The following is a 51,429-nucleotide window of genomic DNA, read 5'->3' as shown; positions in this document are numbered from 1 at the left end:
GCCTGGGATTCGGTACCGATAGCAATTGCCTTGGTATTGGCTTGTTGCATCTGGTCACCGGCGGCCTGGTTGACGTTGAAATTGCCGCGGTATTGCATGCCTGAATCCTGAATGTTTGCGTTGTTGACTGAACTTGGGTCAGCCATGGCGTTGGTGCAGCCGAGCAAGGCGAGGAGAAGGAGGGTGCGATTCATCTCATTGGCCTCCGGCCATGCGGGTCAGGGGGGCCATGCCGGTGCTCATGGCACGGTTGACGGTATTCGAGATCGAGCCGCCCGCACCGCCGCCACTGCCAGTTCTCATGCCAGGTAAGCCATTGGTGTTGGTCAGCGTGTTCATGCCCGGCAGGTTGGAATTGGGCGTATTGATGTTGCCGCGAATCGAAGAGCCACTGGCAACACCGGCAAAGTCACCGTCATTGAGTTCGGTGCTGCTCATGCTTTGATTGATTCGAGCCGAAGGGTTGGCGTTGACGGTGGTCGGGTAGGGGTCTTTGCCGCCATTGCGACCGATAGGGATAGGCTGAACATCTCGATCAAGGACGATCACGCCATTGCCTTCGGCCTGAACGTTGAAACTGACAAATGCGCCGGCTGCTGATCCGATCAGCAGAAGGCAGGTCAAGCTCTTTTTAATATTCCCCACGGCTGCAATTCCTTCTTCAGTGGGCTGCCCTTGTCAGCGTTATGAAGGAGATAGCGAAAGCTGTGCCGCTTTTGAATTTTTGTTGTTTTCCAGCGGGTTACCCGAAACGCACGCAGAGTCGATGCACAGGGTGTTTCATCGTTGAAACACACGCAGTCTCGCCAGCCTGTCTATTGGCTGAACAAAGCTCTGGAACAAGGGTTAGCGGGGATGTGTATCAGTGGCGTAACAAGTGCCATGACAAAGCGATGAATGCCGCTGAAACGGCCACTTTGCACTCAGAGGAGTGTTTCAGGAATGGACACTTCGCCCGTAAAGCAGCGTGAACAGTGGGGCAGATGCCTCATCAGGCGGGTCACTCGGCCAACAGCTTCGCGACTCCCGCAAAGGCCTGCACCTGACGCTCGGCCCAGTTGCCCTGAATGATCTGGCACGGTTGCCGATGCTGTTCCAGCCAGTCGCGCGTGGCCTGGAAGAAAGCCAGGCGCTGATCCAGATCCGGCTGGCAGCGCTGACCGTCATCGGTCCAGTCAATCCGTTCCGGCGAAAGCAGCAGGTGCAAGTCGTAATCCCGAGCCAGCAACTCGCCTTCCAGCCAGTCCGGGCATGCGCCGAACAGGGTCTGGCTCCAGAGCATATTGCTCAACAAGTGGGTGTCGAGAATCAGCAGCGACGGTTGTTGCGCCCGCGCCTGATCTTCCCATTGCAGTTGCCCGCGGGCGATCTCCGGGATGTCGGCCAGGCAGGTGTCACGCGGGTTCTGCTCGATAAACCAGCGCACGTACTCGTCCACCCGCAGACCGCCAAACTGTTGCTGAAGGCCCGCCGCCAGCCAGCTCTTGCCGGTGGATTCCGGGCCGGTCAGCACCACGACCTTCATGTGCGCAGTGCCGGGTCGGCGCGCCATTCACGAAAGCCCTGAATGGCAATCACGGTGAACAGTGCGTACAGGCCCGCGGTGAGGTAAAGCCCCTTATAGAGGAACAGCCCGACAAAAATCACATCGAGCACGAACCACAGCGCCCAGCATTGCAGGCGTTTTTGCGCCATCCACAACTGCGCGACCAGGCTGAAACCAGTGAGCGCCGCGTCCAGCCACGGTTGCGCAGCGTCAGTCCAGTGCGCCATGGCCGCACCCAGCAAAACACTGCCGACAGCGCCGATACCCAGGCCAATGCTTATCGAGCGAGCATCCAGGCGAGTGACTTCACGCCCGTCATGCATCGTCCCAGCGCGCGTCCATTGCCACCAGCCATAGACTTGCAGCGCGGCGTAGATCACTTGCAATAACATGTCCGAATACAGCTTCACTTCAAAGAAGATCCAGCTATAGAGCAGCACCATGACCAAGCCGATCGGCCAGCACCACGGATTCTGTTTGACCGTCAGCCACACGGCGATGACACCGAGAGCGGCGGCAAACAGTTCAAGCCCGGACATGTGGGTTCCTTGGGGGGAGTAGAAAGAGGGGGCGGATTGTACCCAAAACGCCGTGACCCCGGCAGATACCTGTGGGAGCGAGCTTGCTCGCGAAAGCGTCGGCACACTCAACAATGATGCTGAATGTTGTGCCCTCATCGCTGGCAAGCCAGCTCCCACATGGACTTATGCGGTGCTCAGCCTTTGTGGCGCGCCGCCAAAGCCTGCCAGCTCCCACATGGATTTATGTTGTGCTCACAAATGATGGCGCTGCACAAAACCCTGTGGGAGCTGGCTTGCCAGCGATAGCGGTGGATCAGGCGACATCTCTGTCAACTGATAAACCGCCTTCGCGAGCAGGCTCACTCCTACAGGGCAATGATGCTAAACGCGGAACTGGCGCAGGAGGCCGTTGAGCTGTTCGCTCAACTGCCCAAGTCTTACGCTCGCCGCACTCGACTGTTCTGCCGCCATGGCCGTGCTGTGAGAAAGCCCCGCCGCCTGAGTAACGTTCTGGTTGATGTCCTCGACCACGTGCGCCTGTTGCAGCGTGGCGCTGGCAATCGACGCGTTCAGGCCATTAAGGTTGCGCAAGGCCTGGCCGATGGCATTCAGGCTCGCGCCGGCCAGACCGGCCTGTTCAATGGTCAGTTGCGACGCTTTGCTGCTGTCACCAATGACCTTGACCGCTGCCTCGGAGTGATTTTGCAGGCGCTCGATCATCGACTGGATTTCCGCCGTCGACTTCTGCGTCCGCTGCGCCAGCAAGCGCACTTCATCTGCCACCACGGCAAAGCCACGACCTTGTTCACCGGCCCGTGCCGCTTCGATCGCCGCGTTGAGGGCGAGCAGATTGGTTTGCTCGGCAATCGAACGAATCACCTCCAGCACGCTGCCGATCTGAGTGCTTTCGGCCGCCAGCGTGCGAATCACCTCGACCGCTTGATCGATGGTGCCAGAGAGCTTGTCGATCTGTTGCAGGCTGCCGTCGATATTGATCTGGCCCTGCTGCGCCTGCGCCTCGGCATCACGCATTTCGGCGGCCGCATGCTCGGCGTTTTTCGCCACGTCCTGCACGCCGTAAGTCACCTCGTTGATCGCGGTGGCCACCAACTCCATTTGTTGCGACTGCTGCTGGCTACGTTGCTGGGCCTGCGAGGCATCGTTGCCCAGTTCGCTGGACGATTGACCGAGCGCGCTGGCCGACACCTGCAACTCACCGATCACCCGGCGCAATTTGGCGGTGAACGCGTTGAAGTGATGAGCCAGTTCGGTGACTTCATCCTTGCCGTGGGTATCGAGGCTGCGGGTCAGGTCACTTTCGCCGCTGGCGATGTTGGCCATGGCGTTCACGGTTTCCTGCAAGGGGCGCACGATGCTGCGCGCGATCAGGATCACCAGCAGAGCCATGATCACGGCAATCGCCAGACCGATAACGCTGGCCTTGATCATCTGGCTCTTGAATTCGGCCTGCACGTCGTCGACATAAACCCCGGAGCCGATTACCCAGCCCCACGGTTCGAACAGTTTGACGTAAGAGGTTTTCGCCACTGGCTCACTTGCGCCGGGTTTTGGCCAGCGGTAGTCGACCATGCCGGCGCCCTTGGACCTAGCAATCGCAACCATCTCGTTGAACACCGCAAAGCCGTCCGGATCGCGGATCGCCGAGAGATTCTGGCCTTCGAGCTTGGGGTTGGTCGGGTGCATGACCATCACAGGCGTGAGGTCGTTGATCCAGAAGTAATCACTCTGGTCGTAACGCAAGCCACGGATGGCGGTGAGGGCCTGTTTCTGCGCGGCTTCCTTGGTCAGCGTGCCGGCGGTTTCCAGGTCGTGATAATAGGTCAGCAGCCCGCTGGCAGTCTGCACCACGTGCTGGGTTTTCTGGGCTTTGGCGTGATACAGGTCATCATGGATCTGCTTGAGCATCAACACGCCCAAGGTCAGCAACATGACCACCGCCACGATCAAGATGAGCCACAAGCGTCGGCTGATCGACACACTGCGCAAGCTGTTCATAACGCTGTCACTCCGGATTCTTTTTCTTGTAATTAACGACCGCCAGCATCCAACCACGATTTCGTGAGCGGGCATACGCGACCCAAGTCGTATAACGCGGCAGCGCTATTAAGCCTTGTCTGTTAGGATTTCGGCCCCGCGCGTGAAAACCTGAATCCAAGTTGTTATTTCACGGAATTTTGATCCTTTCGTAGGGATCCTGTGCGTGCGGAATCGGTCCAGCATTAACCAGCTACGCTGATCGCAGTGAACGTAAAAATACTATCGGGGCATGCCGGCGTGCATCGCTCTTTGGGGGATTGATGGATCTTTGGACCGCCTTGCAGGCATTGATACTTGGAGTTGTAGAGGGGCTGACGGAGTTTTTGCCCATTTCCAGTACCGGACACCAGATCATTGTTGCCGACTTGCTCAACTTCGGCGGCGAACGGGCCATGGCGTTCAACATCATTATTCAGCTCGGCGCGATCCTCGCGGTGGTCTGGGAGTTTCGCCGCAAGATTATCGACGTGGTCATCGGCTTGCCGACCCAGCCAAGTGCACGGCGCTTTACCGCTAATCTGCTGATCGCCTTTTTGCCGGCGGTGGTGTTGGGGGTGATTTTTGCCGATCTTATCCACGAATACCTGTTCAATCCGATCACCGTTGCGGCGGCGTTGGTGGTGGGCGGCGTAATCATGTTGTGGGCCGAAAAGCGCCAGCATGAAGTGCATGCCGAAACGGTCGATGAGATTCGTTGGAGCGACGCCCTGAAAATCGGCTTCGCCCAATGCCTGGCGATGATCCCCGGCACTTCGCGTTCCGGCTCGACGATCATTGGCGGTCTGCTGTTCGGTTTGTCGCGCAAGACGGCCACCGAGTTCTCGTTCTTCCTCGCCATGCCGACCATGGTCGGTGCGGCTGTGTACTCGGGCTACAAGTATCGCGATTTGTTTGTGCCGGCGGACTTCCCGGTGTTTGCCATTGGTTTCGTCACCGCGTTTGTCTTCGCGATGATCGCGGTGCGCGGCTTGCTCAAGTTCATCGGCAGCCATAGCTATGCGGCATTCGCCTGGTATCGGATCGTGTTCGGTCTGGTGATTCTGGCGACGTGGCAGTTTGGCTGGGTGGACTGGTCGGCGGCCAAGGCATGAATGATTCCAACGCACGCCGCCCGGAAGGTCGGCCGTCCGGCGGCAGTATTCAGAACCTGAAACTGAAGCTGGTCGTCCTGTTGATCGTCTGCGCGTTGCCGTTGGCAGGATCGCTGTCGATGTGGCTGAGCGGAATTTCGCTTGTGCCGCTGGCGGCCTATGGGATCGTCAGCGTGTTGGCGTTCTTCATGTATTGGGCGGACAAACGCAAGGCTCGCACCGATGCGTGGCGCACGCCGGAAAACATCCTCCATGCGGTGGAACTGGCCGGCGGCTGGCCGGGCGCGTTGATTGCCCAACAAGTGTTCCGGCACAAGACGCGCAAAGTGTCGTTTCAGGTGCTGTTCTGGGTGATCGTCGCGCTGCATCAGGTGTTCTGGATCGACCAGTTGTTCCTTGGCTCGAACCTGTTAACCCTGTTCTAAAAGTCACATAGAAACCTGTGGGAGCGAGCTTGCTCGCGAAGAGGTCGTGTCAGTCGACATCACTATTGAATGACACGCCGCTTTCGCGAGCAAGCTCGCTCCCACAGGGACTGTGGTTAAACCAACAAACCCACTTGGGTTTTCTTCGGCAACTTGCTCACCACCAACTGATGCGAACGCTGCAGCAACCCCTGCAATTCCTCGGTGCCCAAGGGGTAGGGCGGGTGCATGATGATCCACTGCGCCCGGGCCAGATACGGCGCCGGGTGAATCCCCGGGCGGTCGCAATGGCCTAGAAACAGGTCCTTGTCGACCTTGAACGCCAGCGAGTCCCCGCGCAGCCCCTGCAACGCAAACATCTTGTTGCCGGCAATCGAAAACACCCGCACGCCACCCCACTTGTAGTCTTCCCGTGCGCCGGGCAATGCCAGACAAAACGCGGCGACGTCCGCTTCGCTCATTTTTCCCTTGCTCATAACAACCGCTCCCCACAGGCATTGAACGACTCAACCAGGTGATCAATCCACGCACGCACCGCCGGCATGACCCCACGCCGATGCGGATACACCGCTTGCAGCCAACCACCGGGCAGCGACCATTCGGGCAGCAGTTGCACCAGTGCGCCGCTTTCCAGCTCCGCTTCGCAAAACATCATAGGCAGCATTGTGAAACCTTGGCCGGCCAGCACACAGGCCTTGCGCACGACAAAATCGTCGATGCCCAGCCGCGCTTCCATGCTCAGTTCGAAGCTGTTGCCCTGCTGATCGAGTAAGCGCAAGTGCACCAGGCGATCTGCCTCCAGCGCTCCGAGCAGCGGCAGGTTCTTCAGCTCTTGCGGATGGCTGATCGAGTGGCCTTGCATGAATGTCGGGCTGGCCACGACTACCGTTTGCGCCTGGCGCAGTCGTCGGGTCACCAGCAATGGATCTTCATCGCCCAGCTCGCGCACGCGCAGGGCCACATCAAAGCCTTCAGCAACCAGATCAACCCGGCGATTGAGCAGCACCACTTCAAGTTGTACGTGAGGGAATTTGCCGAGGAAGTCGCTGATCACCCGCGGCAGCATTTCATGCGCAAGACCGGTGGGGCAGGACACACGCAAGCGACCTCGTGGCTCGCTGGACATGCTGGCGACGGCTTCGTCGGCCATTTCTGCTTCCAGCAGCATGGCTTGGCAGTGACGCAAATAGCGCTCGCCGACCGCGGTGAGATTGAGCTGGCGCGTGGTGCGTTGCAGCAAACGCGCACCGAGGCGCTCTTCGAGTTCGGCGATGCGCCGCGATAGCCGTGACTTGGGAATCCCCAGCAAGCGGCCGGCCGCCGCAAAACCACCGGCCTCGACGACTTTGGCGAAATAGTAGAGATCGTTGAGATCTTGCACAGTGATATCCAACTGTTCTATCAGTGGGACGAACTATCGCATTGCCGGCGGCTAATCAGCTATTGGTTTCTTGCGTAGGATTGTCCTCATTCCGTCGCCACCGGCGATTCATTCCAGGAGATCCCACATGAAACTGCTGCATATCGATTCGAGCATTCTGGGCGACAACTCGGCTTCCCGTCAGTTGAGCAGCGAAGTCGTCAAAGCCTGGCAAGCCGCTGAGCCAAGCGCTGTGGTGACCTACCGTGACCTGGCCGCCGATGCCATCAGCCACTTCTCGTCGACCACTCTGGTTGCCGCCGGTACCACCGCTGAACTGCGCAACGCTGCACAGCAACACGAAGTCGATCTGAGCGCTTCGACGCTGGCTGAGTTCATTGCCGCCGACGCTGTAGTGATCGCTGCACCGATGTACAACTTCACCGTACCGACCCAACTCAAGGCGTGGATCGACCGTGTTGCCGTTGCCGGTCAGACCTTCCGTTACACCGAAGCCGGCCCTGAAGGCCTGTGCGGTGGCAAGAAAGTGGTGATCGTTGCCACCTCTGGCGGCATTCACGCCGGTCAGGCCAGCGGCATCGCCCACGAAGAATATCTGAAGCTGGTATTGGGTTTCCTCGGCATCACCGACATCGAAATCGTCCGTGCCGAAGGCCTCGCGTATGGTGACGAAGTGCGTAGCAACGCCATGACCGCCGCTCAAGCCAAGATCAGCGAGCAACTGTTCGCCGCCGCGTAAGGCTTGCGTAAAGAACAGCTGATGTTCAGGTAACGCCTAAAAAACTCTGTATTCTGGTTCTGCAAGGGCCAAATACGGAGTTTTTTGTTTCTGGCTGTTACATAATCTGGCCCGGGTTATGCAGTCAAACGATCAGCGTCTGAGTGCAATGTCCTGACCTGTGCACCGAATCCCCGGCGCTGCGGACTAACACTGCAATGGATCTTTCGATTGAGTCACAACAGGGTGGGGCATCCGATGATGCGTCTTTGTGCAACGTTACTGATTTGCCTGCTCGGCAGCCTGAATTCAGTGCAGGCGGCGCCGGGTCGTCACCCTGTCTGGAGCGTCGGTTACCACGAGATGACGTTCCTCGATCCGCTCGACTTGCAACCGATGCGCGCCATCGCGTTCTATCCCTCCAGCGACCGCGAACACCTGAGCCTGCTTGAGGGCTATTCGGTCGAAGCCGGCGAAGACACCAAAGTCGCGATGGGCCGCTTCCCGATGCTGATGCTGTCCCACGGCAACACCGGCACGCCGCTGGCCCTGCACGATCTTGCCACGTCGCTGGCGCGCAAGGGGTTTGTCGTGGTGGCGGTGATTCACCCCGGCGACAATTCCAGGGATCACAGCCGACTCGGCACCCTGAGCAATCTCTACGGGCGGCCGATCCAGATTTCCGAAGCAATCACGGCGACCCTTGGCGACCGCATGCTGGCGCCGTTCGTCAATGCTGAGCAGGTCGGCGTGATCGGCTATTCGGCAGGGGGTGAGACAGCGTTGATCCTCTCGGGGGCGCAACCGGATCTTGATCGTCTGCGCCGCTATTGCCAGGAACGCCCGGACGATCGCGACGCCTGCAACACGCAGGGCGAACTCATTGTTGATCGCAATGACTTGCAGCCAGTGGCCGACACACGCGTGCATGCCTTGTTGCTGATGGCGCCGCTCAGCTTGAAATTCGGCCGACATACACTGGCTGATGTGCATGTGCCCGTGCTGCTGTACAGCGGTGATGGCGACAAACTCGTCGCCTTCGATAAAAACGCTGCGGCACTGGCGCGCAAACTGCCGACTGCACCGGACTTCAAATTGCTGGCTGGGGCAGGGCACTTCGTGTTTATGGCGCCGTGCAATGAAGAGCAGATCATTGCCATGCCGGCGCTGTGTACGGATGCTGATGGGGTTGATCGCAAAGACATCCATCGCAACCTGATTTCCGAAGCGGGTCGATTCTTCACCCATGCGTTGGGCAGCCCCACCCGCGCTGGCATGCAGACCGCCGACCAGTAGCGTCAGGTGCCTATTTTGAGATCACTCTAAAATCCTGTAACGAGCCTGCTCGCGAAGGAGTACGCACCAACAAAAGACTGACCCTGAAATGCAAAAAGCCCTGTCACATGGACAGGGCTTTTAACGTTTTGCGTGTAGCTGAGAACCAATAGCAGCTCTTAGAACACCACGCCCTGGCTACGCAGGTAATCATCGTACGTACCGCTGAAGTCGGTCACGCCGTCCGGGCTCAGCTCGATGATGCGCGTGGCCAGGGACGATACGAACTCACGGTCGTGGCTGACGAAGATCAGCGTGCCCGGGTAGTTTTCCAGCGCCAGGTTCAACGCCTCGATCGATTCCATGTCCAAGTGGTTGGTCGGTTCGTCCATGATCAGCACGTTCGGCTTTTGCAGGATCAGCTTGCCGAACAGCATGCGGCCTTGCTCACCACCGGAAATAACCTTGACCGACTTGAGGATCTCGTCGTTGGAGAACAGCATGCGACCCAAAGTGCCACGGATCACTTGCTCGCCCTGAGTCCACTGACCCATCCAGTCGAATAGGGTCATGTCGTCTTCGAAGTCGTGCGCGTGATCCTGGGCGTAGTAGCCCAGTTCGGCCGCGTCGGTCCACTTGATGGTACCGGCATCCGGAGTCAGTTCGTTGACCAGGGTACGCAGCAGGGTGGTCTTGCCGATACCGTTCGGGCCGATGATCGCTACGCGCTCGCCCGCTTCAACCTGGAAGCTGAAGTCCTTGAACAGCGGCTTGCCGTCGAAGCCTTTGGCCATGCGATCAATGATGACCGCCTGGCGGTGCAGCTTTTTGTTCTGATCGAAACGGATGAACGGGCTCACGCGGCTCGAAGGCTTGACCTCGGCCAGCTGGATCTTGTCGATCGCCTTGGCGCGGGAAGTGGCCTGCTTGGCTTTCGAGGCGTTGGCCGAGAAGCGGCTGACGAACGATTGCAGCTCGGAGATCTGTGCTTTCTTCTTGGCGTTGTCCGACAGCAGTTGCTCGCGGGACTGGGTCGCCACGGTCATGTACTCGTAGTAGTTGCCCGGGAACAGACGCAGCTCGCCGTAATCCAGGTCAGCCATGTGGGTGCACACGCTGTTCAGGAAGTGACGGTCGTGAGAGATGATGATCATCAGGCTGTTACGCTGGGTCAGGATGTTTTCCAGCCAGCGAATGGTGTTGATGTCCAGGTGGTTGGTCGGTTCGTCGAGCAACAGCACTTCCGGATCGGAGAACAGTGCCTGCGCCAGCAAAACGCGCAGTTTCCAGCCTGGCGACACTTCGCTCATCGGGCCGAAGTGCTGCTCGATGCCAATACCCAGGCCCAGCAGCAGTTCACCGGCACGGGATTCGGCGGTGTAGCCGTCCATTTCGGCGAATTCGGTTTCCAGCTCGGCCACGGCCATGCCGTCTTCTTCAGACATTTCCGGCAGCGAGTAGATGCGGTCGCGCTCGGCCTTGACCTTCCACAGCTCTTCGTGACCCATGATCACGGTGTCGATCACGGTGAATTCTTCGTAGGCGAACTGATCCTGGCGCAGCTTACCCAAGCGCACGTTCGGCTCGAGCATGACCTGGCCGCCCGATGGGTCGAGGTCACCACCGAGGATTTTCATGAAGGTCGACTTGCCGCAACCGTTGGCGCCGATCAAGCCATAACGGTTACCCGCGGCAAATTTGACGGAAACGTTTTCGAAGAGCGGCTTGGCGCCGAACTGCATCGTGATTTTAGCTGTTGAAATCAATTACCTTACCTATCAATGGTTTACAGCTGGCTTTTTTCGCCTGATACCGATTTGATACCAATCTGGAGCTTTTCCAGCTCCGCCCAGTCTGAGCTTGAGTTGAGCCAACGCGCGTACCTCGACAGCAACATTTGGACGCTGTGGCCAAGCTGCTGAGCGATGAATGCGGGGTTCATGTTGGACATTAAACATATTGTCGCATAAGTATGACGGCAGTTGTACGGCGGGCGATAAGGGACGCCCAGCGTTTTAAGGGTCGGGCCCCATTGCTTATGCAGATCTGAGGTCTGTCGGATGTATTCACTGTTTTTCGACGGAGGGAACGCGAAAGGTGTTGTTCTGATTTTGCCAACGCCTTTGGCCCTTCGCTCCGCATACCCACGAGCAAATTCAAGCGCACGCAGCGCTCGCGGGTTGAGCAGCACGAAACGATCTTTTCCCGTCTTCGTGCGCTCCTCTACAACACCCAAAGCAATGGTGCGACGTACATGAACGGTCTTGTTCTCCAGATCAACCGCATCCCAACGAAGCGCGGAAATCTCGGAAAGCCGCATACCGCTGAAAAAAGCGAACTCGAAAAATGCCGCATAGATACTGCTGGGCCAATGAGGTGTTTGATAAAGATGCGCGATTATTTTTTCTGCTTCTTCTAGCGTGAAAGGGCAGATTTCTTTTCGTGTACGCTTGGGGCGATCAATCGTCTTAGTGGGATTTTTAGCAAGCAATCCCTCATTCACCGCGGTCTCAAGGATGGTCGACAGGCGCACCAGAGCATTGCGCCTTACGCCGGGTGATGACCAATCCGTTGCAGCAATAACCCGCCGAACTAGCGTGGGGGTTATTAAGTCCACTCGTACCAGTGCGAGAGCTGGAATCCAGTAAAGATTGAGTGCCCCCTTATAATTGTTGCGTGTGCCGGCAGCAATCACCCGACCATCGAGCCAGAGTTGGGCATACTCTAGAAAATTTGGTACTCCGCCCGCAGAGAAGTTCGAATTCGGAAAAAGCTCGGCGTATTTTGAATCGTCCAAGAGACCGAGCTTAATTAAATTGTTTACCTGATCGCGAAGCTGGGATGCAGCTTTAATCCCTTTTTGCGTCGTGGGAAATGGGAGCGTTTCGCTTCGGCGGATTCCGTTCCATGTAAAACGAATTCGGAGGGATTTGCGGAAGAGTTCCACCCCGTTGGGCAAGTCCATCGTTTTTCCAGCCATTCGTCGTATCTCCTGACACTGTAAAAAACTAAGCGGCCTATTTTGTTCCACACCCCTTCCGGGATCTGGTTTCTAGATCGACGCGCAGCAAGTGCCTCTCGTGTAGTTCCGAGAATTTTCGCCATTTGGGCTTCGGTTACTTTGTCGATCTTTAGCGAGGGGTCTACTGATTCATTTTCTTCAGGCATGGCGTGTCTCCATGCCGCCCTATGGCGGCAGAAGGTGGGGAATTGAATTAGTCACTGCTGCAGCTGGAACCGTTGTTGCTTGAGATGGAGCCGTAGTCACTCGAACTGGACGAGCTGCTGCTTGAGTAGTGGCTGCTGCTGGAACTACTCGGTTCGCAAGGGCTGTGGGAGCGGGGCGGTTCGTAGCTGTCGATCTGGTTGATCGGATTCAACGGGCTGATCGGGTTCAGGGGGTTGAGCGGGCTCAACAGATCTGACGCTGGATCGCTCCTGGTGCTTGCTGGCGCCATGGTGAGAGTGGGTTCAATGCGCCTGTCGCTGGGCGCGGATTGTTTCTCGACCCACTTGATGAGCTCTGCTTCATCGTCAGGGCGAATCTTGAGTTCACCCCAGTTGATCCCACGAATAATCCCGAGGATTTCGCAGGAGGACATCCCGCCACGCTCGGCAAGTCGTTGCAGTGACCGACTGTGGTTGCGTACTGCCTGTCGCTCGTAGGGCATGAGCAGGTGCATAGGAACGGATTTGATGTTGACGCCCTTCATGACGGGCATGTTTTCGAGAGGCATAGGGATTCCTTACCGCTATAGCGGATGACTTTGAAAAGAAGGGATGTTGTTGTATTGTCTGCGCCGTTCGTCCGGCACTGATCTTCTATCGACGTGAGCTGTGGGTCAGGGTCGGGCGGGCACCATTCTCAGCAACACTGATCGAACGGCATGCAGCCGTAGGTTCCGCGGATCATGCGACTTCCTCGGCATTTCGGACAGAAGCCAGCGCGAAGTGTCTTCCGCTGCGCTTCTGCGAAGAGCTTGGCTCCATAGGGCAGTTCGGAAATGTCCGCGAGCAGCTTGATTTCTCGCTCACCGAAAGCTTCAGGGTCGCCGAATTTTGATACGACTTCCGCCACCGGCTTGCCCTGGTGCTTGAGTCGATCTGCGACAACCTGGTCACGGGATTTTTCGAGCTGGGCGCAGGTCTGTCGTAGTACGGCCAATTCGCTCAATGGACTCTCGCTCTGGTGCTGCTCGGTTGACAGATCGCCCGAACAGCCATCAATTCCGGTTGACGAAATTGCAGAATCGCCATGTTGATGATTTTCAGGGGGTCGATAGAGCGGCCCTTGTTCATCGATCCAGCGTTGGACTTCGCCGCCCGACCACATCTTGCGCAGCATGGTTGGGAAGTTAAGCTTCGCGGGGGCATTCTGGAGCTCGACGACTGGGGCGGCATCTATGGCTCGATAGATTTCATCTGAGATGGACAGGCCAATAGATCGTGCGGCTTTCGCCATCCGCTCTACCAGTTCCCGCGAAATTTCGATTTTATCGGTCATAGCAGAAACCTCTCCTCGGTGTGCGATGCAGGAGCCGTCGCCTGCTCCGATTGATGGTCATGCTCACTGCAATTCAAAACAGCAGCATCTGGCAGGCAGCTGATGTCGTTCGTGGACGAAACCCAGCAGGTCACCCCGTGTGCTTCGTCGTGCGCGATGGTTATGACTTTGCTGCAGCCGGTGAGGGTGAGGAGCAACACGAAAAGGATCTTTTTCATGCAGTGCGTTCCTGCGGATGGGTGAATGTGTAGTTGCCGTCTTCCTCGCCCTGGTCATGCAGCAAGGTGAAGTCGAGGCCCATTTTGAACGCCATGCCGTTGGCAGCCAGTCGAGCACTGAGGGCGTGGCTGGCTGTGCCCTTATGGCCTGCAGCACGAGCGATGTAAGTTCCTTTCTTGTGGTAGACGGTGATGATGGTGCTCATGCTAAAAACCAGATGAGCCCAACGACTCCAACGAAGACCCACGTGGCGCCCATCCACAAAAACGGCTTGGCCGCGTCTTCCAATTTCTGATCAGGTGGTTCGTGCTTCACGGCATGCGCTCCCATGTGTCGCTGGATGTTAATTTTTCTAAGGTTATTTGTAGGCGGTGCCGGTCGATTCCTTCAAGGAAGTAGGTGCCTTGATCGAGGATCAGCAGGTAGGCCTTTCGTGTCACCCAATGGCGGTAGCGCTGAACAGTTTAATTTTCTTGGGCATGGCGATACCTCCATTGACTGGCGTGGTTTGTTAGATGATGGAGTGATTCAGTAGGCAAAGTCCGAAAGCTCGGCTAGGGCTGCATCAATGGCATCAGCCATTTCGTCCACACACATCTCGGCATGCTGTTGAACATGGCGGTCTTTTCGACGCCAGCCAGGAATAGGGCTGGACCACGTACTGCTGGCCTCCGAGGTCGGACGCAGTGGAAAATTTACAGTTATGGACTACTTCTGGTGGTTAAGCTGATTATGTGCTTTAACTACTGAAATGCTGGTCAGCGATAGTTAGGAGAAAGACCAATGAATGATCGTCGCCTAGTAAAAATGTTATTGATCTTCAATATTCTGACTTTCATCCTAGCTGCCGTGAGTTTTAATTGGGCTTATAGAGCTGAGTTGCTGTCTGAGAAGGCAATATCTGTTGCAGAGTCTGCAGCAGTCAAAGCGACGGATGCGGGAGATATGGCTACGTCTGCGGTTACTGACACGAAGAGTATTTTGAACGCCTTGCACGATCCTTCACTGGAAGAGTGATTCTAAAAGACTACCGGTGAAAGGAGGAGCTTAGGGAGAAGCCTCCGAAGTTGGACGCAGTGGCGTGATCTTGCCTATGGGCTTAAGCTGGTCCGTCATCGCAATGGGTAAAAGAGGGTGGGACGCTCGCTTCACCGGCTGGCGTGATTCGTAGAAGTGGGGTATTTGTGTTCGGCCCGGCATGGAGCCGGATCAAGTAGGTAGTAAATGTTTGAGCCTTATGGCCAAGACGGTCCCACTAATGCATTTCGCTATCGAGGCGTCCCAGTTCGGTTTACATATCGCGTAGATATCGGCGCTAATCACGTGGGTGAAATGGATATCGACGGGGTTCTTCCGGGGCAAACGGAAGAAACTAGATTCCATCGATTGCGCGGCCCATGGAAATCTCGAGAGGAGGCCTTATCAGCTGCTCAGGACTGGGTAAGAAAGTGGCTCGACATTGTGCTGGGGAAAGGCACTAGCAAGGGGTAACGATCTCATCGTCAGGCTCTGGCGGATCATCGGCCAGCGACTTCATCCCGGCCGCCTCGATCAGTCGCGACACCTTTTCACTAACAACAAAAGGTGTCGTAACACAGCGAAGCATCTTCGCCTGCGTATCGAAGTCGGCGGCGATCAGGTTCATCAGGAGCAGCTGATAAATCTCCTGCTGGTTGTTGATGCCGTGGGCCTTCATGACTGCCTTCAGGTCAGGCTTGAACACGCCGGCGACCTCAACCGTAAACTTCTCGACGCCCAATGCAGCGTCCTTTGCTGCAGACTTCTCGCGCTTTTTCTTTTGCTTGATCGCTTCCTTCGTCGGCTCCTGTACTTTGGCCATGGCCTACCTCTTCAATTCCGCTGGCCGGCAAGTCCAGCCAGGTCTGTCGTTTGCGTTGTTGGGTGCGAAAACGTCTCACGCTGCGACCTTCACCTGATGCCAGGCACCGGCGGCGTAGAACAGCTTCGCGGCTTGAGCTTCGTCCATCGAAACTTCATCCGGAATGGCAATCCAGCCTGACGCGACCAGATGGGTCGGGTTCGCGCTGTTGCGCAGCTCAAGGTAGTAATGTTCGATGGCGTCGGTAAGGCGTTCGACCTTGTAGATTCCTTCCGGCGAGATCTCAACCGACTTGATGTACTCGGCGCCGAGCTCGTCGCGACACATGGCGCCGATGTAGATCGTCCAGCGGTAGGAGAAGTCGAATATCGCGTTGGCGATCGCCAGACTCCGGATCTGCTTGCAGCTCTTCCAGTTCGCCATGATCTGGCTGCCGCTGGGATCGATGTTCACCACCGCGACGTGGTTGGTGCGCAGCAGCGCCCGGCAACTGCGTTCAGCCCGGGCGAAACCGTTGTTGGGTTTGCGTTTCGACTTCATACCGAATCCGCCATTTTTCGCAGTGCCTTGCGGTCTGCGGCCGATATCGGCTTCGGCCGGCGCTTGAGGGCCGTTTCAGGGTCTATTTTCTTCGAGCGGGGAGGTGGCAGCGGATTACGCGGCGGGCTTTTCAGTTGGTCGATCCGCCCGCCGGCGGCCAGGTACTGCGCGATTCGCTCAGAGATCGATTCGGCATCTGGCCGGTGCTGCTCGACGAGGTTGAGGTGGTTGCTGATCATGCTGGCCTCACTTGATCCGGATCGAACTGTCGCCGCGCTCCAAATGCGCGTAGGCAGGCTCTTCGAGCAGTTCGTGTTCTGCGTCTTCGCCGGCGGACATACGCTTGCGCACGGCTTCGTTGTGCTCGCGAATTTCCTTGAGCTTGGCGGCGATCGCGTTCTTGTCAGGGGTTATGCTGGTGCTCACCGCCGTCAGCTCGTCCGGCACTGCGTCTTCGTTGTCGACGATGACCTTCTCTTTGCCCAAGGCCAGAGTGATGGTGAACAGCGGGCGTTTGATCGACTTGAGGTTGGCTGCTTCCATGTTCCGACGCAGGTAATCGCTGATCTGCGAAACGCTGTTGGATTTGATGCGCTTAAGCTCTTTCAGGCGCTCAATCTCCGTGTCGATGGCCGTCACGTCGCTTTCAATGTTGCGGCGCAGCATGACGATGTTGTCGGCCTTCACCTCAAACTCGCCTTGGATCTCGTCCATCGCGTGCTGCAGGGCCTCTTTCAGGCCCTCGTCGTCGGTGTCTGCCATCCCCTGAAGTTCGGCAAGCTTGCCGGTTAGTGCGTAGAGCTGGGTCATGCTGCTGACTCCTCTTCGAATTTCGGCGAAAGATCTTTCAGTTCTTTGGCGATGCGCCGAATGGCAGTTTCATCCTTCCGCGCAGTCAGGCGTCGCACTGCATGGTCATGAAGTTTTTTCAGCTCCTGCAAGGACTGTGCGCCTTGCATCGTGTCAACCACCGACTTGATGTAGTCGAGGCGCTCTTGTTTCTGGCGATCCTCTTCGGCGACCTTGTCTTCTGCCTTGGTAAGCGCCACCTCATCGCGTACGGTCTCAACGTAAGAGGCGTCGTCGAAAAGGCCCATGTGGATATCCGCAGCGAAGCCGAGAGGCTGCAAACACTTGCCGATGGCGTCGGTCAGCGATTTCTTTGCTGCCTCCCAGTCGGTCATGATTTTGCCTTGCTGGAAGTACACGAACGGTGTGTGTCCGTAATGCTCGACAGTGCATTTCTGCCCGTCCTTTCCCAAGTACCAGAGTTGAATTTTCAGCGTGTGCAACTTGGCGTTGATGCGCGGCGCTTCCGGCCACTCTTTCGTCGGAGCTTGAAGTGGGCCGCCTTCGTCGAAACGATCCTCCAGAACAGTCCAGCCCCAGCCCTCACCGCATGGGCCGAATACTTCGGTGGCCTTGCGCATCAGGTAGGTCGGCTTGATGGCGGTGCCTTTAAATCCGCCCATGCCGGTGAAATTCTTCGTTGCGCTGGGGTCGGTGACGCTGACTTGATCCCAAATCCGAGTATTGGACATCACTTGTTCCTCCAGCCGTCAGCTCGCTTGACCAGATCCTTGAAGGACGCGGCTGGCAGCCTGCTCATGTATTTTTTGTTGTCGCGATACCATTCTTCCAATGCCGTTTTAGGCGTCTGGATGGCTACGGCGTGGGCGACCTGCTGTTTGTATGAGGTCGAATTGGCAATTTGGGAATGGAACGTCCTGCTCACCACTACGGTGTTTGTCATACCCTGCTTGACCAGGTTGTTCAGCTCTTCTTGGGATTGAACAGCGATGGCGCCCGGATGCTTCTGCTGGAACAATCTGTAGCAGGCCTCCCTCACAAGCTCGGTACTGCCGTACTCGACATACTCCACATCGGGAACGCCGGCTTCGATCTTCTCCGCTACCTCGTTCAGCCGTCCGGTATCTATCCAGGCATTTTTGGATACCTGTTTCAGATCCCATCCGCTAACCGTTTGGCGGTCGCGCTCCAACTGCAGGTGCTCGGGGAGGATGTCGTAGCCGTAGGTCAAGTCGGTGTCGCACACAAAGAGCGTGCCGACATACAGCTTTCCGGGCCGTGAAGGAAGGATGTGGCCGTATTTGGTGCCGATGACGTCGCTCATTGGCTGTTGCATGCGAAGGCACATGCCGCGAATTTCCGCTTCGTCGTCTTCGGTCAGGCCTGAAACGATGAATTCAACGCCCTGATTCTGACGGTGCGCCGGTGTCTCATTGATGCACAGGACTTCTGCATCGAACTGGTCGCTATGCCGGAACTCGGGAATCCACTGCTTGTTGCCGTTGAGTACCTTCACGTCGTAGCCGTTACGGGTCAGCACCAGCAGGGCAATCTTGTAGCCCTCACCGAAGCTGCCGATGGCGTCGGATCGATCAGCCTTGGATGTGCTGCCCAGCACTAGGGTGCTTGCCTCCAACCTTGCAAAGCGGCTGGTGATGAATAGCTGGCCATCAGCGAAGGCGTATTCAAATGGGGATTCGCTGTCTAAGGCATTCTGGACCAGCTCGCGAATGGCCTCTTTCAGGCCCCAGTGACGGACATAGTCGCGTGACAACGGGAGTTCGTAGGACTTGGAACGAATGCGGTCTGCAATTGCTGTGAGCATGACTATCTCCCGCGCCATCCTTGCGGGGCGCAATGGTCAAAGGAGTTATTGGGTGATCAGACCACCGATGGCGGGGCCAAATAGCGTTATGGTGAGGAACAGAAAACCGGTGATGGCCGAGGCCTGTCGGATGGCGCGGCGCCGGTAGTACTGAGGGACGGTCATGGCCATGGCCTCAACTGCTGTAGCACCAGCTCATGCAGCGCCTTGCCGTTACGGCTCATGCGTTGCCCGCGAAGCTGCCATTTTTTCGTGCTGGGCCAGCAGTCGATTCTTCGCCCGTCGGGAAGCGTCAACACGACGTGGTAGCCGTTGTTGTGCTTCTTGTGTGCAATGCCCGTGCGGGTCAGCCATCCGTCAAAGCGCTGCATGGCTTCTGCCTTCATACGTTTTTTGTGGCCTTCAGGGTTGGGTTCGCTTCCTTCCCCTCCGCAGTTCCGGCAGCAGTGCGGGTATCCAACGTCCTCGCCGATGAAACCGCAGCAACTCATGCAATGGCTTCCGTCAGCCACGCTGCCCTCGTAGAAGCTCACGCCTTCACCTCATAAGCCACGGTCCACTCACCGCTCATGCAGACTCGCTCACTCCATGCGTGCACATTCGGGATGCCGGCGTCGTGGGCCAACGATAAAGCGCCCAGCCATTTTTGGTGGGTGAAAGCCAGAATCATGCGGTCGCTTGGCAAATCGTCGATTTGCTCATCAATGAGTGTTTTAACCGGTGGAGTGGTCATGCGTGAGGCCTTTTCAGGAAGTCATTGCGGTCGCAGAATTTGCCGTCCAACGCGCTGCGGTAGCGGTTTGCGGTAGCACGGTCGATGAGCTCTGCGATTTCTGCCAGCTCGATCATTCCTAGTACGAATGTTCGGTCTGCTGCGGGGATAAGAGATCGCGAGATTCTCGCAATCTCATACTCGATGCTGGCTATTGCTTGTCGAGTTCTCATGGCGCGGCATCCTCGGATTGTGCGATCAGTGCGTCAGCTGCGATGGGCCGGAGCAGGCGCTCGGCAATCTCGCCAAGCTTTCCCAGCGGGTGAGTGCTTCGGCCCAGTAGTTCAGCAGTGGCCGTCTTATCGGCCCGTCCGCGCTCGCTGGAGATGATCAGCCAGCCCAGCGCGGAAGTTTGAACCTCACAATCAGCAAGGCGGTTGTTTACGTACTCATCAACTGCCAGGGCAAACTGTGCGGCGGTCACACCCTGTGGCTTACGCATCCGACGCTGAAACGAAACGTCGCTACCGAATAGAACGAGTTGTTCGGCAGCGTTGTACAGCCAGTCAGCCCGCTCGATTTCACGGGCGCCCTCGCTTATCACCGGAAGCAACTGAGCGTCGAAAGTGGCCTGATTGATATTCAGTGATGGGTTCATGGTCGCCTCCTGAGTGGCGGGATTATTCGAAAGCATAGGTCGCCACCCTGACCGGAAGAGACTTCCGCAAGGTCTAGCCAGCAAGGTGGCGGCGTATGGAAACGAGAAAGGTGCCGGTCAGCCCCGGCTGCTCACCACTGCCCAGGTGACGGGCTTCGCGATAGACTGGAAGTTCCTAGCAACCAATCCCACGAAAGAGGGTTATCAATGAGCGACACAAACAAGTCAGGCCGCAGTGGCGTAGTAACGCATGACCATCAAACGGTCTTCGCAAGAAAGCCGCCGCAGACCCCGACACCACCACCGCCTGCTGAGAAGAAGTAAGGCGATTTAGAGGAGTAATTCGATGGGCCAAGAGCACGTAAGCGATCCGGTATTTAAGCTGTACTACTCATATTGCGTAGAGGAAGTATCTGAGGCGTTTAATCGTCGTCTTGATCGACTTCTTGCTATGGCGTTGTTTGTTCTTGGCGCATCGGTCATGGCTACTGTTACGTCACGGATGGTTATTGGATTGCTGGTCGCATTCATCTCCGGATTTCAAATGACTTACAAGTTCGGAGAGCGTGCCGGCAAGAGCAAAAATCAGAAAACAAGGTATGACGAACTGCTTAATAATCGCAGCGCCATGACTGACAAAAGTCTGTCCTCAAAGCTCGCTGCTATCTGCAAGTCCGACTCAACTGTTCCAAGCTGGATGAAGGCAGTAGCCCACAAGAAGGCCTGCATCATGCTCGGCGAAGATACTGATGTGGTGCTCACCAGATGGCAGCGATTCCTTACCACGATTTCGGGCGCCGGCCCTATTACCACTCAAACCAGCTAAACAAACTTTCTTTCGCATCGGTGAGCTCTGAAGCACGGCGACCAACCGCCCAACGACAGGGAGGCTTCAGAGCTCACCGATGCGCTCACATAGAGAGGATCGGGCAGTTAGCGACAGGCTGTCGTCGGCATTGGTTGATTCTTTATTGCGGCTTTGTCAGGCCTGCTTTGATGCGTTGGGTAATCTCTTCACGATGCACCGCAACATCCTTTGGAGCGTCGATACCAATCCTTACTTGCTTCCCGCTGACACCCAATACGGTGACGTTGATGTCGTCACCAATGTTCAGGACTTCACCGACTTTTCGAGTCAAAATAAGCATGTTCCATTTTCCTTGCTTTGATTGGTTTCCCAATGCCGCCTCAGTGGAAGCGACATCAGTGAAGCGCCGCCAAGACGAATAATTTAATGAGTCTTCAGTTCTTTGCGCGCCGCAGTGCAAACGGGGCAGCTAGGGTCATCGCATCCACCTACACGAACCACCTTTGCGATTCCCATGGACATCAGCATCTCGATCATGTCCCTGATAGATATGCGGCCTTCTTCGGCTTTTGAGGTGTCTTTAGACGCCGCCCTATCCGACGTCGGTGTAGCGTCCTCGGCACCTGGCCCAGCTCTGCCAGCAGCTTCAATACGCGAGATTTCGAACCACTGAGTCTCTCCGAGCTTGCCGTCATGCGATTTCGACTCCAACCTAAATTGACCGCGAATTTGATTGGGTTCGCTGACCTCTTGAAGAAGCGCAGTAATAACGCCTTCAAAGCCGGTAACCTTGTCGCGAGCGTGTACACCTGGTCGTAGTAGATTCATTGTGTTTTCTCATTGCGTGGTTGATTTCCCGCTGCACCCGTCACCAGGTGCAGAAGTGAAAGTGTCTTTACGCTGAGGCTTCTATGCGTCGAGCGATCCGCACTTGAGCGGTTCTTGAAGAGGGAGGTCGACGGCCTGTTTCGCCGCTGCCACCTGCGACCATCGCGTTTAGCGACATGAGCAAGGCCAGTACAAAGCACATCGGAGAAATGATCTGTCGGCGCATTGCTTCAGCGATCATCGCCGTCTGACGATTCACGCCGAGCTTGTACATGGCGTTTGAAAGGCGCTTTACGACAGTGCCCGGTGTGACGCCATGCTCCCGGGCGACTTCTTTGGCTGTCTGACCTTGCACAACTGAAAGCAGGAATTGCAGTTCTCTCGGCGCAAGGCCGCGCCCAAGGTGACCTTTCCAGGCACCGTTTGTGATGGTCTTTTCCATGGGGGATTTCCGGTAGGTTTCCCAATGCACCCGTCACCAAGTGCATTAGTGAAACTCTCAAGAATATTCAGTTGATGCGCTCAAAACTGGCGACATTGGCGAAGCTCCCTTGATCGGAGAGGTCCGCCAATCGATGCATATACGCCGCTGTTTTTTCCTGGCCTTTCGCGGCTGAAAGAGCTAGGGAGGTTGCGAGCAGGAGCGTCTCTAGTGAACGCGCCAGCTCTTCCTCAGACAGACAGTCGCAGTTGTTTACGTAGTCCTGGATGGCGGCATGTGCCTCATCTACAAGTCCGTCGTGGTCGATCATTTTTTCGTACCCATTGCGGTTAATTTCCCAGATGACCCTCGTGAGAAGGTCATCCAGTGAAATGTTTCAAGGTGTTGTTGGCGGCTAGTTGAAGCGCTGTGCATTCATTAATCTCGACAGCTAATAAAATTAGAGGTCGCGTTATGGATGCAAAGAATCTAGCGGTACTCATGAAGCTAAAAAACGCCATGGAGATGGCCAGTCCGCCAGCCATTCCCAGCCCATATGTAGCGCCGCCCCCGAAGCAATCAAAGACGGGATGGCTCGTAAAAAACTGCCGCTTCTGTAAAACAACGAAGTTCAGTTATCGCGCCGACTGGGTGAATCCACCGATCATGTGCGAGGGCTGTCGCAATGAGCGAAAGACCAGATACAGGCCGGGCGAAGGTGCCACCCTGTATGCCAAAACTCAGGTCTTTCATGGTGGATCCCCTGGAGCAGGTCATCGTAAATAAACCTGCTCTCCGCGAGACCCTTCTCAAGGCATCCCGGAGAGCATCCGGTCCACACTCGGCGGACCGGTATTCTCTTTCTCGGGGGATCTGAGATCCCGACAGCTAACCGCGACGCAGTCCACGTATGGCATACCCGTCCGTCAGCACTCTTTAATCTAGGGCCATCTACGCTGCTGGCCACGGGGTGAGGCATCCCCTGTACCGAATTGAAGGCTTCGGCTCGCTGCCTTATTTCTGGCCGGTGTCGATCCGGCATGCTCGGGTTGCTTGCATCGCCGCGGCAGTTAGCGGCGCGGTAGATATTGCCGTCGGGGATATATTAAGTCAATGCCGACGGCTATATATTTTTTCTGGGTCGAAAAAAAACCCGCGTTGGCGGGTTTTCCCTTCGTCAGATATTCGCAGGAACGCTCCAGGAGACTAGCGCTCCACCATTCTCATCTCGGCTCAAGCTTACGTTTTCTGTTTCGGCGATGTCATCCAGCAGGCGACTCCAATCGTCGGGGCATTCGTCAGGCATCTTGTTAACGAGAACGCTTCTTCGCTTTTGAGCGACTGGAGTGGTGATGAGTTTTTGAACGCGAAGTCCAAGAAGCTCATATGAGTTCGGCGAGGTCGGTTTACTGTTTGTCTTAGCCAATGCACTGCTCCTTATATGTATGGACGTACAGTGCCTTGAGTGCTTGGGTAGCGCTAAATATTAGTTATCAAAAACAAATATCAAATACAAAAAAGCCCGCAGAGGCGGGCTTGGAGGGTTATGCATGAACTTGGATCGTCGGGATCAAATTCTACCCAGTATTTTGCTAGGGGCAAGGATAGCCCCAACGTAATGGATGCTTTGGATATTTGTTCTATCTATGGTCAGGCGTTCGCCGTAAGCCGTGTTGATTGACATGAGGCTCACGCCTTCGTCTGTCTCGAAGAGAAGTTCTTTAACCATGCTTTGACCATCCGTAGTAGTAACCATCACATACTCCCCTGCCACCAAGCGGTGATTTGGCTCGCAGACGGCGATCCAGCCGCTGCGAATCGCCGGCGCCATAGAGTCTCCCTTGAGGCGCAGTGCATAGGCATCCTCATCCCTCGAATAGGTTTCAACCCAGCCAGCAGCTTGGTCGAGATTCGTCCAATATCCCTCACTGCCGAGTTGGGCAGTTCCTACGATGTCAATCCTTCGAGGGGATGAAAAAATCGGAGGGCCGGCTTCGACATTAGACTCAAAACTAGTCCGGGCCATTTTTGCGATCTCGTCAGCTAGGCGAGGGCTGAAAGACTCGACAGGCTTGGAAATCAGTCCAGCAAGGACACTGGCAACCTTCGCATTCAATGCGTTGTATCCATTCAGGTAGGAACTGACAGAGCCTTGATTGATGCCTAGAGCATCACCGATTTTGGTCTGGGTTAAGGTTTCGCTCCTAGGCTTGCCCGCATTGAAAGCCTCAATGGCTGCCTTGAGTGCTAGGCACTCGTCTTTTTCCCAGTCTTCAAGTTCACGTTTTCTCATGCCTTGATTATTCCTAGCGGCGATATTTATGCAAACTCCGACGGTGTTGATTTAGTGATCGCCGTCGGCGATACTTGTGGCGTATTCATTTAAAGAGGCGGCGACATGAGCCGAACCAGTCTTAGAGAATTTGCCAGGGTGTACGGGCAAACCAAGGCGGCAACCCTGCTAGGCATGGGGCAAGGCTCGTTAAACAAAGCCCTTCGAGTCGGGCGGGAAGTTTTTGTCACACAGCACGCCGATGGGTCTTTCACTGCGGAAGAGCTACGGCCTTTCCCGGTGCAAAGCGCGAAAAGGTCAGCCTCCGGCCGTCGCTAAAATCTATTCATTTCATTTTGAGCACCAAGCCGGTGAGAGAAAACTAGACGATGAAGGCTCCAGTGCTAGAGACCCGTCGCGCAGTGGTGATCGAGGTCGCAAAGAAATACCCAGGTGGTCAGGCATGTGCCTCGGCCCGCCTTAGTCTCGACATGAAGCGTTTTAAGAATCAGGTTTATGAGAGTGGCGGTGTTGTTCCACTTAGCGACGAAGAAGTGTTCGTCCTCGAAAGCGAGCAGGGCACCACGCACCTTCCGGACTACATCTGTGCGATGTACGGCGGCGTATTTGTTCGCCTGCCTGAGTCCGGCGAATTGGACAACGTGGACATGCACCACCGCTCTTTGCGTACAGCGGTGAAGCGGGGTCGAGTTGACCAGTTTCTTGCCTTGGCACTGGAAGACGGGGAAATCACCGCCTCCGAAGCGGCCGACATTCTTGCCCTTCACGCCAAGCACATTGCTGCCCGACACGAAGAAGTGAACGCACTAATCGAACTGCATAAAGCGGATCGCTGAAGGCCGCCTGAATTTAACCGGAGAGAGCGATGTCATGACTACGGAAAATCGAAACGAAGAAGCTCTGAGCCCCGATGCGGGCTCAGAGTCTGAATTTCACGCCTTACTTCTTTCCCTTGAGGATTCGATCGAGCGTTTCCCTGGAATCGCTACTCATGTTCGTAAGCACCTGCATGGCAATGGCAATTTCCTTCTTTTCGGTCTGGTTAATTTCACTCCTGCGCCCGCAGGCGCGACAGGCGAACCCCCCGTTGTAATGGAGATCACCGACAAGTTCAGAAGCCTTGTGGCCGCAGCCGCTACAGGTGACCTGAAAGAATTTTGTATCGATTAACGCCATGTCCGGCCTCCGAGGCCTTTTCGTTTGGAAGCAATAAGTTACCACGGAAGGTCGGGCACCCATTTCACCAAGAGAGAGCGACATCATGAGTGAAGAAGACCTGAACACGTTCACCGGCTCCGGTGCCTATGGTCATCCTTCGGGCGACTATCCCCTTAGCCTTTCAGATATTCCACCAGTAGAGCTCCTCACCGCTGAGGATCGTCGCGTTGCAGTCGAGGCGATCTGCCGAACAGCAAAAGGCGACCCACGAGATGCAGCTATCCAGATCCGAATGGGCATTGCGGTGCTCGATGGAAAGCATGCTCCCGTTGTGGTTTGGCCGAGGGGGTTCACAGTCGAACAGCGACTTGCCTGGCTAACGGCGCAGGCAAGTCGCTGTTCGGAGCATCTTGAGTGGGTTAGGGAGTTTAACTCTCGGCTTGATCGGCAAAGTGAGGCTCAAGAAGCTCAGCATTCACCCGGCCTCTCATTGAGCTCCGCACAGGACGAGCCTCTTCCGCATTCAGTGTCATCTGGGACAGCTCCACCCCCAGTAGAAAATGAAAACCCTCTGGATACTCAATTGAGTCAACAGTCTCAAGCGTCCAGTGGTGCTTGTTGATTAAGTAAAGGCGAAGCAAATCAGCTGGGTCGTGAGCCTCCAAAAGCATGGGTGCATTGCTGTACAGCTCACGAGTAAAGCACTCGAGCTTGTAGGTCTTTAGGGCTATTAGAGCCACCTGATATTCGCGATCGTTTCGCCAAATGTTGGTATTTCCGAGCTCTTGTTTGGCCTCATCGCAGAGCGTGTGCCACCTGATTTCGTAGTTCATATGTCCGGCCTCCTTAGGCCTTTCTGTTGGGAAGCAATAAGGCTAACACGGATGCGCCGGACACCTATTTCGCCTGAATCGCAGGCAAAAAAAAGCCACCGTGCATGGTGGCTGATTCGTTGAGGCTGTAAGCGAAATAACTATGACAAATATCTTTCAAATTGACAAGTCCAGGGGGTTTACCCGGATGGACAATCAGCTCATGGAGTCGCTTGCCACAGTTGATTTGCCTGCGCGCGATCTACGCGTAGTAATGGCCATTGCGCGCCAGACAATAGGCTATCAGCTTGCTACCAGACGGCTCACTGCCGACGAGATCGGCAAACTTACGAATATGCGCCGAGACGTCACTTCTAAATCGATTAGCCATTTGCTTGAGCGCCGGATCATCTACCGCGTCGGCGGGAGTCGGGGTGAGATTGGTATTTCTCCCATCTCTGAATGGTTGTTTCACGAAGAAAAAGCACCCCGTCTCACTGAGACCAAATCGTCTCACTCAGCAGATATCGTCTCACTGAGATTTGACGCGAGTGAGACCAAATCGGCAACTTGCCATCTTTATATAAAGAAACCCCTATTAACTCTTCCTTCGGAAGAGATTAATCCGCCCCAACCAAAACAAACCCCGGCGAAACCTGATCGCAAGACTCCGTTCGGGATGGCCCAACTGCTGGCTGACAACCCGCACAACCTCCCAGAGCAGCAGCTCGCCGATTGGCTTGCCCAGCGCAAAGCACGGCGCGCCGCAGTCACCGCCACGGTTTGGGCAACGGTAAACGCCGAGCTGGCCAAGTGCGTCGAGGCAGGCATCACCGCCCCCGACGCGATCACCGAGGCGCTGACCTCTGGCTGGCAGGGTTTCAAAGCTGCGTGGGTTATCAAGCGCCTGAGCGAGCCTGTACCCCAGCCCACAACCCCTTCACGCCACACCGGTTTCGATAAACGCGATTACACCGCCGGATTGATTCAACGGGAGGACGGCAGCTATGCGTTCTGAAAAAGTGTCTCAAGAAACAACTTTACCGCCGGGTGCGCGCATTCAGCTAAGCCAGTGCGAGAACCACGGTGCGTTCGACCAGAAAGTTTTTTCGGTGCTGGGCCGAGACCTCAAGACGGGTTGCCCTGAGTGTGTCCGGTTGACTCGGGAGAGGGCCGAGGAGTCCGCGCGTCAGAACCGGGCACTTGAATCGCGAATCATCATGGAGCGCAAGTTGGGCTCCGCACTGATTCCAAAACGCTTCGCTGACAAGACTTTCGGCGATTACATCGCGATCACTGCGGAGCAGAAAGAGGCTCTGCGGATCTGCCGCAAGTACGCCGAGAAATTCTCGGAAATCGCCGAGTCTGGTCGCTGCCTGTTGCTGCTGGGCAAGCCCGGCACCGGCAAGACGCACCTATCGGCGGCAATCGCCAACGAGATCATGGCGAAGTCCAGCGCCACGGCGGCGCATCGCACTGTGGGTGCTGTACTCCACGCGATTCGCGCGACCTACGACCGTGTCAGCGAGCAAAGCGAAAGCCAGATTTTGACCGGGCTGATCAGTCCATCGCTGCTGATTCTCGACGAGATCGGGGCGAGCAAGGAAAGGACTAGCGACTTTGAGCTGACGACGCTTTTCTCAATCATCAATGGCCGCTACGAAGAACGGCGTCCGACCATCATCGTTTCCAACCTCGCCGCGAAGGCAATACCGGCCGCCATCGGCGAACGCTGTGCTGATCGCCTGCGGGAGGGTGGAGTCATTGTTGTTCCCTTCGAATGGGAATCACAGCGCGGGAAGGAGGGCTTCTGATGGCCGAGAAACTGCGCATCAACTCACTGGCCGAGCTTTCGACCCTGCAAGCGGCCATCCGCAAGAAGGGTTTCCCCTGCAACGTCACGATCACCGGAGCGTGCCGCAGCCTTCCGCAGAATGCGTTGTTCCACAAGTGGTGTGAGTGTGCGGCCCAGTTCTTCGTGAGCATGGGCAAGACCACGTTCGCCACCGGCGCTCCGATGAACATGGGGAACATGAAGCGCAATCTGAAACTGACTTTTCTGGGCGAAGAGGTAATCCGGGACATCAACCTGAAGACCGGCGAAGTCACCGAACGTTACGAGCTGCGCCACACCAGCGACCTAGACAAGGGCGCCATGCACGCCTTCATGACCTGCATCGACGTCTGGGCATCTGATCACGGGATCTACCTGCCGCACCCCGAAGACAGCGAGTACATGAAGATGCGCTGCAATATGGGGGAGGCCGCATGAATACCTCCAAGCTGCTCAAGTTGATCGCCGCCCTGATGATGGTAATTGCGACAACAGCGTACAGCCAGACTACAGATCACGCCCAAGGCGGCGTTGTGTTTCTGATGTCTGGAGTGACCTTCCTCGTTGGTTATTTCGCTGGGGAGGACATCTGATGCTCGCCACCAAACGGCCCAAGCCGAAAACCTGTCGCGTCGAATCGTGCGGGGCCTCATTCGTCCCTGCGCGTCTCGGCCAAGCGGTATGCAGTCCAGCCTGCGCCATTGTTGATGCACCGAAGAACCAGGTGCGGGCGCGCAAGGCGATCGACCAGCGCGAGCGCCGTGAAATCAAGATCCGCAAGGAGAAGCTGAAGAGCAGGGCTGAGCACTTGCGCGAAGCACAAGCCGCGGTGAATGAGTACGTGCGCCTGCGTGACGCGCACCTGTCGTGCATCAGTTGCGATTCGAGCCCCTGCGATAACGATCTACTCACGGGCAGCCGCTGGGATGCGGGCCACTACCGATCCGTCGGCGCCTGTCCGGAGTTGCGTTTCGAGCCGCTGAACATCCACCGCCAGTGCGTGAAGTGCAATCGGAACCTGTCCGGCAACGCGGTCGAGTACCGCATTCGTTTGGTGCAGCGCATTGGCGCCGACAAAGTGGATTGGCTGGAAGGGCCGCATTCGGCCCGCAGGTATACCGTCGACGAGATAAAGGCCATCAAGGCCGAATACCGGGCAAAAACCAGAGAACTCAAAAGGAGCGCGGCATGACCTATCGCAACGTGGTATCCGCAGTGGTTCGGGCACTCGCTGCCGAGACTATCAACTCCGCCGGTGGCTGTGACTTTGAACCCAAGGTGCAATGCGCCAAGCAGAAGGGGGAGATTGTCGGCAAGGAGGCAGCGTTCCTCGTTGACTGTTGGGTCTTCGGACGCTTGCATAAATCCCTCTCAGCTGCGCATTGGCGCGTATTGGTAGCCAAGTTCTCAACGCACACCGAGCGCAAGCATGCAGCCATCGCCGAGCTGACGAAAGTCATGCGGTCGCCAGCACCTGAGCGTTTTCTGCATTGCGCTGTTGTTACCTGGGCATTGCCGAAACTACCGGGAAAGGATGGGAAGCGCTCGACCAGCGTGCTGCCGGCCGGGTGGTACGAAATGGATAACTGGTCGGATGAGCCTTATCCGATAAAGACACAAGAGCGGTGGCGGCGGGATATTCGCAAAGCGCTTGAACGCGACGTAGATTTAGCTTTGGTCGAGGCTCAGCACATACTTGAAAATGAAGGTTTTGAGATTGCAGAAGTTGCTTGACTGGTAGTGAGCCAATGAGCCAATATACACCCATCCTGTCATTCCTGCGTGTGTAGGAGTGAGCCGAAAAGCCTCGCCTGAGAAATCTGCCGGGGCTTCGTCGTCTTCGGCTTAGGAGAAAGCTATGTCTAGAGCTCAACGACGACACGATACACACCGTATAAAAGACCGTTTTTATTCAAAGCAGCGCGCTCAGGAATGCTGGTCAACCAGCGAGAAAAACGCCGGACGTTTTGCAAATCATGGGAAGGTTTGCTCCTGCTGGATGTGTGGAAATCCCAGAAAACAGGGGCTGCTCACCATGCAGGAGTTGCGAGCAGATCGCCCAGTTCAAGACTGACATCAGAGCCCAGCCATCACGCTGGGCTTTTTCGTTTCCGACTATCGCTGCTCCGTGCTGCATTTGGCCGCCACCTGACGGCCTTTTTTATTCAGGCAGCCTCGACAGACACCACCAGGCGTTTACCCAGGGCGGCCAAAGCCTTCTCGATGGCTTCCATCTTCGAGGTATGCAGGAAGTCGACTAGGCGATCCCCCTGGGTCTGCGCCAGTCCGAGAAGCCGGCACAGATCGGCTTTGCGCATATCGCGGGCCATCATCTCGTTCCACAGAACGATCTTGGCCACAGTCACCGCAGGCAGCCGGACCACATGCTGGCCCGGCTCTGGTTTGGACGCGAGCGGAATGGCGCGGCGCTGGTCGACGTAGATGGAGAGGGCGGTTTCAATGCCGTCCACGGATTCACGCAGCGCATCGGCGACATCGTCCCCGGCACTGTTGAACTCTGGTAGATCCGGCGCAGTCACCGCAACTCCAGGGTTTTCGTCCTCGTGAATGATCACGGGATAGTCATACATGGTGCAGCCCTCTCTTCTGTCGAGATGATCTAAGCGAGTGAGCTGGGGCTCATTCAAGCCCCAGCTGTTTGATGATTCCTTTGCGGGTTGGCTCTTTCATTTCCTTAGCGCCGTGGTCCGCAAAGACCGTTTGCTTGCCGTTGTAGTAGATCTTGAAGTGGCTACCGCCTTTGCCTGCTTCGAAGATCACCCCTCGGGCCTTCAACCATCTTCTGAACTCGCTGTATTTCATCACCTCGCCTCGTTGTTTGGATGAGTCTAGTTTACCACTATTTTGTGGTAATACAACGATTTTGTGGTGTTGTTTTTACTTTGCCCTTTTGAGCTTATTTCCGGCTCGCGCTAAGAGGGTCTCATTCAGGCCTCTGGCGAGTCGGGTTTTGATTTTATAGATCCAGCAAATCGCGATGGATACCAAGCGCCTGAGCAATCTTGTCCAGAGTCACCTTGCGGGGTTTGGCTGCTTGTTCCTGCTGCGCGTACGCCGCCTGGGTGATCCCGATGCGCGAAGCCACTTGGGCCTGAGTTAGGCCTAGATGCTTGCGCCATGCGCCGACAGCGGTTAGGCCTTCCTTGACCATGAAGCCGACCACCTCGTTGGGTATCAGGTCTTCCTGCGGGTGAGCGGCTATGTATTCCGCATAGGGAATGACTACGAAGGCGGGGGCTCCGTCTGGGCCACTGATGATCTGAATATTCGTGGGTGGGTTCATCTGGCGCGGTCCTTAAGGCTTTGATTGTTCTGCGATAAGCATTTCAATAAGTGTAAAGAGGAAAATCCCCGCTATTGTATTTTTCGAATGCTTATATGTCTTATAAATTTGCCTCGGTAATCGCCGGGGCTTTTTCGTTTCTGGAGTAGCGCAATGGCTGGTGGGCGTCCAACCAAGTATCGGGCGGAGTTCGCCGAACAGGCACGAAAGCTTTGCCTGCTGGGAGCTACAGACGAGGAGCTGGCAGACTTTTTTGGGGTGGCTATCTCTACGATCAACAAATGGAAGCTCGATCACTCGGAGTTTTCGGAGTCCATAAAAAAGGGAAAGCTAGTCGCTGACTCGGAGGTCGCCAGCAAGCTCTTTCATCGCGCTACGGGATACGACCATCCAGAGGTAGATATCCGAGTGATAGACAACCACATCGTGCAGACGAAGCTGGTTAGGTATTACCCACCAGACACTGCAGCTGCGATCTTCTGGTTGAAGAATCGGCAGAAGGATAAGTGGCGCGACAAGATCGACCATGAGCTGACCGGAGCGGGAGGAAAAGACCTTGCCCCACCGGTATTCAATGTGAACTTTGGAGTTGCAGGAGATGGGAGCGATTGATCTCACCTTCGCGCCCAAGTTCAAGCCGCTTTTCACACCGATGCGCTACAAGGTCTTTCATGGAGGTCGGGGCGGCGCGAAATCGTGGGAGATTGCGCGCGCTCTGATTCTGATCGCATCAAGCAAGAAGACTCGCATCCTCTGTGCTCGTGAAGTGCAAAACACAATCAGGGATTCGGTTCACAAACTGTTGAAGGATCAGATTGAATCGCTCGGCTTGCTGCCTTGGTTCACGATCACAGAGAACAGCATCAAAAGCTCGGTCGGGTCTGAGTTCATCTTCAAGGGCCTGCGTTACGACGTACAAGGCGTGAAATCCACCGAAGGCGTCGATATTTGTTGGGTGGAAGAGGCGCAGACGGTTACTGCTGCGTCATGGGATGTGTTGACACCCACCATTCGAAAAGCCGGTTCTGAAATCTGGATCAGCTTTAACCCCGGCGAAGAGGAAGATCCAACTTATCAGAGGTTCGTTGCGAATCCGCCTGACGATTCAATCGTTGTCGAAGTGAACTACTGCGACAACCCCTGGTTTCCCGAAGTACTTCGCAAAGAGATGGAGTACTGCAAGCGTGTTGACTACGAGGCGTACGAGCACATCTGGTTGGGCAAGCCCAAGAAGATCAGCGAAGCAGTCATCTTTAGCGGTAAGTACCGGGTCCATGCGTTTGATGATGATTTGTGGCGCCAGGCCGACCGCTTGTTCTTCGGCGCCGACTTCGGATTCTCTCAAGACCCAAGCACCCTGATTCGTTCGTTCATTCTCGGCAACAAGCTGTATATCGATTATGAGGCGTATGGGGTTGGGGTTGAGCTTGATGATCTGTGGAAAATGTACGCGGGTAAAGCGGGTGCAACGGAAGAGCAGTTGAAGTCGTGGAATGTATCCGATGAGGCCAAGTATCCCGGCATACCCGGTGCTCGTGAATGGCCTATCAGGGGTGATAACAGTCGCCCTGAAACAATCAGTTTCCTGCGACGCCAAGGCTTCAACATCGATGCCGCTGACAAGTGGCAAGGGTGCGTAGAGGACGGTATCACCCACCTGCGTGGCTTCGAAGAAATCATCATCCATGAGCGCTGCAAGCATATGGCCGCCGAAGCGCGGCTCTACTCCTACAAGGTCGACAAGATGTCCGGTGATGTGCTGCCGGTGATTGTCGACAAGCACAACCACTGCTGGGACGCCGTCCGATATGGCCTTGATGGTTACATTCAGGCACGCGGCGGCCTCGGCGTCTGGCAGAGACTCGCGGAATGAGCAAACGACATCAAATCAATGCACGGACTAGGGATGTGGTCCGGCAGACGGACGCTGCACGCAAATCGTTTATGACAGGCGACAGCTTCCAGAACTTTACCGCGCGCGTGGGTCTTGGCACCCAAAACCAGAGCAGCGGAAGCTCCTATGGGCTCGATCTGGTCAGTCGCAACCGCGTCCAGATGGAGGCCGTGTATCGCTCCAGCTGGGTGGCTGGTCAGGCGGTCGATGTAGTCGCCATGGATATGACCAGGGGCGGCATTGAGATCGACTCGGATATGCAGCCGGCGGACAAGGACAAGCTCAACACGGCGATGGAGCGCCTGCAAATATGGAATCAGCTTTGCGAAAACGTGAAGTGGTCCCGGCTCTATGGCGGTTCGATTGCGGTGATTCTTATCGATGGCCAGCGTCCTGAAACGCCTTTGCGCATCGACACGATAAGCAAAGGGCAGTTCAAGGGGGTGATGATTCTGGATCGTTGGGTGGTAGAGCCATCGCTTGAGAACTTGGTCACCGAGTACGGGCCATGCCTTGGTAAGCCGAAGTACTACCACGTGGTCGCTGACGCTCAGGCGCTGATGAATCAGAAGATTCACTACAGCCGTGTCATCCGCCTGGAGGGCGTGCAACTGCCGTACTGGCAGCGCATTGCCGAAAACGGCTGGGGGCAGTCGGTACTGGAGCGGTTATGGGATCGCTTGATTGCGTTCGACAGCACAACCGCCGGGACCGCCCAGCTGGTTTACAAAGCGCATCTGCGTACGCTCAGCATCAAAGACCTTCGAATGTTGATTGCCTCCGGTGGTAAGTCTCTTGAGGCAGTGTTCAAGCAGATAGATATGATTCGTCAGCTTCAGACTAACGAAGGGCTGACGGTGCTGGATGCGGAGGACACATTCGAAACGCATCAATACAGCTTCGGCGGGCTATCCGATGTACTGCTGAGGTTTGGCGAGCAGCTGTCTGGCGCTCTGCAGATTCCTCTCGTTCGCCTCTTCGGGCAATCACCCTCGGGCCTCAACAGCTCGGGTGATAGCGACTTGCGGACCTACTACGACAACGTCGCTTCTTGGCAGGACCGAGATCTACGCCCCGGCGTTACCACGCTGCTGGAGGTGCTGGCGCGCTCGGTGTTGGGTAAACCGCTGCCTGACGGATTCGACTTCAAGTTCGTACCGTTGTGGCAGCTCACCGATACCGAAAAAGCAGATGTCGGCGCCAAGGATACAGAGTCGGTGGTCAAGGCCTACGACGCCCAGATCATTGGTCGCGCTACGGCGCTGAAGGAGTTGCGTCAGTCGAGTCAGACCACCGGTCTATGGACGAACATCACAGACGAAGAGATCAAGGAGGCCGAGGATGAGCCGCCCCCATCGATGAGTGAGACCGGACAGGACGATGCAGATGCACCGCCGAACAAGCGACCAGAAGAAAAGCCTAACTCTGACAAAAACCAGTAGGGCCGAGCGGCAGTATCAGTCGCAGCTCACGAAGGTGGCTCGGTTTGTTGGCGACATCATCAACGGCTTTCCGCCAGATGAACCCTCTGTTGTTCCGGCCATGACTAACACTCTGGAGCGGTATTCCGAGCTGCTACACGACTGGGCGATATCCACAGCGAGCCGAATGATTGCCGAGGTGAACCAGCAAGACAAAAAGGCATGGGTGGCCAGGTCTGAAGACATGTCCAAGACCTTGCGTGACGAAATCCTCAATGCCCCGACCGGGCAGGCGATGCGAGGGCTGCTCGCCGAGCAGGTGGTGCTTATCAAGAGCATCCCCCTCAAGGCTGCTGAACGGGTGCATGAGCTCACCCTGCAGGGTATCGAGGATGCCACGCGGGCAAGTGAGATCAGCAAGAAAATCATGGCGTCTGGTGGTGTCGCTGAGAGCCGCGCCAATCTGATCGCTCGCACCGAGGTATCACGTACGGCCTCAACGCTGCTTGAGGCTCGCGCTCGTTCGGTCGGCAGTAAGGGCTACATATGGCGCACATCCGAAGACACCGATGTGCGCGACTCACATAAGAAAATGAATGGCGAGTTTGTCAGCTGGGATGAGCCGCCGACACTGGACAACCTGACAGGCCATGCCGGATGTCTGCCTAACTGCCGCTGTTATCCAGATCCAGTAATTCCCGAGTAATCATCATGCAAGTGAGAACCCTAGACGAAACTGGGCGATGGTTTGCGCCCGAACAGTTGAGCGAGCGCCAACGAATGACGCCAGAGGGCTTCCTGCTCTGCGAGGCGGTGCCAATAGCTCGGACTGGAACTTTGATCTACGACGAAAGCGAAGTGCCTGTTGAGGGCGGTTCCGGCGGTCAGGTGATGATCGAGCGCAATGCTGATGAGGTATTCCGCCCCGAGACATTGGCCAGCTTTGAAGGCAAGCCCGTAACCCTGTTGCACCCTGATGACTTCGTGAACCCGGACAATTGGCGAGAGCTAACGATGGGGGTTACGCAAAACGTCCGGCGCGGCGAGGGCATCGAAAGCGACCTCATGTTGGCCGACCTGCTGATCACCGATGCCAAGGCAATCGAGCTGATTAGGAAGACAGCAGACGGCTCAACCGGTCGGCCTATCCAGCCAATGCGTCAAGTGTCCTGTGGTTATGACGCCGATTACGAGCAGTTGGCGCGTGGACGCGGAAGGCAAACAAACATTGTGGGGAACCACGTAGCCCTAGTAGAGCGTGGCCGTTGTGGCTCGCGATGTGCAATTGGAGACGAAATGAAAACAACAGATACCCAGCCGCCGAAACGCACCTTTGCTGATCGCCTTCGCGCAGCCTTTATGTCCAAGGATTCCGAGGCCGCTGAAGCGCTGGCTAAGGAAGCTGAGACGGTAGACGAAGGTAGTGAGCCAAATAAGGCTAAGACCGCTGATGGCGCGACTCTGGATGCGCTCAAGGATCTTACCGAGGCCGTTGCTACCCTGTCCCAGCGTGTCGGTGACATGGAGGCCAAGAAGACCGAGCCAACCAAGGATTCAGGCACGGTAGTCGATGACGACGATTCTGCTAACTCACGCACGAATGATTCCGGCGAGCTAGCGGACGTGTTGTCCCGGGCCGAAATTCTGTCTCCTGGCATTTCATTTGCCACCAAGGATGCCAAGGCCAAAACCGTCGACCACATCTGCTCCTGTCAGCGTCAGGCATTGGCCAAAGCCATGCAGACCGAGGACGGCGCAGCAGCAGTGGCGCCGTTTCTGTTCGGACGCGAGCTTTCCACGTTCACGAATGATCAGGTGAGCGCGGCATTTATGGGCGCCTCAGAACTAGCCAAGACTCGAAATAATTCGATCACCACTCGCTCAACGATCAGCACCAAAGACTTCGGTCGGGCGCCGTTGAGTCCGACTGAGATCAATAAACGCAACCAAGAATACTGGGGCGGCCAAGGCCGCGGCTAAGAGGATTTTCCATGAGTAACTCAATTTTATATCGGATGAGCGCGGGCATTCCTGGTGATGTGACCCGAGCCAGCCAGTCGACTATCGAGCCGGTTCAACTGAACGCATCTAACCCGTTCAGCGTTTTCGGCGTGCCGGGGAAGATCGTAGGCGGAAAGCTTGTCCCATTGGCCGACGGTGACGCGGCCGGTGTGATCTATGGCTTTCTGGTGCGGGCCTACCCCTACACAGGTAGTACCTTCACGGCAATCATGGGGCCGACTAACACTGTGGGCGACGTGCTGCGCCGAGGCTACATGACCGTCAAGCTGAACGCCGGTACTGCATCGAAGGCGGGCCAGGTGCATGTGCGCATTACAGCCGCTACCGCTGATAAGCCAATCGGCGGCATCGAAGCAGTCGCTGATAGCTCCAATACCGTCGCCCTCACAGGCGCCACGTTCATGGGCGCTGCCGATGCATCCGGCAACGTCGAAATTGCTTACAACATTTAAGGAGCGCTCAATGAGCAAGTTGATTTTGCCGCGCCATTTCAAGCGCGCGCGCACCGTAGATAACATGCTGACCTTCGACGCGCAGACCATCGATTCGTCAGGCGTGTTCCTCATTGGTGAATTGGAGCGGCTGGACCAAACCCTGCACGCGCCTCTGGTGTCCGTGACGTGGGGGCGCGATATTCAGCTGCGCGAAGACGTCAGCATCGCCGATGAAGTCTCCAGCTTTACCAACTCCACATTCACTGCTGTCGGCGGCACCAGCCCGACCGGCAAGGCATGGATCGGCAATGACTCCAGTGCAATTGCAAGCTTGGCACTGGATATCAACAAAACTGCAAAGCCTCTGCCTCTGTGGGGTATGGAGCTTTCTTGGACCCTGCCTGAGCTGGCATCTGCTCAGAAGCTCGGACGTCCGGTTGATAGTCAGAAGTTCAACGCCATGAAGCTCAAGCACAACATGGACATTGACGAGCAGGTGTACATCGGTGATACCGAGCTTGGCGAAGAAGGTTTGCTGAACTCATCGCAGGTCAGCAACGTAAGCAACGCCATCACGGGTGACTGGGCGACCGCGACTCACGACGAGATTCTCGCGGACGTGGATGATTTGCTCTCCAGTACGTGGGAAAACGCTGGCTTTGCAGTTTGCCCAAGTGAAATCCGTCTTCCGCCAAAGCAATTCAGCATGCTGGTGAATCGCAAGGTTTCGGACGCAGGCAACATTTCGATTCTGGAATACCTGAAGCAGAACAGCATTGCGAACTCTATCAACGGGCGTCCGGCGAACATCCAGCCGCTTAAATGGCTGACAGGACGTGGTACCTCCGGTAGCCATCGGATGATCGCTTACACCAACGATAAGGATCGCGTCCGGTTCCCACTCGTACCACTTCAGCGCACACCTCTGGAATATCGCGGGATCCGCCAAATCACAACCTACTACGGTCGCCTGGGCGTGGTGGAAATCGTTTACAGCGAAACCATCGGCTACCGCGACGGGATTTGAGGGGGCATCATGGCTACTCGAAACGTCATCAAGCCCTTCAAATTGACGACAATCAAGGGTGTCATTGAGTTCGATTCTGGAACTCAAGAGATCGACGATAAGTTGATCAACCATTGGTTTGTTAAGGCTCACCTTGAGCCATTGAAGGCTAAGCCCGACGAAGGCGGTAAAGGGCCTGTCGATCCTGCTGCGGCTGAGCCTGGTGGCGATGCCGGGGACGACGGTAAAAAATCTGATCAAAAAGGAAATTCCGGACCCAAGAAGGAGTGAGCCATGGATGTCGCACAGTTCCGCGCTGACTTCCCCGAGTTCGCCGATACCAGTAAGTACCCTGACTCTGCCATCAATCTTTGGTTGAACCTGGCTATCAAGGTGTTGGCGCCGGATCGCTGGTGCGACTACCTGGACACGGGCCTCGGACTCTACACAGCTCACTTCCTGACCGTTGCTACAGCCAATAAGCGAGCAGCGGCAGTTGGTGGCGCACCGGGTCAGGCGAAGGGGCCGCTGATCAGCAAGTCAGTCGCCGGGGTAAGCGCAACCTATGCCACGTCGGCGCTAACGCCCAAGGACGGTAGCGCGATGAATCTCACCACCTACGGCATTCAGTACACCGAACTGGCCCAGATGGTGGGTATGGGAGGTATGCAGCTATGAAGCCTGTCGTCGTTCAAGATCATACCGCCAAGGTCCTGGAAGCAATTGAGGCGCTCACCAAGCAACAAGTGCTGATTGGGATTCCATCATCCAAGGCTGAGCGCAAAGAGGGCGAGCCCATCAACAACGCTCAGCTTGGTTACATCCATGAGTTCGGCGCACCAGCGGCCAATATTCCTGCTCGCCCATTTCTGATTCCAGGTGTTGAGCTGGGAAAGGAGAGTATCGAAAACCACATGAAGAAGGCCGCCAAGGCAGCTTTGAGTAGCGATAAGGCGAAGGTCGAAAACGAGCTTCATGCGGCGGGGTTGGTCGGACAGGCTGGGGCTCGATACCAGATCAATAGCGGGGATCACGCGCCACTGGCCGAGGGAACACTTTCAGCCCGTCGCAAGCGTGGTCGCACTGGCGAAAAACCGCTGATCGACACAGGCCAGCTGCGTAACTCGATCACGTATGTCGTGCGGAAAAAGGTGTGATCTATGGCTCTTCTAGACGTGTCGGAAATCCTCCTGGATCCGGACTTCATGGATGAAGGATTGATCTGTACGCGTAGCACGCAGACCGTCGGCGAAACCGGTCGGGCTGTGGCTATCACGCAGCCCACGACCTTTGCCGGTGTGGTCACCAGTGACAAGGGTGATCTTCTTGAGCGGTTCGCGGGAGGCGAACGTAAAAAGGGTTCTATCAAGGTCCACACCGTATTCCCTCTCACCAGCGGCACGGGCAGCATCACCGCCGATATCGTGACTTGGCTGGGGCGCGATTACACGGTGGTCAACGTTGATGATTACAGGCACTTCGGCGAGGGTTTTGTCTGCGCCTACTGTGACCTCATACCGCTGAAGGGATAATCCATGAGCAACACCTCAGCAACCGGCGGGTATTTAACGCCGGCGGGTACGGCTGCGCCTGCGGAAGACGTGGAACTCGAGGACATCTTGCAGGGGATGGTGAAGGGAATTACCGCGCTGTCGGGGCCGATGGTTCGGCCCCGTTGGCAGCCCGGCAACCCAAAGCAGCCAGAGCCGACAGACAACTGGTGCGCGATTGGTGTTTCTAACTCCAAGAGTGACGCGAACCCGTCAATCACCCATGACGGCGGCGGCGACGGTGCCGAACGATACAGCCGTCACGAAGCTTTCACTGTGCTGGCGTCGTTCTACGGCCCCCAGTCGCAGGGCTTCGCGGGGCTTCTGAGAGACGGGATATTCATCCCCCAGAATCGGGAGGCGCTGCGCGTGCATCGTGTGGCGTTTGTCTCGGCCTCGGAAGTGAAACCGGTCCCGGAGTTAGTGAACCAGCAATGGATTCGTCGCTATGACCTGTTTCTTGAAATGCGGCGCCAGATCGTCCGCACCTATCCCGTTCTTAATATTTTGTCGGCAGAAATAAGCATCGTCGACTGATTCACTTTCGGAGTATCTATGTCTACTCTTTCTGTCTCGGGTGTCGTGAACGTTCAAATCGTCATGTCGCCAAAGGCCGCAGCTGTGCGCGATTTCGGCGCACTGCTGGTCCTGGGTGCGTCACCGGTGATCGACGTCACCGAGCGCATTCGTGAATACGCTGATACCGACGGTGTCGTGGCCGACTTCGGAACCACCGCACCCGAGTACATCGCGAATAATCTTTTCTATAGCCAGTCGCCGCAGCCAGCGCGGTCGTTTGTGGGGCGTTGGGCGAAAACTGCTACGGCAGCCGTGCTCAACGGGGCGGTATTGTCAGTCGCTCAGCAGGAGCTATCCAATTTCACCGCAGTCACTGCTGGCGGGATGAGAATCAGCGTTGACGGCACGCTTAAGGCGTTGAGTGCCATTGATTTGTCCTCAGTCACCAACCTGAATGGCGTCGCGTCAGCGATCACTACTGGTCTTGCGTCTGCGGGCACCTGCGTTTGGAACGCCACACAAGCTCGGTTTGAAGTGACAAGTTCAACTTCTGGGGCCGACTCAGCCATCACCTACGCTGAAGCACCACTCTCTGGTATCGACTTGTCGGTGTTGTTGGGGCTTCAAATCGGTCAGGCGTCGGTACCGGTCAATGGCGTGGACAGCGAAACGCTGCTAGAGGCTGTTGCGGCACTGTCTGCAAAATCTAACGATTGGTACGGCCTGCTAGTGGCCGACCCATCGCTGACTGATGCCGATGTGCTGGATGTCGCCGCGTTTATCGAAGGAACCGGTCAGGCGAGAATCTTTGGCTACACCACTCAAAGTCCGCTGGTGTTGGACCCGACCAGCACCGTCGACATTGCCAGCAAGCTAAAAGCCCTCAATTACAAAAAGACCTTCAGCCAGTTTTCCAGCTTCTCGCCGTACGCCGCCGCTTCGATGTTTGGTCGGGCCTTCACGGTGAACTTCCAAGGTAACAACACGACCATCACGCTGAAGTTCAAGCAGGAGCCCGGCATCGTCGCCGAAAGCATCACGACTGGTCAGGCTGCCACCCTTGCAGATAAAAACTGCAACGTGTTCGTCAATTACAACAATGACACGGCAATCATCCAAGAAGGCGTGATGGTCAACGGGTACTTCTTCGATGAAGTGCACGGCCTGGACTGGCTGCAGAATGATTTGCAGACTGCCGTGTTCAATCTGCTCTACACCAGCACCGACAAAATCCCACAGACGGCGCCCGGTATCGGCCGTATCACCGCAACAATTGAGTCTCGCCTTGAGCAGGCCGTCAACAATGGCTTGGTCGCTCCAGGTGTGTGGAACGGTCCTGCGTTCGGCGCGCTGACGACTGGCCAGTACCTGACAATGGGGTATTACGTCTACGCCTCTCCGATCGACACTCAGGCACAAGCTGATCGCGAGGCTCGCAACGCTCCTGTCATCCAGGTCGCGGTGAAGTTGGCCGGCGCCGTTCACTTCGTCGATGTCATCGTCAACGTTAACCGATAAGGGGAAAGCGTCTTATGTCTTCGTATAGTTTCTTGGACGTCGTCGCCACCCTGGTGGGCGCCGGCGCAATCATCGACCTTGGCGCCGGCTCTGCCAACGCCGAGGAAGGCATCACCATCTCGGCGGCCGGCGACAAAAACACCATGACCATCGGTGCCGACGGCGAGGGCATGCATTCATTGCACGCCGATAAGTCCGGGACCGTCACACTCCGCTTCCTCAAGACCTCACCACAGAACGCAAAGCTAATGCTTCTGTATGACGCTCAGTCGCTGAGCTCAACGCTATGGGGGATGAATGTCATCACCATTTTCAACTCGGCGAGCAAGGACACGACGGTCTGTCGAAAGTGCGCATTCAAAAAGCGCCCCGACCTTAGCTACAAAAAGGACGGCGACATTATCGAATGGGTATTTGACGTCGTGAAAATCGATTCCCTTCTCGGGTTCTACGAGTAATCAACGGAGTAGTTATGACTGAGTTTGAATTGGGTGATATCACCTTTCGCATCAACAAGCTGGACGCCTTCAAGCAGTTTCACCTGTCGCGCAAGGTGGCACCCATCCTCCCAACGCTGATTCCAATTTTTACCAAGTTGGCTACCACCGCTCGCGAAACCGGAAATACTGAAAGCGATAATGCTCTGCTCACTCCGCTGAGTGGCGATATCGGCGGAATGGCGGAAGTAATGACGCCCCTGGCAGAAGGCATTGCTGAAATGTCGGACGAAGCCGCGGAGTACATCCTCGGCACTTGCCTGTCGGTCGTCCAGCGCCGTCAAGATGACAAGTGGTACCCAGTGTGGAACACACAGCAGCGGGTGTGTTTGTTCGATGACCTCGATCTGGGCGTCATGATCAAACTGGCTATTCGAGTCATCACGGATTCGCTCGGCCCTTTTATTCGCGGGATGCTTACCGGCCGGGGCATTCCAAAGGCCTGACGGTCGAGCTTGAAAGCATGCCCGACGGTGAGGATTGGTTATTGCTTCCTGTGCACGAGGGCATGTGTCGGTATGAGTCTCTGAAAGACGGCACGCTTGATCTGGCAGACATTGCAAAAATGAACGACTCGCTGCTTGTCCGCGCCGAGAACAAGCACCGAGTTCAGGTAGCTCAGGAGGCCGCCAATGGCTGATGACGTAATCAAGGAGTTTATGGTAGGCCTGGGCTTCAAAACTGATGAAAAGCAGCTGAAAGAGTTCACCGGCGGGATTAATAACGCGACCGCCGCAGTTACCAAGCTGGTTACCGCCATAGTCGGCGCGTCACTGACGGTCGCCGCCGGTGTTTCAGCTTTCGCCTCGAACCTTGAGGGGCTTTATTTCGCGTCCCAACGGATAGGCGCAAGCGCGTCATCGATCAGGGCTTCAGAGCTGGCAGCCAAGGATCTAGGGGCCTCTGCTGATGAGGCGCGAGGTGCGCTCGAAGGTATTGCCAGTTTCATCCGTACCACTCCTGGTGCCGAGTCCTATTTGAAAGGCTTGGGCGTACAGACTCGCGATATCAACGGTAATTTGCGTGATACCGGGGATGTGTTGGTCGACCTCGGGAAGGCCTTCAAAGGCATGGATTACTGGCTTGCGCAGCAGTACGCAAGCCAAGTTGGTATCAGCGACAGCATGTTGCGCGCCATCATGCAGGACGACTTCGGCGCCCAGCAGGCGGAGAAGGAAAAGCGCCTGGGCGCTAATGGCATGGATCAAGCCGCGAAAGACGCCAATCAGTTGATGAAGGCTCTTCGGGACGTGGGCTTTGAGTTGGAACTCATATCGATCCAGGTTCAAGCCGAGCTTATGCGTGAGTTTGGGCCGGAACTCAGAAAATTTGCGACATGGCTTAAAGAAAACGCCCCGATGATCGCCGATCGGGTGGTCGCCATTATTGATGTGCTAATAGAGATGGCCCAGCAAGCGGGTCCGTACCTCGACAAGCTGTGGACCTTTTTTGTTGATCTGGATACAGCCACGGATGGGTGGAGCACCAAGATTATTGCGCTTCTCGTTTTGCTCAAGGCGCTTGGAGCCGTTCCGCTAGTGGGCGGCATCGTTAAATTAGCTAACGCATTTTTTAAACTTGGCGGGGGGCTTGGGGCGGTCGCTGCTGGGGCGGTACTGCTCTCGGGCGACCAGTCTGAAGGATCAAAAGAAGCCCAAGACCAGATGGCCAAGGCCGTAGGCGGGGATCGTGCCGCAGCAGAAGCGCTAGCACGCCGCCAGCTGGGGAATTTTTGGAACATTGGCATCACGGAAGAGGACATACAAAAGCGCACTGAAGAGAATCTTGCGGGCGTACACGCAGGTATAAAACACGACTGGAAAAGCCTGCATCAAAGGTCCGATGACAGAGCCACTTTCCTCATGGATTACTTCGAATCCTTGGGGTGGACCAAGGAACAGGCTGCCGGAATCGTGGGCAACCTCGCCGCCGAGACCAGCACGTTTGATGCAAAAGCTGTGGGGGATGGCGGCAAAGCTGTCGGCATTGCCCAGTGGCATCCTGATCGCCAGGCCAACTTTGAAAAGTGGGCAGGATTCAATATTCACGATAGCCGCGCCGACATGATAAAGCAGGCTGAGTTTTTGCATTACGAGCTCACTCAGGGGGCCGAGCAGAGAGCTGGCCAGCTCCTAAAAGCAACCACGAACGCAGATGCAGCGGGACGCGTAGTGTCTCGTCATTTTCTACGCCCTGGATCCGGCGATACTCCTGAAGAGCGAGAGGCATCTAGGGCTAGAGAGGCTGCTAAGAGAGGGCAATTGTCTTCCCAGTTCGTACAGAACACCACCATCAATGTAAACGGTGCCGGCGACCCGGGGGCAGTTGGTCGATCCGTGGCTGGCGAGCAGACGCGCGTCGGTGCTGAGGTTGCCCGGAACATGAATACCCCAGAGGTTTACTAGATGGCGAATTTCTTAGGGTTGATTACCATTGATCCAAAGCGGTCAATCGAAACCATCCAGGCGCATGTGACGCTTGAGGAGGTTGCAACTGATGAGTTGCAGATCACCGAACATCCGGTTGAGCTTGGTGCGAACATCAACGATCACGCGTTCCTGCGTCCGGCAGAAGTCGTTATCCGGTGCGGGTGGGCCAACGCAAGTTTGGATGGGTTTGTTGGTGCCCTGAAGGGGATTGGTTCGGCGTTCAAGGGGGGTAACCTGGTTGGCTCCGACTATGTTTCGAGCGTATATCACCAGTTGCTGGCGCTCCAAGCATCACGCGTTCCTTTCGATGTCTGTACCGGAAAACGCACTTACAAAAACATGCTGCTGCGCAGCATGAACATGACGACTGATCCGAAGACGGAATATTCGTTGATGGTGACCGCCAGTTGTCGCCAGGTGTTGATCACGAACACTCGAATGACGACGTTGCCCAGAAGGGATTTGCAAGCAGCTCCCAAATCGACCGGTGAGATCATTCCGACCGGGGATAAAAATGTGATTATTGGCATCCCTGCACCTGGTGGCTGGCAGCCACCAAATGGAGGAGTAAATGCCTAGCTACGAAATACCGCTGACACCGGATGCGCAGCGGTTCTCAGTGACGCTTTCCGGAACTCAATACCAGTTGACGGTGCAATGGCGAAACTCCGAGCAAGGGGGATGGGTGTTGGATCTGGCCGACATGAAAGGCCAGGCGATCATTCAGGGCATCCCCCTTGTAACGGGCGTGAACTTGCTAGAACAGTATGACCATCTAGGGTTTACGGACGCTCTATGGGTGCAAACCACAGCGGATCCGGACGCGGTACCAACGTTTGAGAATCTAGGTATTGGCTCGCATCTCTATTGGTACGTTGAGTAGCGATCCTTACTTCTTGGAGCAGAGGTGCCATTTTTCTTCGGAACCACTTTGTCCGCTTTCGCCGTAACACCAGCCAAGCTTTTGGAGTTCTTTAGCAGGTATTTCCTGTTTATCGCATGCTTTCCATGTTTTAGGATCATCGCCTGACCCGCCTCGACACTGGCTGTGAAGGCTCATGGCTTGCTCTAGCAATTGTCCGGTTCGAGTTCCGTCGTATTCGCCGTATTCGGCCTTATATGCTGCTGCGAACTTTGCATCTTCGTCTTTGGATGAGGTTGATGCGATTGCGCAGAGGGAAAAAAAGAAAATCGGTGCTGCAAAGAGTGTTTTCTTCATTATTTATAGCGTCATGATTGTGGTGAATTTATGATTGTTCCACAGTACATCAGAAAAATCAGCCTGACGGTCGGTGATGAAGCTGAAGCCATCGACCTGTCAGACCTAAGAATTCGCTTTTCTGTACGGCGCGGAGACTATCAAACGCCGAACTCGGCCGACATACGCGTTTACAATGTAAGCACTCAGACCGCCCTGAAAGTAGATCGCGAGTTCACCAGAATTCGACTTGAGGCCGGCTATGAAGGAAGTTACGGATTAATTTTCGAAGGTACAGTAAAGCAGGTACGACCTGGTCGCGAGAGTCAGACTGACACTTATATTGATATCACCGCTGCCGATGGAGATGCCGCTTACAACTTTGCTTTTATCAGCACCACATTGGTTGCCGGCGCTACCCCGACAGATCAAATCAATGCTTGCGCAAAGGCTATGGAATCTTATGGCGTAACATCTCCAGAGCTGCCACCAAACTTACCCGTATGGGCTCTCCCTAGAGGCGTGGCGATGTTCGGTCTTGTTCGTGATCAACTCGCTGATATTAGCCGAACGATAGGCTGCTCGTGGAGCATTCAAGACGGGCGTTTAACGATAGTTCCTGAAAACGGCTACCTTGAAGGTGGGGCCGCCGTCATCAATTCTGCGACGGGGATGATTGGTCTTCCGGAACAAGTCCAGAACGGAATCAACGTTAAGATGTTGTTGAATCCAAACGTCAAGATTGGCCGATCGTTGCAGATAAATAACTCCAGTATTCAGCAATACAGATTTGGCATAAGCGTTGCTGATCAAGCGCAAAACTATGCAATCGATATGCAAAATCGCACCAATAGCGATGGTTTTTACAAGGTGTTCACCGCAACTCATTACGGTGATACACGGGAGAATGACTGGTACACAGAGGCGCAATGTCTTTCGATTGATATTACAGTTGTTCAGAGTAAGACAGTTTCTGCGATGACTCCGGGAGTTATTTCATCGGAAGGCGCAATTAAGTATTGGTGATGTTCACCGAGTAGGGCACTTAGCGAATCCGGCTCGCTGGAAGTAAGATTTTATAATTTTCCCATTGCCGGTTTTATCGACGTCTACTTCTACAAAGCTAAGCATGTCCCAAGTTTCGGTTGTGCCGTCAGAAATTATTATTAGGGCTTTTCCTCCGAGGGTTTTTGCCCAGCATCCGAACTGCTCTCCTCCTCCAGGTCGCTTAATGTGTACAGCGTTGTATTGGTTGGCGTTCATGATTGGAAGTTCGCACTTTACGGTTGATGCCAGCCTATAGTTGTATTGATCCATGTGTATTTTATCGCCAACACAACCCGGACGGTTAACGTTGAGATCGCCGTAAAATTTGACTCCGCCAAAAGCGGTCGGCGCAACCAATACAAATCCAAGTAGTATTTTTCTCAAGGGTGACTCCATTGAATAAGCAAGAGCGGATTGAAGATCCGGTCGACTGGCTTTCTATTGCCTTGAAATCCTGGCAGTCAAAGGTCTGGACATCGTTACCGGGAATCATCCAAAGCTTCGATCCTGAAGCCATGACCTGCGATGTGCAGCCAGCCGTAAGGCCCCTGATGCGGACGCCGGCGGGCGACTTTATCAATATTGATCTGCCATTGCTCGTGGACTGTCCCACACAGTTTCCTGCGGGTGGTGGCTGCACGCTCACTTTTCCCGTGGTGAAGGGCGATGAATGCATGCTGCTGATTTCTTCACGCTGCCTTGATTCATGGTGGCAGTCGGGTGAGGTGCAGGCGCTGGCAACGCTTCGGATGAACAATATCGCGGACGCTGTAGCACTTCTGGGGTTTCGCTCCAAGCCCAGGTCAATTCCTTCAGTGAGTACCGAAGCCGCGCAGTTGCGCAGTGATGACGGGTTGGCTTTTGTCGAGATAAACCCAACCACTCACGCCATCAACGCATCCACATCAGGGCCTCTGAACCTCACGGCGCCGCTGGTCACCATCAACGGAAACATGAAGGTTAACGGGCGCATTGATGCGACCGATGACGTCGTAGCCGGAACGGTCAGCCTGCAGAACCACCTTACCGGCGGGGTAACACCTGGTGACGGAAACAGCGGGAAGCCGGTTCCATGAGATATCGAAAACAAGACGCGAATGGCGATTACATCTTCGGCAATCAGCAGGCGAACTTCCACATTGATACACCCGAAGCGGTCGCCCAGGCTGTCCATACCCGGCTGAACCTGCTGCGTGGTGAGTGGTTTCTGGACACGTCAGAAGGCATGCCGTGGAGCACTGAAGTTCTCGGCGAAAGGACTCGCGCCACGTACGACATGACGATCAGAGGTTACATCCTCGACACGACTGGCGTACTGCAGATAGACCGCTACGAAAGCACCGTAGACACCGACAAGCGGAAGCTGTCGGTGGTGGCGACGATTACCACGATATACGGACAAACCAAGCTCACCGAGATTATGTAAATGCCATCACCGACCGCAGCTGTCATATCGGCGACCGGTATTTCGGCGCCGAGCTATGCAGAGATTTTGGAATATCTAAAGGCTTCTTATCGTTCGATTTATGGCGCTGATACGTACCTTGAGCCGGACTCTCAGGATGGGCAGTTCCTAGCAGTTATTGCGCTGGCGCTTAGCGATGCCAACGCCGCTGCAATTGCCGCCTATTTGTCTTTTTCTCCAAACACCGCCCAAGGGGCCGGCCTATCGAGCAACATCAAACTAAACGGCATAAGACGCGGAAAACCCACCAACTCACAAGCTGACCTCACCATCATCGGGCAGGCCGGCACGTCCATCAGCAACGGGCTCGCCCAAGACGATCAAGGTTTGAAGTGGGCATTGCCCAGTGTCGTCGTTATCCCGACACCAGGAACGATCACGGTTACCGCCACTTGTACCACTGTCGGAGCGACACCCGCCGGGGCGGGAAAGATCAACCAAATCGCCACGCCTATCCGTGGCTGGCAGTCCGTAACGAACGCGACAGCGGCTTCGCCGGGATCTGCAATTGAGGAGGACGCAACCGTACGCCGACGGCAAAAAAATTCCGTCGCGCTGCCGTCTCGGACGGTGCTCAACGGCACGGTCGGTGTCGTGGCGGACCTGCCAGGAGTTACTCAGTGTGTCCCGAACGAAAACGACACGGATGCGACTGATGCGAAGGGTATTCCTCCGCATCACATTGCCTTGGTTGTAGCGGGGGGCGATGTTCAAGCAATTGCACAAGCGATCGCACTGAAGAAAACGCCCGGTACCGGAACGTTCGGTAACACTTCAGCCAGCGTAATCGATCAGTACGGGCGCCCCGTCACTATTCGCTTTTTCAGGCCGACTCCAGTGCCGATAACCGTGGCTATTTCGGTTCGAGCGCTGGCCGGGTACACCTCGACAATCGAGACAGCCATCCAGAATGACGTGTCCGATTATGTGAACAGCGTAGAGCTTGGTGGCGGGGAGAGCGGCGCTGTTGAGTGGGGGGATGCGATCACGGTTGCGAACAGTGTTGAGGGTAGGGATACCTTCAAAATCTCCTCCTTCACCCTGTCTGGTCCCGGTGGTCTTGGAGCACCAGATGTTCCTCTTTTGTTCAATGAAGAGGCTTCCTGCACTCCGAGCAGTGTCGTCATCACGGTGATCTGATATGGCCAAAGCTGAGGACTACACCCGAAGGATTACCAGCCAGCACGCAGATAAACCAAAGTACATGTCGATGGTTGAGGCTGTCATTCGGCCTATCACCGAAGTAATCGCTGTCACGAATCAGATTTCACCGTCATTCGATCTTGATACAGCTATCGGCGCCCAGCTGGATGCGGACGGAGTTTGGATTGGAGTTTCGAGGAATATTGATACACCTCTGGCGGACGTTTATTTCTCCTTCGACATACCCGGACTTGGGTTTGATCAAGGCACTTGGAAGGGGCCGCTTGATCCGGATAGTGGAGTAAGTGTTCTCGACAATGAAAGCTATAGAGCCCTGCTCAGGGCAAGAATCAAGGCGAATCACTGGGATGGCACGACAGAGTCGCTGAAGGATATTTACGACTCGATATTCACCGGTGATACCCGTGTGTTCGTCGAAGACAATCAGGATATGTCGATGACCATTGGCGTGTCTGGAAAGACCCCTACTGCGGTCGAGCTTGCGTTGCTAACAGGGGGATATCTACCGATCAAACCGCAAGGGGTTCGAATCAAATATTACATAGTCGCGCCTGATGAGGAGGTGATCTTCGGTTTTGACGCTGACAACGAATATATAGGCGGCTTCGACAATGGAAGCTGGGGAACTGTTTACAGATAAGTGAGGGTTTTATGCCAACTAACGATTTTCTACCGTTCGCGATTAACTCTACTGCGAACGTAATGAGTCAAGCCGACTATGCGGCACTGGCTGCTAGAGTCAGTGGTTTTTCATCTGGCACTGCGCGAAGCGAGCAACTCAACAAAGCTTGGCGTCAATCATCAGTGATCGCGGCGGTTCTCGCGCAGTTTATTGCCAATAATAGCGGTAATGATGTTCTCGACGATGGCGACGTTGATGCCATTTTGGCGGATTTGCAGCTCGCGATTGAGGCTGTGGCGGCTGTAGCGGCAGGCGCGCCACCGGCTACAGAAGCGGTCGCGGGCATCATTCGCATTGCGACGGACGCCGAGGTAAATGCGGGCGCCAGCGACAACACAGCCATCACGCCGCTCAAGCTCAAGAATAAAACCCAGGCCTCCTTGCTTGATGCGACGGCTGACCGGCTCATGCAAGTGGGCGCATTTGGAATAGGGGCTGCGTCGGCGCTTATCTCCAACACGGATCTAAATGACCTGGACACGACCGGTTTTTATTTCGGTGAACAACTGGTCGGCGCGCCCGATGTCGGTTGGCATCACGTCATTAGCTTGATTCATAACGATAGCTATCGCTTGCAGATCCTGTCTCCTTTTCACGGGACGGGACTGTATTACCGTTCGCAGGAAAATGGCACGTGGGAAATTCAGCGGGTGTGGGACACGGCCAATTTTGATCCCGCCGCGTACCAGCCATTGCTGGGGTACGTGCCCCAGCCCACGTTAGGCTTTACCCCCGTTCAACAGGGTACGGGAGTTGGGCAAACGCCGAGCGCGCTTAAGCTGGGTTGGGATGGCGGAAATGCGATCAGGGCTACGGTTGACGCCACTGATCTTGGCCAGCTTTGGATGGACGGGATGGGCGGAGAAAAAGTGCGCGTGTCCATCGCCAGTTTTGGTGCAGGCGAAGCGGGCACCTATGGGCTGTTTATCACTAAAGGTGGCGGCGGGACGAGCGTCGGAACTGTGGTAGCGGGTGCAGACCTTGGCTGGTCTAACACCGCCG

General features: G+C 55.8%; 73 protein-coding genes and 1 pseudogene (1 of these 74 only partly in view). 40 read left to right on the top strand and 34 right to left on the bottom strand.

The features are described from left to right. The 5 genes from ACIQVE_RS07365 to ACIQVE_RS07345 all read right to left on the bottom strand — a co-directional run. Positions 1 to 194: the 5' end (the start) of an adhesin gene (locus tag ACIQVE_RS07365; protein ID WP_402806175.1), read on the bottom strand. 379 nt of this gene lie to the left of the window's left edge; 194 of the gene's 573 nt are visible here — the first part of the coding sequence; the start codon lies at positions 192 to 194; the stop codon falls past the left edge of the window. Position 195: 1 nt separating this feature from the next. Beyond that, the gene (locus ACIQVE_RS07360; RefSeq protein WP_402806174.1) at positions 196 to 645 is read right to left on the bottom strand and encodes a hypothetical protein; all 450 of its coding nucleotides are present in this window, start codon (positions 643 to 645) and stop codon (positions 196 to 198) included. 355 nt (positions 646 to 1,000) lie between these two features. Further along, positions 1,001 to 1,525, bottom strand: a complete 525-nt coding sequence (locus ACIQVE_RS07355; protein WP_402806380.1) for an AAA family ATPase — start codon at positions 1,523 to 1,525, stop codon at positions 1,001 to 1,003. Next, on the bottom strand, positions 1,522 to 2,085 hold the full coding sequence (gene pnuC, locus ACIQVE_RS07350; protein WP_402806171.1) for a nicotinamide riboside transporter PnuC: 564 nt from the start codon (positions 2,083 to 2,085) through the stop codon (positions 1,522 to 1,524). The genes ACIQVE_RS07355 and pnuC overlap by 4 nt, the downstream gene beginning before the upstream one ends. Positions 2,086 to 2,448: 363 nt before the next feature. Next, positions 2,449 to 4,083, bottom strand: coding sequence for a methyl-accepting chemotaxis protein (locus ACIQVE_RS07345; RefSeq protein ID WP_402806169.1), 1,635 nt, complete (start codon positions 4,081 to 4,083; stop codon positions 2,449 to 2,451). Positions 4,084 to 4,385: 302 nt separating this feature from the next. On the opposite strand from ACIQVE_RS07345, the gene ACIQVE_RS07340 reads away from it, so the two are divergent. Both ACIQVE_RS07340 and ACIQVE_RS07335 read left to right on the top strand, forming a co-directional pair. Beyond that, positions 4,386 to 5,216, top strand: coding sequence for an undecaprenyl-diphosphate phosphatase (locus ACIQVE_RS07340; RefSeq protein ID WP_402806167.1), 831 nt, complete (start codon positions 4,386 to 4,388; stop codon positions 5,214 to 5,216). After that, the gene (locus tag ACIQVE_RS07335; protein ID WP_402806164.1) at positions 5,213 to 5,641 is read left to right on the top strand and encodes a DUF1294 domain-containing protein; all 429 of its coding nucleotides are present in this window, start codon (positions 5,213 to 5,215) and stop codon (positions 5,639 to 5,641) included. Before ACIQVE_RS07340 ends, ACIQVE_RS07335 begins: the two co-directional genes overlap by 4 nt. Before the next feature lie 116 nt (positions 5,642 to 5,757). On the opposite strand, the gene ACIQVE_RS07330 is transcribed toward ACIQVE_RS07335, so the two are convergent. After that, positions 5,758 to 6,117, bottom strand: coding sequence for an MmcQ/YjbR family DNA-binding protein (locus ACIQVE_RS07330; protein ID WP_402806161.1), 360 nt, complete (start codon positions 6,115 to 6,117; stop codon positions 5,758 to 5,760). After that, positions 6,114 to 7,022 (bottom strand): LysR substrate-binding domain-containing protein, encoded by a 909-nt coding sequence (locus tag ACIQVE_RS07325; protein WP_402806158.1) that lies wholly within the window; start codon positions 7,020 to 7,022, stop codon positions 6,114 to 6,116. The genes ACIQVE_RS07330 and ACIQVE_RS07325 overlap by 4 nt, the downstream gene beginning before the upstream one ends. 127 nt (positions 7,023 to 7,149) lie before the next feature. On the opposite strand from ACIQVE_RS07325, the gene ACIQVE_RS07320 reads away from it, so the two are divergent. Next, positions 7,150 to 7,761, top strand: coding sequence for an FMN-dependent NADH-azoreductase (locus tag ACIQVE_RS07320; RefSeq protein WP_402806156.1), 612 nt, complete (start codon positions 7,150 to 7,152; stop codon positions 7,759 to 7,761). A 237-nt stretch (positions 7,762 to 7,998) separates the two neighbouring features. After that, on the top strand, positions 7,999 to 9,036 hold the full coding sequence (locus ACIQVE_RS07315) for an alpha/beta hydrolase family protein (RefSeq protein ID WP_402806153.1): 1,038 nt from the start codon (positions 7,999 to 8,001) through the stop codon (positions 9,034 to 9,036). A gap of 158 nt (positions 9,037 to 9,194) precedes the next feature. On the opposite strand, the gene ACIQVE_RS07310 is transcribed toward ACIQVE_RS07315, so the two are convergent. From ACIQVE_RS07310 to ACIQVE_RS07285, 6 genes are all read right to left on the bottom strand, one after another. Beyond that, entirely contained in the window at positions 9,195 to 10,781 is a 1,587-nt protein-coding gene (locus ACIQVE_RS07310) for an ABC-F family ATPase (protein ID WP_402806150.1), read from the bottom strand. Between the two features lie 20 nt (positions 10,782 to 10,801). Then, positions 10,802 to 11,995 (bottom strand): tyrosine-type recombinase/integrase, encoded by a 1,194-nt coding sequence (locus tag ACIQVE_RS07305; protein WP_402806148.1) that lies wholly within the window; start codon positions 11,993 to 11,995, stop codon positions 10,802 to 10,804. A gap of 235 nt (positions 11,996 to 12,230) precedes the next feature. Further along, positions 12,231 to 12,752: a hypothetical protein gene (locus ACIQVE_RS07300; protein WP_402806146.1), complete on the bottom strand. Its 522-nt coding sequence runs from the start codon at positions 12,750 to 12,752 to the stop codon at positions 12,231 to 12,233. Positions 12,753 to 12,880: 128 nt separating this feature from the next. Then, the gene (locus tag ACIQVE_RS07295; protein ID WP_402806143.1) at positions 12,881 to 13,519 is read right to left on the bottom strand and encodes a hypothetical protein; all 639 of its coding nucleotides are present in this window, start codon (positions 13,517 to 13,519) and stop codon (positions 12,881 to 12,883) included. Next, positions 13,516 to 13,737 (bottom strand): hypothetical protein, encoded by a 222-nt coding sequence (locus ACIQVE_RS07290; RefSeq protein WP_402806140.1) that lies wholly within the window; start codon positions 13,735 to 13,737, stop codon positions 13,516 to 13,518. Before ACIQVE_RS07290 ends, ACIQVE_RS07295 begins: the two co-directional genes overlap by 4 nt. Then, the gene (locus ACIQVE_RS07285; protein WP_402806138.1) at positions 13,734 to 13,943 is read right to left on the bottom strand and encodes a hypothetical protein; all 210 of its coding nucleotides are present in this window, start codon (positions 13,941 to 13,943) and stop codon (positions 13,734 to 13,736) included. Before ACIQVE_RS07285 ends, ACIQVE_RS07290 begins: the two co-directional genes overlap by 4 nt. A 578-nt stretch (positions 13,944 to 14,521) precedes the next feature. Between ACIQVE_RS07285 and ACIQVE_RS07280 the strand changes: the two genes are divergently transcribed. Next, a complete protein-coding gene (locus tag ACIQVE_RS07280) occupies positions 14,522 to 14,755 on the top strand; it encodes a hypothetical protein (protein ID WP_402806136.1) in 234 nt (77 codons plus the stop codon). Positions 14,756 to 15,215: 460 nt separating this feature from the next. Here ACIQVE_RS07280 and ACIQVE_RS07275 read toward each other — a convergent pair whose 3' ends face one another. The 9 genes from ACIQVE_RS07275 to ACIQVE_RS07235 form a co-directional block, all read right to left on the bottom strand. Next, entirely contained in the window at positions 15,216 to 15,578 is a 363-nt protein-coding gene (locus ACIQVE_RS07275; protein ID WP_402806134.1) for a hypothetical protein, read from the bottom strand. A 75-nt stretch (positions 15,579 to 15,653) separates the two neighbouring features. After that, positions 15,654 to 16,118, bottom strand: a complete 465-nt coding sequence (locus ACIQVE_RS07270; RefSeq protein WP_402806132.1) for a hypothetical protein — start codon at positions 16,116 to 16,118, stop codon at positions 15,654 to 15,656. Next, complete coding sequence (locus ACIQVE_RS07265) at positions 16,115 to 16,357, bottom strand: hypothetical protein (protein WP_402806129.1); 243 nt, start codon at positions 16,355 to 16,357, stop codon at positions 16,115 to 16,117. Before ACIQVE_RS07265 ends, ACIQVE_RS07270 begins: the two co-directional genes overlap by 4 nt. A 7-nt stretch (positions 16,358 to 16,364) precedes the next feature. Beyond that, positions 16,365 to 16,928: a siphovirus Gp157 family protein gene (locus tag ACIQVE_RS07260; RefSeq protein ID WP_402806126.1), complete on the bottom strand. Its 564-nt coding sequence runs from the start codon at positions 16,926 to 16,928 to the stop codon at positions 16,365 to 16,367. Beyond that, on the bottom strand, positions 16,925 to 17,659 hold the full coding sequence (locus ACIQVE_RS07255) for a hypothetical protein (protein WP_402806123.1): 735 nt from the start codon (positions 17,657 to 17,659) through the stop codon (positions 16,925 to 16,927). Before ACIQVE_RS07255 ends, ACIQVE_RS07260 begins: the two co-directional genes overlap by 4 nt. Then, positions 17,659 to 18,753: a hypothetical protein gene (locus ACIQVE_RS07250; protein ID WP_402806122.1), complete on the bottom strand. Its 1,095-nt coding sequence runs from the start codon at positions 18,751 to 18,753 to the stop codon at positions 17,659 to 17,661. Before ACIQVE_RS07250 ends, ACIQVE_RS07255 begins: the two co-directional genes overlap by 1 nt. 161 nt (positions 18,754 to 18,914) lie before the next feature. Beyond that, positions 18,915 to 19,286 (bottom strand): hypothetical protein, encoded by a 372-nt coding sequence (locus tag ACIQVE_RS07245; protein WP_402806119.1) that lies wholly within the window; start codon positions 19,284 to 19,286, stop codon positions 18,915 to 18,917. Beyond that, on the bottom strand, positions 19,283 to 19,486 hold the full coding sequence (locus tag ACIQVE_RS07240) for a hypothetical protein (protein ID WP_402806116.1): 204 nt from the start codon (positions 19,484 to 19,486) through the stop codon (positions 19,283 to 19,285). Before ACIQVE_RS07240 ends, ACIQVE_RS07245 begins: the two co-directional genes overlap by 4 nt. Before the next feature lie 208 nt (positions 19,487 to 19,694). Then, positions 19,695 to 20,123: a hypothetical protein gene (locus tag ACIQVE_RS07235; RefSeq protein ID WP_402806377.1), complete on the bottom strand. Its 429-nt coding sequence runs from the start codon at positions 20,121 to 20,123 to the stop codon at positions 19,695 to 19,697. A gap of 346 nt (positions 20,124 to 20,469) precedes the next feature. Here ACIQVE_RS07235 and ACIQVE_RS07230 point away from each other — a divergent pair, with 346 nt between their 5' ends. Then, positions 20,470 to 20,949, top strand: coding sequence for a hypothetical protein (locus tag ACIQVE_RS07230; protein WP_402806114.1), 480 nt, complete (start codon positions 20,470 to 20,472; stop codon positions 20,947 to 20,949). Positions 20,950 to 21,091: 142 nt separating this feature from the next. Here ACIQVE_RS07230 and csrA read toward each other — a convergent pair whose 3' ends face one another. From csrA to ACIQVE_RS07200, 6 genes are all read right to left on the bottom strand, one after another. Next, positions 21,092 to 21,271, bottom strand: coding sequence for a carbon storage regulator CsrA (gene csrA / locus ACIQVE_RS07225; RefSeq protein ID WP_402806113.1), 180 nt, complete (start codon positions 21,269 to 21,271; stop codon positions 21,092 to 21,094). Positions 21,272 to 21,354: 83 nt separating this feature from the next. Continuing rightward, positions 21,355 to 21,759, bottom strand: a complete 405-nt coding sequence (locus ACIQVE_RS07220) for a hypothetical protein (RefSeq protein ID WP_402806110.1) — start codon at positions 21,757 to 21,759, stop codon at positions 21,355 to 21,357. Positions 21,760 to 21,826: 67 nt separating this feature from the next. Beyond that, positions 21,827 to 22,201, bottom strand: coding sequence for a LuxR C-terminal-related transcriptional regulator (locus ACIQVE_RS07215; protein WP_402806108.1), 375 nt, complete (start codon positions 22,199 to 22,201; stop codon positions 21,827 to 21,829). 67 nt (positions 22,202 to 22,268) lie between these two features. Then, entirely contained in the window at positions 22,269 to 22,511 is a 243-nt protein-coding gene (locus tag ACIQVE_RS07210) for a hypothetical protein (protein ID WP_402806106.1), read from the bottom strand. An 846-nt stretch (positions 22,512 to 23,357) separates the two neighbouring features. Next, on the bottom strand, positions 23,358 to 23,606 hold the full coding sequence (locus tag ACIQVE_RS07205) for a DUF1654 domain-containing protein (RefSeq protein ID WP_402806103.1): 249 nt from the start codon (positions 23,604 to 23,606) through the stop codon (positions 23,358 to 23,360). A 144-nt stretch (positions 23,607 to 23,750) separates the two neighbouring features. Then, entirely contained in the window at positions 23,751 to 24,473 is a 723-nt protein-coding gene (locus tag ACIQVE_RS07200) for a helix-turn-helix transcriptional regulator (protein ID WP_402806101.1), read from the bottom strand. Between the two features lie 105 nt (positions 24,474 to 24,578). On the opposite strand from ACIQVE_RS07200, the gene ACIQVE_RS07195 reads away from it, so the two are divergent. Genes ACIQVE_RS07195 through ACIQVE_RS07185 form a run of 3 tightly spaced genes read left to right on the top strand, consistent with a single transcriptional unit; the run spans position 24,579 to position 25,643 of the window. Continuing rightward, positions 24,579 to 24,791, top strand: a complete 213-nt coding sequence (locus ACIQVE_RS07195) for a Cro/CI family transcriptional regulator (RefSeq protein WP_402806098.1) — start codon at positions 24,579 to 24,581, stop codon at positions 24,789 to 24,791. A 50-nt stretch (positions 24,792 to 24,841) separates the two neighbouring features. Continuing rightward, positions 24,842 to 25,309, top strand: a complete 468-nt coding sequence (locus tag ACIQVE_RS07190; RefSeq protein ID WP_402806095.1) for a YmfL family putative regulatory protein — start codon at positions 24,842 to 24,844, stop codon at positions 25,307 to 25,309. A 34-nt stretch (positions 25,310 to 25,343) separates the two neighbouring features. Next, on the top strand, positions 25,344 to 25,643 hold the full coding sequence (locus tag ACIQVE_RS07185; RefSeq protein ID WP_402806094.1) for a hypothetical protein: 300 nt from the start codon (positions 25,344 to 25,346) through the stop codon (positions 25,641 to 25,643). 416 nt (positions 25,644 to 26,059) lie between these two features. Here the strand turns inward: ACIQVE_RS07185 and ACIQVE_RS07180 are convergent, their stop codons facing one another. Continuing rightward, positions 26,060 to 26,464 carry a hypothetical protein gene (locus tag ACIQVE_RS07180; protein ID WP_402806092.1) on the bottom strand — a complete coding sequence of 135 codons (405 nt, stop codon included), beginning with the start codon at positions 26,462 to 26,464 and terminating at the stop codon, positions 26,060 to 26,062. Between the two features lie 142 nt (positions 26,465 to 26,606). Between ACIQVE_RS07180 and ACIQVE_RS07175 the strand changes: the two genes are divergently transcribed. Genes ACIQVE_RS07175 through ACIQVE_RS07150 form a run of 6 tightly spaced genes read left to right on the top strand, consistent with a single transcriptional unit; the run spans position 26,607 to position 30,011 of the window. After that, the gene (locus tag ACIQVE_RS07175; RefSeq protein ID WP_402806090.1) at positions 26,607 to 27,461 is read left to right on the top strand and encodes a replication protein; all 855 of its coding nucleotides are present in this window, start codon (positions 26,607 to 26,609) and stop codon (positions 27,459 to 27,461) included. Further along, positions 27,451 to 28,257, top strand: coding sequence for an ATP-binding protein (locus ACIQVE_RS07170; RefSeq protein WP_402806087.1), 807 nt, complete (start codon positions 27,451 to 27,453; stop codon positions 28,255 to 28,257). Before ACIQVE_RS07175 ends, ACIQVE_RS07170 begins: the two co-directional genes overlap by 11 nt. Beyond that, positions 28,257 to 28,715, top strand: coding sequence for a hypothetical protein (locus tag ACIQVE_RS07165; protein ID WP_402806085.1), 459 nt, complete (start codon positions 28,257 to 28,259; stop codon positions 28,713 to 28,715). The genes ACIQVE_RS07170 and ACIQVE_RS07165 overlap by 1 nt, the downstream gene beginning before the upstream one ends. Then, complete coding sequence (locus tag ACIQVE_RS07160; protein WP_402806082.1) at positions 28,712 to 28,870, top strand: hypothetical protein; 159 nt, start codon at positions 28,712 to 28,714, stop codon at positions 28,868 to 28,870. The genes ACIQVE_RS07165 and ACIQVE_RS07160 overlap by 4 nt, the downstream gene beginning before the upstream one ends. Then, positions 28,870 to 29,469, top strand: coding sequence for a recombination protein NinG (locus ACIQVE_RS07155; protein ID WP_402806079.1), 600 nt, complete (start codon positions 28,870 to 28,872; stop codon positions 29,467 to 29,469). The genes ACIQVE_RS07160 and ACIQVE_RS07155 overlap by 1 nt, the downstream gene beginning before the upstream one ends. Further along, complete coding sequence (locus ACIQVE_RS07150) at positions 29,466 to 30,011, top strand: hypothetical protein (protein ID WP_402806076.1); 546 nt, start codon at positions 29,466 to 29,468, stop codon at positions 30,009 to 30,011. Before ACIQVE_RS07155 ends, ACIQVE_RS07150 begins: the two co-directional genes overlap by 4 nt. 431 nt (positions 30,012 to 30,442) lie before the next feature. Here ACIQVE_RS07150 and ACIQVE_RS07145 read toward each other — a convergent pair whose 3' ends face one another. The 3 genes from ACIQVE_RS07145 to ACIQVE_RS07135 all read right to left on the bottom strand — a co-directional run bounded on the left by ACIQVE_RS07145 (position 30,443) and on the right by ACIQVE_RS07135 (position 31,581). Further along, on the bottom strand, positions 30,443 to 30,868 hold the full coding sequence (locus tag ACIQVE_RS07145) for a type II toxin-antitoxin system HicB family antitoxin (RefSeq protein WP_402806074.1): 426 nt from the start codon (positions 30,866 to 30,868) through the stop codon (positions 30,443 to 30,445). A 49-nt stretch (positions 30,869 to 30,917) separates the two neighbouring features. Beyond that, on the bottom strand, positions 30,918 to 31,100 hold the full coding sequence (locus ACIQVE_RS07140; RefSeq protein ID WP_402806072.1) for a type II toxin-antitoxin system HicA family toxin: 183 nt from the start codon (positions 31,098 to 31,100) through the stop codon (positions 30,918 to 30,920). 154 nt (positions 31,101 to 31,254) lie between these two features. Further along, a complete protein-coding gene (locus ACIQVE_RS07135; protein ID WP_402806070.1) occupies positions 31,255 to 31,581 on the bottom strand; it encodes a helix-turn-helix domain-containing protein in 327 nt (108 codons plus the stop codon). Positions 31,582 to 31,734: 153 nt separating this feature from the next. Between ACIQVE_RS07135 and ACIQVE_RS07130 the strand changes: the two genes are divergently transcribed. From ACIQVE_RS07130 to ACIQVE_RS07040, 19 genes are read left to right on the top strand one after another with little or no spacing between them, the layout of a single operon-like run. Beyond that, positions 31,735 to 32,193, top strand: coding sequence for a terminase (locus tag ACIQVE_RS07130; protein WP_402806068.1), 459 nt, complete (start codon positions 31,735 to 31,737; stop codon positions 32,191 to 32,193). Then, entirely contained in the window at positions 32,180 to 33,454 is a 1,275-nt protein-coding gene (locus ACIQVE_RS07125) for a PBSX family phage terminase large subunit (RefSeq protein WP_402806066.1), read from the top strand. The genes ACIQVE_RS07130 and ACIQVE_RS07125 overlap by 14 nt, the downstream gene beginning before the upstream one ends. Further along, entirely contained in the window at positions 33,451 to 34,917 is a 1,467-nt protein-coding gene (locus tag ACIQVE_RS07120) for a DUF1073 domain-containing protein (RefSeq protein ID WP_402806063.1), read from the top strand. Before ACIQVE_RS07125 ends, ACIQVE_RS07120 begins: the two co-directional genes overlap by 4 nt. After that, positions 34,862 to 35,602 carry a phage minor head protein gene (locus ACIQVE_RS07115; RefSeq protein ID WP_402806061.1) on the top strand — a complete coding sequence of 247 codons (741 nt, stop codon included), beginning with the start codon at positions 34,862 to 34,864 and terminating at the stop codon, positions 35,600 to 35,602. The genes ACIQVE_RS07120 and ACIQVE_RS07115 overlap by 56 nt, the downstream gene beginning before the upstream one ends. Positions 35,603 to 35,607: 5 nt before the next feature. After that, positions 35,608 to 36,876, top strand: a complete 1,269-nt coding sequence (locus ACIQVE_RS07110; RefSeq protein ID WP_402806058.1) for a DUF2213 domain-containing protein — start codon at positions 35,608 to 35,610, stop codon at positions 36,874 to 36,876. Between the two features lie 11 nt (positions 36,877 to 36,887). After that, entirely contained in the window at positions 36,888 to 37,370 is a 483-nt protein-coding gene (locus ACIQVE_RS07105) for a hypothetical protein (RefSeq protein ID WP_402806056.1), read from the top strand. Between the two features lie 10 nt (positions 37,371 to 37,380). Continuing rightward, a complete protein-coding gene (locus ACIQVE_RS07100; RefSeq protein ID WP_402806053.1) occupies positions 37,381 to 38,379 on the top strand; it encodes a DUF2184 domain-containing protein in 999 nt (332 codons plus the stop codon). 9 nt (positions 38,380 to 38,388) lie between these two features. After that, positions 38,389 to 38,649, top strand: a complete 261-nt coding sequence (locus tag ACIQVE_RS07095; RefSeq protein ID WP_402806052.1) for a hypothetical protein — start codon at positions 38,389 to 38,391, stop codon at positions 38,647 to 38,649. A gap of 3 nt (positions 38,650 to 38,652) precedes the next feature. Continuing rightward, positions 38,653 to 39,036, top strand: a complete 384-nt coding sequence (locus tag ACIQVE_RS07090; protein WP_402806050.1) for a DUF4054 domain-containing protein — start codon at positions 38,653 to 38,655, stop codon at positions 39,034 to 39,036. After that, positions 39,033 to 39,515, top strand: a complete 483-nt coding sequence (locus ACIQVE_RS07085) for a hypothetical protein (protein WP_402806047.1) — start codon at positions 39,033 to 39,035, stop codon at positions 39,513 to 39,515. Before ACIQVE_RS07090 ends, ACIQVE_RS07085 begins: the two co-directional genes overlap by 4 nt. 3 nt (positions 39,516 to 39,518) lie before the next feature. Continuing rightward, positions 39,519 to 39,890, top strand: a complete 372-nt coding sequence (locus ACIQVE_RS07080; RefSeq protein ID WP_402806045.1) for a hypothetical protein — start codon at positions 39,519 to 39,521, stop codon at positions 39,888 to 39,890. 3 nt (positions 39,891 to 39,893) lie between these two features. Next, positions 39,894 to 40,445 (top strand): LIC_12616 family protein, encoded by a 552-nt coding sequence (locus tag ACIQVE_RS07075; RefSeq protein WP_402806044.1) that lies wholly within the window; start codon positions 39,894 to 39,896, stop codon positions 40,443 to 40,445. Between the two features lie 18 nt (positions 40,446 to 40,463). Continuing rightward, on the top strand, positions 40,464 to 41,945 hold the full coding sequence (locus tag ACIQVE_RS07070) for a DUF3383 domain-containing protein (RefSeq protein WP_402806041.1): 1,482 nt from the start codon (positions 40,464 to 40,466) through the stop codon (positions 41,943 to 41,945). 14 nt (positions 41,946 to 41,959) lie between these two features. After that, on the top strand, positions 41,960 to 42,403 hold the full coding sequence (locus tag ACIQVE_RS07065) for a phage structural protein (RefSeq protein ID WP_402806038.1): 444 nt from the start codon (positions 41,960 to 41,962) through the stop codon (positions 42,401 to 42,403). A 14-nt stretch (positions 42,404 to 42,417) separates the two neighbouring features. Then, on the top strand, positions 42,418 to 42,888 hold the full coding sequence (locus ACIQVE_RS07060) for a phage tail assembly chaperone (protein ID WP_402806036.1): 471 nt from the start codon (positions 42,418 to 42,420) through the stop codon (positions 42,886 to 42,888). Positions 42,889 to 42,905: 17 nt separating this feature from the next. Further along, on the top strand, positions 42,906 to 43,082 hold the full coding sequence (locus ACIQVE_RS07055) for a DUF6889 family protein (RefSeq protein ID WP_402806034.1): 177 nt from the start codon (positions 42,906 to 42,908) through the stop codon (positions 43,080 to 43,082). Then, positions 43,075 to 44,847, top strand: a complete 1,773-nt coding sequence (locus ACIQVE_RS07050) for a phage tail tip lysozyme (RefSeq protein ID WP_402806031.1) — start codon at positions 43,075 to 43,077, stop codon at positions 44,845 to 44,847. Before ACIQVE_RS07055 ends, ACIQVE_RS07050 begins: the two co-directional genes overlap by 8 nt. Continuing rightward, entirely contained in the window at positions 44,848 to 45,450 is a 603-nt protein-coding gene (locus tag ACIQVE_RS07045) for a phage baseplate protein (protein WP_402806029.1), read from the top strand. Then, a complete protein-coding gene (locus ACIQVE_RS07040) occupies positions 45,443 to 45,754 on the top strand; it encodes a phage baseplate plug protein (protein ID WP_402806027.1) in 312 nt (103 codons plus the stop codon). Before ACIQVE_RS07045 ends, ACIQVE_RS07040 begins: the two co-directional genes overlap by 8 nt. 6 nt (positions 45,755 to 45,760) lie before the next feature. On the opposite strand, the gene ACIQVE_RS07035 is transcribed toward ACIQVE_RS07040, so the two are convergent. Then, complete coding sequence (locus ACIQVE_RS07035) at positions 45,761 to 46,090, bottom strand: hypothetical protein (RefSeq protein WP_402806025.1); 330 nt, start codon at positions 46,088 to 46,090, stop codon at positions 45,761 to 45,763. A gap of 30 nt (positions 46,091 to 46,120) precedes the next feature. Between ACIQVE_RS07035 and ACIQVE_RS07030 the strand changes: the two genes are divergently transcribed. Then, positions 46,121 to 47,095 carry a phage protein gene (locus tag ACIQVE_RS07030; RefSeq protein ID WP_402806022.1) on the top strand — a complete coding sequence of 325 codons (975 nt, stop codon included), beginning with the start codon at positions 46,121 to 46,123 and terminating at the stop codon, positions 47,093 to 47,095. A 3-nt stretch (positions 47,096 to 47,098) separates the two neighbouring features. Here the strand turns inward: ACIQVE_RS07030 and ACIQVE_RS07025 are convergent, their stop codons facing one another. Next, positions 47,099 to 47,500 (bottom strand): hypothetical protein, encoded by a 402-nt coding sequence (locus ACIQVE_RS07025; RefSeq protein WP_402806020.1) that lies wholly within the window; start codon positions 47,498 to 47,500, stop codon positions 47,099 to 47,101. 11 nt (positions 47,501 to 47,511) lie between these two features. Here ACIQVE_RS07025 and ACIQVE_RS07020 point away from each other — a divergent pair, with 11 nt between their 5' ends. From ACIQVE_RS07020 to ACIQVE_RS07000, 5 genes and pseudogenes are all read left to right on the top strand, one after another. Next, positions 47,512 to 48,192, top strand: a complete 681-nt coding sequence (locus ACIQVE_RS07020) for a Gp138 family membrane-puncturing spike protein (RefSeq protein ID WP_402806018.1) — start codon at positions 47,512 to 47,514, stop codon at positions 48,190 to 48,192. Next, positions 48,189 to 48,542 carry a hypothetical protein gene (locus tag ACIQVE_RS07015; protein WP_402806016.1) on the top strand — a complete coding sequence of 118 codons (354 nt, stop codon included), beginning with the start codon at positions 48,189 to 48,191 and terminating at the stop codon, positions 48,540 to 48,542. The genes ACIQVE_RS07020 and ACIQVE_RS07015 overlap by 4 nt, the downstream gene beginning before the upstream one ends. Then, a complete protein-coding gene (locus ACIQVE_RS07010; RefSeq protein ID WP_402806013.1) occupies positions 48,543 to 49,721 on the top strand; it encodes a baseplate J/gp47 family protein in 1,179 nt (392 codons plus the stop codon). A 1-nt stretch (position 49,722) separates the two neighbouring features. Continuing rightward, positions 49,723 to 50,385 carry a DUF2612 domain-containing protein gene (locus ACIQVE_RS07005; RefSeq protein WP_402806011.1) on the top strand — a complete coding sequence of 221 codons (663 nt, stop codon included), beginning with the start codon at positions 49,723 to 49,725 and terminating at the stop codon, positions 50,383 to 50,385. A gap of 11 nt (positions 50,386 to 50,396) precedes the next feature. Continuing rightward, positions 50,397 to 51,429, top strand: a pseudogene (locus tag ACIQVE_RS07000) (hypothetical protein); the annotation flags it as partial.

It is taken from the genome of Pseudomonas sp. NPDC098747 (genome assembly GCF_044760045.1).
Taxonomy (GTDB): Bacteria; Pseudomonadota; Gammaproteobacteria; order Pseudomonadales; family Pseudomonadaceae; genus Aquipseudomonas.
Note: the sequence above shows the minus strand (reverse complement) of the source record. Positions and strands in the feature narration are given on the sequence as shown.

Excerpts from the sequence above, each read along its gene's own strand:
- ACIQVE_RS07355 (WP_402806380.1), bottom strand. The coding sequence starts at position 1,525 with ATGAAGGTCGTGGTGCTGACCGGCCCGGAATCCACCGGCAAGAGCTGG.
- pnuC (WP_402806171.1), bottom strand. The coding sequence starts at position 2,085 with ATGTCCGGGCTTGAACTGTTTGCCGCCGCTCTCGGTGTCATCGCCGTG.
- ACIQVE_RS07345 (WP_402806169.1), bottom strand. The coding sequence starts at position 4,083 with ATGAACAGCTTGCGCAGTGTGTCGATCAGCCGACGCTTGTGGCTCATC.
- ACIQVE_RS07340 (WP_402806167.1), top strand. The coding sequence starts at position 4,386 with ATGGATCTTTGGACCGCCTTGCAGGCATTGATACTTGGAGTTGTAGAG.
- ACIQVE_RS07335 (WP_402806164.1), top strand. The coding sequence starts at position 5,213 with ATGAATGATTCCAACGCACGCCGCCCGGAAGGTCGGCCGTCCGGCGGC.
- ACIQVE_RS07330 (WP_402806161.1), bottom strand. The coding sequence starts at position 6,117 with ATGAGCAAGGGAAAAATGAGCGAAGCGGACGTCGCCGCGTTTTGTCTG.
- ACIQVE_RS07320 (WP_402806156.1), top strand. The coding sequence starts at position 7,150 with ATGAAACTGCTGCATATCGATTCGAGCATTCTGGGCGACAACTCGGCT.
- ACIQVE_RS07315 (WP_402806153.1), top strand. The coding sequence starts at position 7,999 with ATGATGCGTCTTTGTGCAACGTTACTGATTTGCCTGCTCGGCAGCCTG.
- ACIQVE_RS07305 (WP_402806148.1), bottom strand. The coding sequence starts at position 11,995 with ATGGCTGGAAAAACGATGGACTTGCCCAACGGGGTGGAACTCTTCCGC.
- ACIQVE_RS07300 (WP_402806146.1), bottom strand. The coding sequence starts at position 12,752 with ATGCCTCTCGAAAACATGCCCGTCATGAAGGGCGTCAACATCAAATCC.
- ACIQVE_RS07295 (WP_402806143.1), bottom strand. The coding sequence starts at position 13,519 with ATGACCGATAAAATCGAAATTTCGCGGGAACTGGTAGAGCGGATGGCG.
- ACIQVE_RS07290 (WP_402806140.1), bottom strand. The coding sequence starts at position 13,737 with ATGAAAAAGATCCTTTTCGTGTTGCTCCTCACCCTCACCGGCTGCAGC.
- ACIQVE_RS07285 (WP_402806138.1), bottom strand. The coding sequence starts at position 13,943 with ATGAGCACCATCATCACCGTCTACCACAAGAAAGGAACTTACATCGCT.
- ACIQVE_RS07280 (WP_402806136.1), top strand. The coding sequence starts at position 14,522 with ATGAATGATCGTCGCCTAGTAAAAATGTTATTGATCTTCAATATTCTG.
- ACIQVE_RS07275 (WP_402806134.1), bottom strand. The coding sequence starts at position 15,578 with ATGGCCAAAGTACAGGAGCCGACGAAGGAAGCGATCAAGCAAAAGAAA.
- ACIQVE_RS07270 (WP_402806132.1), bottom strand. The coding sequence starts at position 16,118 with ATGAAGTCGAAACGCAAACCCAACAACGGTTTCGCCCGGGCTGAACGC.
- ACIQVE_RS07265 (WP_402806129.1), bottom strand. The coding sequence starts at position 16,357 with ATGATCAGCAACCACCTCAACCTCGTCGAGCAGCACCGGCCAGATGCC.
- ACIQVE_RS07260 (WP_402806126.1), bottom strand. The coding sequence starts at position 16,928 with ATGACCCAGCTCTACGCACTAACCGGCAAGCTTGCCGAACTTCAGGGG.
- ACIQVE_RS07255 (WP_402806123.1), bottom strand. The coding sequence starts at position 17,659 with ATGTCCAATACTCGGATTTGGGATCAAGTCAGCGTCACCGACCCCAGC.
- ACIQVE_RS07250 (WP_402806122.1), bottom strand. The coding sequence starts at position 18,753 with ATGCTCACAGCAATTGCAGACCGCATTCGTTCCAAGTCCTACGAACTC.
- ACIQVE_RS07240 (WP_402806116.1), bottom strand. The coding sequence starts at position 19,486 with ATGACCACTCCACCGGTTAAAACACTCATTGATGAGCAAATCGACGAT.
- ACIQVE_RS07235 (WP_402806377.1), bottom strand. The coding sequence starts at position 20,123 with ATGAACCCATCACTGAATATCAATCAGGCCACTTTCGACGCTCAGTTG.
- ACIQVE_RS07230 (WP_402806114.1), top strand. The coding sequence starts at position 20,470 with ATGGGCCAAGAGCACGTAAGCGATCCGGTATTTAAGCTGTACTACTCA.
- csrA (WP_402806113.1), bottom strand. The coding sequence starts at position 21,271 with ATGCTTATTTTGACTCGAAAAGTCGGTGAAGTCCTGAACATTGGTGAC.
- ACIQVE_RS07220 (WP_402806110.1), bottom strand. The coding sequence starts at position 21,759 with ATGAATCTACTACGACCAGGTGTACACGCTCGCGACAAGGTTACCGGC.
- ACIQVE_RS07215 (WP_402806108.1), bottom strand. The coding sequence starts at position 22,201 with ATGGAAAAGACCATCACAAACGGTGCCTGGAAAGGTCACCTTGGGCGC.
- ACIQVE_RS07210 (WP_402806106.1), bottom strand. The coding sequence starts at position 22,511 with ATGATCGACCACGACGGACTTGTAGATGAGGCACATGCCGCCATCCAG.
- ACIQVE_RS07200 (WP_402806101.1), bottom strand. The coding sequence starts at position 24,473 with ATGAGAAAACGTGAACTTGAAGACTGGGAAAAAGACGAGTGCCTAGCA.
- ACIQVE_RS07195 (WP_402806098.1), top strand. The coding sequence starts at position 24,579 with ATGAGCCGAACCAGTCTTAGAGAATTTGCCAGGGTGTACGGGCAAACC.
- ACIQVE_RS07190 (WP_402806095.1), top strand. The coding sequence starts at position 24,842 with ATGAAGGCTCCAGTGCTAGAGACCCGTCGCGCAGTGGTGATCGAGGTC.
- ACIQVE_RS07185 (WP_402806094.1), top strand. The coding sequence starts at position 25,344 with ATGACTACGGAAAATCGAAACGAAGAAGCTCTGAGCCCCGATGCGGGC.
- ACIQVE_RS07180 (WP_402806092.1), bottom strand. The coding sequence starts at position 26,464 with ATGAACTACGAAATCAGGTGGCACACGCTCTGCGATGAGGCCAAACAA.
- ACIQVE_RS07175 (WP_402806090.1), top strand. The coding sequence starts at position 26,607 with ATGACAAATATCTTTCAAATTGACAAGTCCAGGGGGTTTACCCGGATG.
- ACIQVE_RS07170 (WP_402806087.1), top strand. The coding sequence starts at position 27,451 with ATGCGTTCTGAAAAAGTGTCTCAAGAAACAACTTTACCGCCGGGTGCG.
- ACIQVE_RS07165 (WP_402806085.1), top strand. The coding sequence starts at position 28,257 with ATGGCCGAGAAACTGCGCATCAACTCACTGGCCGAGCTTTCGACCCTG.
- ACIQVE_RS07160 (WP_402806082.1), top strand. The coding sequence starts at position 28,712 with ATGAATACCTCCAAGCTGCTCAAGTTGATCGCCGCCCTGATGATGGTA.
- ACIQVE_RS07155 (WP_402806079.1), top strand. The coding sequence starts at position 28,870 with ATGCTCGCCACCAAACGGCCCAAGCCGAAAACCTGTCGCGTCGAATCG.
- ACIQVE_RS07150 (WP_402806076.1), top strand. The coding sequence starts at position 29,466 with ATGACCTATCGCAACGTGGTATCCGCAGTGGTTCGGGCACTCGCTGCC.
- ACIQVE_RS07145 (WP_402806074.1), bottom strand. The coding sequence starts at position 30,868 with ATGTATGACTATCCCGTGATCATTCACGAGGACGAAAACCCTGGAGTT.
- ACIQVE_RS07140 (WP_402806072.1), bottom strand. The coding sequence starts at position 31,100 with ATGAAATACAGCGAGTTCAGAAGATGGTTGAAGGCCCGAGGGGTGATC.
- ACIQVE_RS07135 (WP_402806070.1), bottom strand. The coding sequence starts at position 31,581 with ATGAACCCACCCACGAATATTCAGATCATCAGTGGCCCAGACGGAGCC.
- ACIQVE_RS07130 (WP_402806068.1), top strand. The coding sequence starts at position 31,735 with ATGGCTGGTGGGCGTCCAACCAAGTATCGGGCGGAGTTCGCCGAACAG.
- ACIQVE_RS07125 (WP_402806066.1), top strand. The coding sequence starts at position 32,180 with ATGGGAGCGATTGATCTCACCTTCGCGCCCAAGTTCAAGCCGCTTTTC.
- ACIQVE_RS07120 (WP_402806063.1), top strand. The coding sequence starts at position 33,451 with ATGAGCAAACGACATCAAATCAATGCACGGACTAGGGATGTGGTCCGG.
- ACIQVE_RS07115 (WP_402806061.1), top strand. The coding sequence starts at position 34,862 with ATGCACCGCCGAACAAGCGACCAGAAGAAAAGCCTAACTCTGACAAAA.
- ACIQVE_RS07110 (WP_402806058.1), top strand. The coding sequence starts at position 35,608 with ATGCAAGTGAGAACCCTAGACGAAACTGGGCGATGGTTTGCGCCCGAA.
- ACIQVE_RS07105 (WP_402806056.1), top strand. The coding sequence starts at position 36,888 with ATGAGTAACTCAATTTTATATCGGATGAGCGCGGGCATTCCTGGTGAT.
- ACIQVE_RS07100 (WP_402806053.1), top strand. The coding sequence starts at position 37,381 with ATGAGCAAGTTGATTTTGCCGCGCCATTTCAAGCGCGCGCGCACCGTA.
- ACIQVE_RS07095 (WP_402806052.1), top strand. The coding sequence starts at position 38,389 with ATGGCTACTCGAAACGTCATCAAGCCCTTCAAATTGACGACAATCAAG.
- ACIQVE_RS07090 (WP_402806050.1), top strand. The coding sequence starts at position 38,653 with ATGGATGTCGCACAGTTCCGCGCTGACTTCCCCGAGTTCGCCGATACC.
- ACIQVE_RS07085 (WP_402806047.1), top strand. The coding sequence starts at position 39,033 with ATGAAGCCTGTCGTCGTTCAAGATCATACCGCCAAGGTCCTGGAAGCA.
- ACIQVE_RS07080 (WP_402806045.1), top strand. The coding sequence starts at position 39,519 with ATGGCTCTTCTAGACGTGTCGGAAATCCTCCTGGATCCGGACTTCATG.
- ACIQVE_RS07075 (WP_402806044.1), top strand. The coding sequence starts at position 39,894 with ATGAGCAACACCTCAGCAACCGGCGGGTATTTAACGCCGGCGGGTACG.
- ACIQVE_RS07070 (WP_402806041.1), top strand. The coding sequence starts at position 40,464 with ATGTCTACTCTTTCTGTCTCGGGTGTCGTGAACGTTCAAATCGTCATG.
- ACIQVE_RS07065 (WP_402806038.1), top strand. The coding sequence starts at position 41,960 with ATGTCTTCGTATAGTTTCTTGGACGTCGTCGCCACCCTGGTGGGCGCC.
- ACIQVE_RS07060 (WP_402806036.1), top strand. The coding sequence starts at position 42,418 with ATGACTGAGTTTGAATTGGGTGATATCACCTTTCGCATCAACAAGCTG.
- ACIQVE_RS07055 (WP_402806034.1), top strand. The coding sequence starts at position 42,906 with ATGCCCGACGGTGAGGATTGGTTATTGCTTCCTGTGCACGAGGGCATG.
- ACIQVE_RS07050 (WP_402806031.1), top strand. The coding sequence starts at position 43,075 with ATGGCTGATGACGTAATCAAGGAGTTTATGGTAGGCCTGGGCTTCAAA.
- ACIQVE_RS07045 (WP_402806029.1), top strand. The coding sequence starts at position 44,848 with ATGGCGAATTTCTTAGGGTTGATTACCATTGATCCAAAGCGGTCAATC.
- ACIQVE_RS07040 (WP_402806027.1), top strand. The coding sequence starts at position 45,443 with ATGCCTAGCTACGAAATACCGCTGACACCGGATGCGCAGCGGTTCTCA.
- ACIQVE_RS07035 (WP_402806025.1), bottom strand. The coding sequence starts at position 46,090 with ATGAAGAAAACACTCTTTGCAGCACCGATTTTCTTTTTTTCCCTCTGC.
- ACIQVE_RS07030 (WP_402806022.1), top strand. The coding sequence starts at position 46,121 with ATGATTGTTCCACAGTACATCAGAAAAATCAGCCTGACGGTCGGTGAT.
- ACIQVE_RS07015 (WP_402806016.1), top strand. The coding sequence starts at position 48,189 with ATGAGATATCGAAAACAAGACGCGAATGGCGATTACATCTTCGGCAAT.
- ACIQVE_RS07010 (WP_402806013.1), top strand. The coding sequence starts at position 48,543 with ATGCCATCACCGACCGCAGCTGTCATATCGGCGACCGGTATTTCGGCG.
- ACIQVE_RS07005 (WP_402806011.1), top strand. The coding sequence starts at position 49,723 with ATGGCCAAAGCTGAGGACTACACCCGAAGGATTACCAGCCAGCACGCA.